Annotated in this window: 56 protein-coding genes (2 of these 56 cut by a window edge); 8 read left to right on the top strand and 48 right to left on the bottom strand. The window is 32.1% G+C overall.

Features of this window, described 5'->3' with window-relative positions; translation table 11 throughout:
* Both HM984_RS13025 and dprA read right to left on the bottom strand, forming a co-directional pair.
* Nucleotides 1-3,014 carry the 5' portion of a RemA C-terminal-like gliding motility protein gene (locus tag HM984_RS13025; protein ID WP_179349464.1) on the bottom strand. Its footprint begins 256 nt before the window's first position, so 3,014 of the gene's 3,270 nt are visible here — the first part of the coding sequence; its start codon is at nucleotides 3,012-3,014; the stop codon falls past the left edge of the window.
* 811 nt (nucleotides 3,015-3,825) lie between these two features.
* Nucleotides 3,826-4,929 carry a DNA-processing protein DprA gene (gene dprA / locus HM984_RS13020; protein ID WP_179349463.1) on the bottom strand — a complete coding sequence of 368 codons (1,104 nt, stop codon included), beginning with the start codon at nucleotides 4,927-4,929 and terminating at the stop codon, nucleotides 3,826-3,828.
* Nucleotides 4,930-5,179: 250 nt separating this feature from the next.
* Between dprA and HM984_RS13015 the strand changes: the two genes are divergently transcribed.
* On the top strand, nucleotides 5,180-6,118 hold the full coding sequence (locus HM984_RS13015) for an HU domain-containing protein (protein ID WP_179349462.1): 939 nt from the start codon (nucleotides 5,180-5,182) through the stop codon (nucleotides 6,116-6,118).
* Between the two features lie 266 nt (nucleotides 6,119-6,384).
* Nucleotides 6,385-6,894, top strand: coding sequence for an acyl-CoA thioesterase (locus HM984_RS13010; RefSeq protein ID WP_179349461.1), 510 nt, complete (start codon nucleotides 6,385-6,387; stop codon nucleotides 6,892-6,894).
* A gap of 78 nt (nucleotides 6,895-6,972) precedes the next feature.
* Here the strand turns inward: HM984_RS13010 and HM984_RS13005 are convergent, their stop codons facing one another.
* From HM984_RS13005 to HM984_RS12875, 27 genes are all read right to left on the bottom strand, one after another.
* Nucleotides 6,973-8,193 carry a murein hydrolase activator EnvC family protein gene (locus HM984_RS13005; protein ID WP_179349460.1) on the bottom strand — a complete coding sequence of 407 codons (1,221 nt, stop codon included), beginning with the start codon at nucleotides 8,191-8,193 and terminating at the stop codon, nucleotides 6,973-6,975.
* A 117-nt stretch (nucleotides 8,194-8,310) separates the two neighbouring features.
* Nucleotides 8,311-9,105 (bottom strand): lipoprotein insertase outer membrane protein LolB1, encoded by a 795-nt coding sequence (gene lolB1 / locus HM984_RS13000; protein WP_179349459.1) that lies wholly within the window; start codon nucleotides 9,103-9,105, stop codon nucleotides 8,311-8,313.
* A 6-nt stretch (nucleotides 9,106-9,111) separates the two neighbouring features.
* A complete protein-coding gene (locus HM984_RS12995) occupies nucleotides 9,112-10,470 on the bottom strand; it encodes a tetratricopeptide repeat protein (RefSeq protein WP_371312502.1) in 1,359 nt (452 codons plus the stop codon).
* Nucleotides 10,463-10,780 (bottom strand): antibiotic biosynthesis monooxygenase family protein, encoded by a 318-nt coding sequence (locus HM984_RS12990; protein WP_179349458.1) that lies wholly within the window; start codon nucleotides 10,778-10,780, stop codon nucleotides 10,463-10,465. The genes HM984_RS12995 and HM984_RS12990 overlap by 8 nt, the downstream gene beginning before the upstream one ends.
* 121 nt (nucleotides 10,781-10,901) lie before the next feature.
* Nucleotides 10,902-11,921, bottom strand: a complete 1,020-nt coding sequence (locus HM984_RS12985) for a sugar phosphate nucleotidyltransferase (RefSeq protein WP_179349457.1) — start codon at nucleotides 11,919-11,921, stop codon at nucleotides 10,902-10,904.
* A gap of 129 nt (nucleotides 11,922-12,050) precedes the next feature.
* Nucleotides 12,051-12,485 (bottom strand): dUTP diphosphatase, encoded by a 435-nt coding sequence (gene dut / locus HM984_RS12980; RefSeq protein ID WP_115811509.1) that lies wholly within the window; start codon nucleotides 12,483-12,485, stop codon nucleotides 12,051-12,053.
* Between the two features lie 33 nt (nucleotides 12,486-12,518).
* On the bottom strand, nucleotides 12,519-13,979 hold the full coding sequence (locus HM984_RS12975; protein ID WP_179349456.1) for an oligosaccharide flippase family protein: 1,461 nt from the start codon (nucleotides 13,977-13,979) through the stop codon (nucleotides 12,519-12,521).
* 376 nt (nucleotides 13,980-14,355) lie between these two features.
* Nucleotides 14,356-14,688 carry a hypothetical protein gene (locus HM984_RS12970; protein ID WP_179349455.1) on the bottom strand — a complete coding sequence of 111 codons (333 nt, stop codon included), beginning with the start codon at nucleotides 14,686-14,688 and terminating at the stop codon, nucleotides 14,356-14,358.
* A 163-nt stretch (nucleotides 14,689-14,851) separates the two neighbouring features.
* Nucleotides 14,852-15,406: a hypothetical protein gene (locus HM984_RS12965; protein ID WP_179349454.1), complete on the bottom strand. Its 555-nt coding sequence runs from the start codon at nucleotides 15,404-15,406 to the stop codon at nucleotides 14,852-14,854.
* Nucleotides 15,403-15,879 carry an RNA polymerase sigma factor gene (locus tag HM984_RS12960; protein ID WP_371312498.1) on the bottom strand — a complete coding sequence of 159 codons (477 nt, stop codon included), beginning with the start codon at nucleotides 15,877-15,879 and terminating at the stop codon, nucleotides 15,403-15,405. The genes HM984_RS12965 and HM984_RS12960 overlap by 4 nt, the downstream gene beginning before the upstream one ends.
* Before the next feature lie 11 nt (nucleotides 15,880-15,890).
* Nucleotides 15,891-16,733 carry an alpha/beta fold hydrolase gene (locus tag HM984_RS12955; protein WP_179349452.1) on the bottom strand — a complete coding sequence of 281 codons (843 nt, stop codon included), beginning with the start codon at nucleotides 16,731-16,733 and terminating at the stop codon, nucleotides 15,891-15,893.
* Nucleotides 16,734-16,870: 137 nt separating this feature from the next.
* Nucleotides 16,871-17,731 carry an ATP synthase F1 subunit gamma gene (atpG, locus tag HM984_RS12950; RefSeq protein ID WP_115811520.1) on the bottom strand — a complete coding sequence of 287 codons (861 nt, stop codon included), beginning with the start codon at nucleotides 17,729-17,731 and terminating at the stop codon, nucleotides 16,871-16,873.
* A 105-nt stretch (nucleotides 17,732-17,836) separates the two neighbouring features.
* The gene (atpA, locus tag HM984_RS12945) at nucleotides 17,837-19,417 is read right to left on the bottom strand and encodes a F0F1 ATP synthase subunit alpha (protein WP_179349451.1); all 1,581 of its coding nucleotides are present in this window, start codon (nucleotides 19,415-19,417) and stop codon (nucleotides 17,837-17,839) included.
* A 55-nt stretch (nucleotides 19,418-19,472) separates the two neighbouring features.
* Entirely contained in the window at nucleotides 19,473-20,009 is a 537-nt protein-coding gene (gene atpH, locus HM984_RS12940; RefSeq protein ID WP_115811524.1) for an ATP synthase F1 subunit delta, read from the bottom strand.
* Nucleotides 20,010-20,015: 6 nt separating this feature from the next.
* A complete protein-coding gene (locus HM984_RS12935; RefSeq protein WP_115811526.1) occupies nucleotides 20,016-20,516 on the bottom strand; it encodes a F0F1 ATP synthase subunit B in 501 nt (166 codons plus the stop codon).
* Nucleotides 20,517-20,613: 97 nt separating this feature from the next.
* Nucleotides 20,614-20,814 carry an ATP synthase F0 subunit C gene (atpE, locus tag HM984_RS12930; RefSeq protein WP_020896353.1) on the bottom strand — a complete coding sequence of 67 codons (201 nt, stop codon included), beginning with the start codon at nucleotides 20,812-20,814 and terminating at the stop codon, nucleotides 20,614-20,616.
* A 38-nt stretch (nucleotides 20,815-20,852) separates the two neighbouring features.
* Nucleotides 20,853-22,025: a F0F1 ATP synthase subunit A gene (gene atpB, locus HM984_RS12925; protein ID WP_115811528.1), complete on the bottom strand. Its 1,173-nt coding sequence runs from the start codon at nucleotides 22,023-22,025 to the stop codon at nucleotides 20,853-20,855.
* Between the two features lie 81 nt (nucleotides 22,026-22,106).
* Nucleotides 22,107-22,505, bottom strand: coding sequence for a DUF6168 family protein (locus HM984_RS12920; protein WP_115811530.1), 399 nt, complete (start codon nucleotides 22,503-22,505; stop codon nucleotides 22,107-22,109).
* Nucleotides 22,498-22,716, bottom strand: a complete 219-nt coding sequence (locus HM984_RS12915) for an AtpZ/AtpI family protein (RefSeq protein WP_371312494.1) — start codon at nucleotides 22,714-22,716, stop codon at nucleotides 22,498-22,500. The genes HM984_RS12920 and HM984_RS12915 overlap by 8 nt, the downstream gene beginning before the upstream one ends.
* On the bottom strand, nucleotides 22,700-23,137 hold the full coding sequence (locus HM984_RS12910) for a bactofilin family protein (protein WP_179349449.1): 438 nt from the start codon (nucleotides 23,135-23,137) through the stop codon (nucleotides 22,700-22,702). The genes HM984_RS12915 and HM984_RS12910 overlap by 17 nt, the downstream gene beginning before the upstream one ends.
* Nucleotides 23,138-23,156: 19 nt before the next feature.
* Nucleotides 23,157-25,733, bottom strand: coding sequence for a type IX secretion system periplasmic lipoprotein PorW/SprE (porW, locus tag HM984_RS12905; RefSeq protein WP_218845053.1), 2,577 nt, complete (start codon nucleotides 25,731-25,733; stop codon nucleotides 23,157-23,159).
* A gap of 469 nt (nucleotides 25,734-26,202) precedes the next feature.
* Nucleotides 26,203-26,925 carry an ABC transporter ATP-binding protein gene (locus HM984_RS12900; RefSeq protein ID WP_179349448.1) on the bottom strand — a complete coding sequence of 241 codons (723 nt, stop codon included), beginning with the start codon at nucleotides 26,923-26,925 and terminating at the stop codon, nucleotides 26,203-26,205.
* Between the two features lie 14 nt (nucleotides 26,926-26,939).
* Entirely contained in the window at nucleotides 26,940-28,418 is a 1,479-nt protein-coding gene (locus tag HM984_RS12895; protein ID WP_179349447.1) for a DUF5687 family protein, read from the bottom strand.
* Nucleotides 28,419-28,469: 51 nt separating this feature from the next.
* On the bottom strand, nucleotides 28,470-29,159 hold the full coding sequence (locus tag HM984_RS12890; RefSeq protein ID WP_115811542.1) for a hypothetical protein: 690 nt from the start codon (nucleotides 29,157-29,159) through the stop codon (nucleotides 28,470-28,472).
* Nucleotides 29,156-29,878, bottom strand: coding sequence for a hypothetical protein (locus HM984_RS12885; protein WP_179349446.1), 723 nt, complete (start codon nucleotides 29,876-29,878; stop codon nucleotides 29,156-29,158). Before HM984_RS12885 ends, HM984_RS12890 begins: the two co-directional genes overlap by 4 nt.
* 61 nt (nucleotides 29,879-29,939) lie before the next feature.
* Nucleotides 29,940-30,587 (bottom strand): hypothetical protein, encoded by a 648-nt coding sequence (locus tag HM984_RS12880; RefSeq protein WP_179349445.1) that lies wholly within the window; start codon nucleotides 30,585-30,587, stop codon nucleotides 29,940-29,942.
* Nucleotides 30,588-30,659: 72 nt separating this feature from the next.
* Nucleotides 30,660-30,992: a PadR family transcriptional regulator gene (locus HM984_RS12875; RefSeq protein ID WP_020896365.1), complete on the bottom strand. Its 333-nt coding sequence runs from the start codon at nucleotides 30,990-30,992 to the stop codon at nucleotides 30,660-30,662.
* Nucleotides 30,993-31,175: 183 nt separating this feature from the next.
* Here HM984_RS12875 and HM984_RS12870 point away from each other — a divergent pair, with 183 nt between their 5' ends.
* Complete coding sequence (locus HM984_RS12870; protein WP_179349444.1) at nucleotides 31,176-32,234, top strand: ferredoxin--NADP reductase; 1,059 nt, start codon at nucleotides 31,176-31,178, stop codon at nucleotides 32,232-32,234.
* Nucleotides 32,235-32,440: 206 nt separating this feature from the next.
* Here the strand turns inward: HM984_RS12870 and HM984_RS12865 are convergent, their stop codons facing one another.
* Both HM984_RS12865 and HM984_RS12860 read right to left on the bottom strand, forming a co-directional pair.
* On the bottom strand, nucleotides 32,441-33,457 hold the full coding sequence (locus tag HM984_RS12865; protein ID WP_257018497.1) for a glycosyltransferase family 9 protein: 1,017 nt from the start codon (nucleotides 33,455-33,457) through the stop codon (nucleotides 32,441-32,443).
* Nucleotides 33,458-33,505: 48 nt separating this feature from the next.
* Nucleotides 33,506-34,114: a DUF4254 domain-containing protein gene (locus HM984_RS12860; RefSeq protein ID WP_179349443.1), complete on the bottom strand. Its 609-nt coding sequence runs from the start codon at nucleotides 34,112-34,114 to the stop codon at nucleotides 33,506-33,508.
* Between the two features lie 72 nt (nucleotides 34,115-34,186).
* Between HM984_RS12860 and upp the strand changes: the two genes are divergently transcribed.
* Nucleotides 34,187-34,846, top strand: coding sequence for a uracil phosphoribosyltransferase (gene upp, locus HM984_RS12855; RefSeq protein WP_179349442.1), 660 nt, complete (start codon nucleotides 34,187-34,189; stop codon nucleotides 34,844-34,846).
* Here upp and HM984_RS12850 read toward each other — a convergent pair.
* Nucleotides 34,835-35,752 (bottom strand): DUF6427 family protein, encoded by a 918-nt coding sequence (locus HM984_RS12850; RefSeq protein WP_179349441.1) that lies wholly within the window; start codon nucleotides 35,750-35,752, stop codon nucleotides 34,835-34,837. The two genes, upp and HM984_RS12850, sit on opposite strands and share 12 nt — an antisense overlap.
* A 68-nt stretch (nucleotides 35,753-35,820) precedes the next feature.
* On the opposite strand from HM984_RS12850, the gene HM984_RS12845 reads away from it, so the two are divergent.
* Nucleotides 35,821-36,048: a DUF6341 family protein gene (locus HM984_RS12845; RefSeq protein ID WP_115811558.1), complete on the top strand. Its 228-nt coding sequence runs from the start codon at nucleotides 35,821-35,823 to the stop codon at nucleotides 36,046-36,048.
* Here the strand turns inward: HM984_RS12845 and purD are convergent.
* Nucleotides 36,043-37,314 carry a phosphoribosylamine--glycine ligase gene (gene purD / locus HM984_RS12840; RefSeq protein ID WP_179349467.1) on the bottom strand — a complete coding sequence of 424 codons (1,272 nt, stop codon included), beginning with the start codon at nucleotides 37,312-37,314 and terminating at the stop codon, nucleotides 36,043-36,045. The genes HM984_RS12845 and purD overlap by 6 nt on opposite strands.
* A gap of 84 nt (nucleotides 37,315-37,398) precedes the next feature.
* Here purD and HM984_RS12835 point away from each other — a divergent pair, with 84 nt between their 5' ends.
* Nucleotides 37,399-38,706 carry a phenylacetate--CoA ligase family protein gene (locus HM984_RS12835; RefSeq protein ID WP_179349440.1) on the top strand — a complete coding sequence of 436 codons (1,308 nt, stop codon included), beginning with the start codon at nucleotides 37,399-37,401 and terminating at the stop codon, nucleotides 38,704-38,706.
* Here HM984_RS12835 and HM984_RS12830 read toward each other — a convergent pair.
* The 8 genes from HM984_RS12830 to HM984_RS12795 form a co-directional block, all read right to left on the bottom strand.
* Complete coding sequence (locus tag HM984_RS12830) at nucleotides 38,690-39,469, bottom strand: glycosyltransferase family 2 protein (RefSeq protein WP_179349439.1); 780 nt, start codon at nucleotides 39,467-39,469, stop codon at nucleotides 38,690-38,692. The genes HM984_RS12835 and HM984_RS12830 overlap by 17 nt on opposite strands.
* 8 nt (nucleotides 39,470-39,477) lie before the next feature.
* Nucleotides 39,478-40,890: an exopolysaccharide biosynthesis polyprenyl glycosylphosphotransferase gene (locus HM984_RS12825; RefSeq protein WP_179349438.1), complete on the bottom strand. Its 1,413-nt coding sequence runs from the start codon at nucleotides 40,888-40,890 to the stop codon at nucleotides 39,478-39,480.
* A gap of 88 nt (nucleotides 40,891-40,978) precedes the next feature.
* The gene (locus HM984_RS12820) at nucleotides 40,979-42,277 is read right to left on the bottom strand and encodes an undecaprenyl-phosphate glucose phosphotransferase (RefSeq protein WP_371312506.1); all 1,299 of its coding nucleotides are present in this window, start codon (nucleotides 42,275-42,277) and stop codon (nucleotides 40,979-40,981) included.
* Between the two features lie 91 nt (nucleotides 42,278-42,368).
* On the bottom strand, nucleotides 42,369-43,499 hold the full coding sequence (locus HM984_RS12815) for a glycosyltransferase (protein ID WP_179349437.1): 1,131 nt from the start codon (nucleotides 43,497-43,499) through the stop codon (nucleotides 42,369-42,371).
* Nucleotides 43,500-43,655: 156 nt separating this feature from the next.
* Entirely contained in the window at nucleotides 43,656-44,867 is a 1,212-nt protein-coding gene (locus HM984_RS12810; protein ID WP_179349436.1) for an O-antigen ligase family protein, read from the bottom strand.
* Nucleotides 44,864-45,673, bottom strand: a complete 810-nt coding sequence (locus HM984_RS12805; protein WP_115811574.1) for a glycosyltransferase — start codon at nucleotides 45,671-45,673, stop codon at nucleotides 44,864-44,866. Before HM984_RS12805 ends, HM984_RS12810 begins: the two co-directional genes overlap by 4 nt.
* On the bottom strand, nucleotides 45,667-47,070 hold the full coding sequence (locus tag HM984_RS12800; RefSeq protein WP_179349435.1) for an O-antigen ligase family protein: 1,404 nt from the start codon (nucleotides 47,068-47,070) through the stop codon (nucleotides 45,667-45,669). Before HM984_RS12800 ends, HM984_RS12805 begins: the two co-directional genes overlap by 7 nt.
* Before the next feature lies 1 nt (nucleotide 47,071).
* On the bottom strand, nucleotides 47,072-48,322 hold the full coding sequence (locus HM984_RS12795) for a hypothetical protein (protein ID WP_179349434.1): 1,251 nt from the start codon (nucleotides 48,320-48,322) through the stop codon (nucleotides 47,072-47,074).
* Between the two features lie 155 nt (nucleotides 48,323-48,477).
* Here HM984_RS12795 and HM984_RS12790 point away from each other — a divergent pair, with 155 nt between their 5' ends.
* Entirely contained in the window at nucleotides 48,478-49,518 is a 1,041-nt protein-coding gene (locus HM984_RS12790) for a nitroreductase family protein (RefSeq protein ID WP_115811580.1), read from the top strand.
* A gap of 3 nt (nucleotides 49,519-49,521) precedes the next feature.
* Entirely contained in the window at nucleotides 49,522-50,631 is a 1,110-nt protein-coding gene (locus HM984_RS12785) for a polysaccharide pyruvyl transferase family protein (protein WP_115811582.1), read from the top strand.
* A gap of 22 nt (nucleotides 50,632-50,653) precedes the next feature.
* Here the strand turns inward: HM984_RS12785 and rfbD are convergent, their stop codons facing one another.
* The 7 genes in view from rfbD to HM984_RS12750 are tightly spaced (at most 58 nt apart) and all read right to left on the bottom strand, a layout consistent with a single transcriptional unit that may run on beyond the window.
* Complete coding sequence (gene rfbD, locus HM984_RS12780; RefSeq protein ID WP_179349433.1) at nucleotides 50,654-51,520, bottom strand: dTDP-4-dehydrorhamnose reductase; 867 nt, start codon at nucleotides 51,518-51,520, stop codon at nucleotides 50,654-50,656.
* Nucleotides 51,517-52,062, bottom strand: a complete 546-nt coding sequence (gene rfbC, locus HM984_RS12775) for a dTDP-4-dehydrorhamnose 3,5-epimerase (RefSeq protein WP_179349432.1) — start codon at nucleotides 52,060-52,062, stop codon at nucleotides 51,517-51,519. The genes rfbD and rfbC overlap by 4 nt, the downstream gene beginning before the upstream one ends.
* A 1-nt stretch (nucleotide 52,063) precedes the next feature.
* A complete protein-coding gene (rfbA, locus tag HM984_RS12770; RefSeq protein WP_115811588.1) occupies nucleotides 52,064-52,927 on the bottom strand; it encodes a glucose-1-phosphate thymidylyltransferase RfbA in 864 nt (287 codons plus the stop codon).
* Nucleotides 52,928-52,985: 58 nt separating this feature from the next.
* A complete protein-coding gene (rfbB, locus tag HM984_RS12765) occupies nucleotides 52,986-54,002 on the bottom strand; it encodes a dTDP-glucose 4,6-dehydratase (RefSeq protein ID WP_115811590.1) in 1,017 nt (338 codons plus the stop codon).
* Nucleotides 53,995-55,047, bottom strand: coding sequence for a hypothetical protein (locus HM984_RS12760; protein ID WP_179349431.1), 1,053 nt, complete (start codon nucleotides 55,045-55,047; stop codon nucleotides 53,995-53,997). The genes rfbB and HM984_RS12760 overlap by 8 nt, the downstream gene beginning before the upstream one ends.
* 3 nt (nucleotides 55,048-55,050) lie before the next feature.
* Complete coding sequence (locus tag HM984_RS12755) at nucleotides 55,051-56,742, bottom strand: DUF6909 family protein (RefSeq protein WP_179349430.1); 1,692 nt, start codon at nucleotides 56,740-56,742, stop codon at nucleotides 55,051-55,053.
* 28 nt (nucleotides 56,743-56,770) lie between these two features.
* Nucleotides 56,771-57,671, bottom strand: partial view of a GH3 auxin-responsive promoter family protein gene (locus HM984_RS12750; protein ID WP_179349429.1) — the 3' portion only. Its footprint extends 602 nt past the window's final position; 901 of the gene's 1,503 nt are visible here — the last part of the coding sequence; the start codon falls outside the window, past its right edge; the stop codon is at nucleotides 56,771-56,773.

Below are 57,671 nucleotides of genomic sequence, written 5' to 3'. Positions count from 1 at the left end.
GATGGTGTATATCTTAAGACAAAACGATCGTTAAATTCACCAGCTTCCCCTGTAAACGTATAAGGAGATGCTCTTAAATCGTGAGTTACATTTGTATAGGTATCTTCCAAATAAATCGCTTGTTCTCTATCTACAAATAAACTTCCCTTTACATTACCAATGGCAATAGTATAAATTCCACTTTGTGTTAACTCAACACCTAGAGGTACTGTATTAGTATCTACAAATGGTAATGGCAATCCTTGAATCACTAATTTTTCGTCTTCTGTAATTAGAGAATATAAATTAAAGCCTTCATTATTAGTATACGCATCGTAAAGTCTATCTTTTCCTTCAGTAGCACCTTCCGCATAACCGATTAATGTACTCATAGCATGATTATCTTCATTTGCTAAGCTCAGCCATACTAATTGCTTTTCTAAAGCGACAGCTGTATCTACTGTGCCTCTGTAAAATTCATCGTTATTATAAGCCTCATAATTATCATGACGCATTGTATTATTGAAAGTTACAGAAGGTGACCCTGTAAAACCATCTTCCACTTGTACAAAAAACCCTTGACCAGAAGCGATCTTTCCTTTAAACTCATCCGAAGGGTCTGAATTGCCCATAGCGTTGTAAGCAATATATTGATCGCCATAATTTAATCCATAAGTATCGTCATTGTCATAGAAAGGATCATCTTCAGAAGAAGAAGCAGGACGCGTATGCGTCCACAAATACACACTACCATCTATACCACCATCTATTACAGAACTATTATACGTTAAAAATTTAATGGCATCTATTGCCGAAGGATATGGATTTCCAATTAAATTCCAATGTTTATCAATACCGGCCATATCAGAAGACTCAGCTAGAGGTGTTTTAAAAATTTCTATATCAATATCACCATTATTTGGCACACCGTTAAACGTTGTTGTTACATTGGCACTTGAAGGCACCCTAGCAATATATCCCTTACCAACAGACATGAATCCATTTGCCGATACCCAATCTCCTACGGTGCTGTCATCAGTATTATCATTTCCTATTTGAGGATTCCATTCATATTTATTACTTCCTGGAATACCAGCGATATCAAACTCAGCGACAGGTGACGACCAGTATACATAATCATATTGATTTAAATTATCCGCTTGACGTTTTACATTAATTTTCCCACTGTTTACGACATCATTTATTTGTACTAAGCTGGCATTATTTTCAAGGGTGAAGGTTCCTGCGGGTATATCAATTCCCTCAGCTGGAATCAGAATTCTTTCATTAACAGTTATTTCGTTATAAAGAACCATTTTTTGATCTTTTTTAATTATCACATTTGCACCTGCTGCAACAACACAGTCACATCCCACTAAATCTACAGTTTGATCTAGATTTCCTTCATCTTCATTAAAATCTGTACCAAAAATTAAACTTCGTTCTTTATCAGCTACAGTATAAGAAGAAGTCCAAGTAGAACCATTCCAAGTTGTTGGAGCACCTCCCTCAGATAAAGTAACAGGTAAGATGATAGACCCTCCCTGTTCACCATTATAAAGTTTTACACTATATGTTCCTAGGTCATCCGCCGTGATACCTGTAATTTCATAAGTAAAATTGGTCTCACCTGGTATTTTTATATTATTTTTTCTCCATTCATAAGTCATATTTGAATCTAAAATTGTGCCGTCTCCTGCCTCATTTTCAATATAAGCATTCACAGTAAACGTAGCTGTATTGCCAGTCACACTAACATCACATATATATTGAGGTAAAATAGCATCAGCTAATGGCGCCTTAATATCAAAAGAGTTGGTATTATATGCTAAAAATGCGATATCAGCTGTACCACCAGCTGCCATGTTAATGTTATTTATATCACCTATATATCCAGTAGTACCATCTATATTGTTAATATCAAAGTCCTCCAATTTTAAAGCAGCCATTCTTATTCCCCTTTCACCATTAGTACTTGACCATCTATTTGTAGGTACCGCATCTGCAAAATCTTGATTCGATGGATAACTAAAGAAGTCTACCTTCCACTTTGATAGTTCGGTAGCTCCAGACATTGACACACCTAATGGTGTTCCTACAATATTACCCAATTCATCTTCATAATAATAATAATCTCTACTTCCTGGATCTGCTATTTGAGTGATTAGTAAATCTGGATTAATGTCACCTATAACGCCTGGCTGACCATTTCCACTAAAAAATTTCACACTAGCATTCGTATTAAAATTAGTGATTCCAGTACCTAATTCTAATCCATTTTTACCATCAATTAAGACATCAATAACCTTTAATCCGTTTATGGCATCTAAATTAGCAACAGCATTACCTGGTGATGAAGATTCTTGTCCCCCTACATAGCCATCAATTAAATCAGCCATTTCCATAAAAAAACTAGGATGTGTTTTTCCAGAAACTCCATTAGTTGAATAAGCTTTGAATTCTTGAGTTATAAATCCACTATGACCTAAACCAGTCGCTAAGGCAGCGTCATCTACTCCTGTTGAAAAAATAGTATCATCATTTGTTTTAAAACCTAAGAGTTCGTGCTTATCATCCGGTAAAACAGAAGAAGTTTTCGAATTCCAAAAACCACCGCGCACTATTAAATTACCATCTCTATCAACTTTTTTATCTGCGTTTAAATTTGTATATATTTCTTTGATTTTCCTATTTGACACATTAAAGTTCCTAGCCTGAATAAATTGGATTTCAACAGTCGTATCTGTACCACCAACAACTAGATTTCCCGAAGTACTTGACGAAGTAAAAGCACGCGTAATTTCAAAACTCATTTGCGTGTCACTAATTCTATTAATAGTACTAATAGAAATACCAGACAAAGCAACATTAGGATTAGAACTGAATCCTGTACCAATAATAGTTACTGCACTACCATGAGTAACCCTAGTTGGATACACATCAGTGACAGTTTGCGAAAAAGACAACACACTTAACAAAAGTAAAAACGTAGTCATTACTTTTTTAGATGAGACGAAAGATAAAATTGTATTCATAGGTTATTTTATTATAATTCTTTTGAACTGACATTAACATCAAGACTAAGCCTAGTGATAAATATCTATTCAGTGTAAATCTGGGTTTAACACTGCAAAAATGCTGCAGTCTAAGGGATACACAAAAAATATTAGTTGATGTGTAGGTAATTTCCCTTCAAGTGCACTATTTAACATTGTAACTCACACAATCGGTGTGTTTTAAGGTCAAAAAAAATACGTTTTTTTGCCTTTATTTTAATAGTTATTTTTAGATTATTTAATATTTTTTTAGTAGAGGACTTTCTATGCTCCACATAGTAATTAGTTTTGACTTTTGCCAGATATACATTATCATCAATCTTCACCCTTACAATACAGCAAAATCTAAGACAAAAGACAGATACAACATATTGCAATGCATTCAACTGTTTTAAAAGATGTATAAATTGAAACCTCATAAGTTGTATCATTATTAAGTCTTAATAAATAAATTTCATTTGATGAAATCGTACTATTTAAAGTATGTCTTTGAGGGAAGGATAAATATTCTTTGAGGGAAGGCAAATATTATAAAATAAACTTGAATAAAACAAATAAAATCACGATAAAAAGTACAAAAAATACGATAAAGAGTAAATTTGAGGTAATTTACACCAATAATAACAAAATAAATAATGGAAACGAACTATAACTTTATCAGTGATAAAAAAGGAAAAATCTACCATAAATAAACACCGCTCAAAATCAACTGTTTATGTTTGTAAATATAATATATAGCTATTGTATAATGTTTGACATTCTAATTGCGGACCGATAAATTTTAGTAAAATTAGATGGCTTCAAATAACTTTCCTGGCAAAGGTCTAACAACACCTTTCAATTCCATATTAAGTAGTAGTCCGGCTAATTTGTAGGTTGGCATTTCACACCGTAAGGCAATAACATCTAGAATTGTTTTGTGATTCACCTTTAGAAAATTATATATGATTTTTTCATCGGGTTCTAACTCTACAAATAGCTGTTGCTGAACCACTGTCTTTTTATCTGAGTCTAATTCCCAATTCAATATATAAGGCACATCTAATGGGGTGGATAATAAATGTGCTTTCTGAAATTTAATGAGATTATTACACCCCACACTTTGGCTGTCCGTGGTTCTACCTGGCACAGCAAAGACTTCTCTATTATAAGAATTTGCTATATCGGCTGTAACTAAGCTCCCTCCTTTTTCTGCAGATTCTATGACGATTGTAGCTTCGCTTAAACCTGCTATAATTCGGTTCCGTTTTAAAAAATTGTTTCTATCAAATACATCGGTACTCCAAAAATCGGTATAAAAGCCCCCATGGTTTTCTATATCCGCAACGTACTTTTTGTGCACTTTTGGATAAATCTGATTGAGACCATGAGCTAAACATCCAATAGTTTGCAAATTGTGCTTCACAGCAGCCTTTTGCGCTGTAATATCCGTTCCGTATGCAAAACCAGAAATAATTATGGGATTAAATGCAGACATCGCTTCTACAAATTTTTCGCAAAAGGCGATGCCACTAGTGGTAATTTTACGAGCCCCAACAATACTTATAATGCGTTGTTGCTTCAAATTAATATTTCCAGATTGAAATAATAGAATAGGGCCATCAATACAATGTTTTAAACGTTCGGGATAGGTGTCTTCTGTAAAATAATGAGTAACGACGTTGTTGTCCTTAATAAATTTCAACTCCTGTTCGGCTTGTTCTAAATGGGTTTTATCAAAAAGACCTTGAATCGTAGCCGTACCAATACCATCAATTTTTAAAATTTTAGATTTCTTTTCTTTTAAAACCGCTTCAGCAGATCCGCAATGGTTAATGAGTTTCTTGGCCGTTGTAGCACCTATTTTAGGTACGTGTTGTAAGGCTAAAGCGTAAATAAGTTGTTGATCTGTCATTGCGCATTACTACTTTAAATAAAACATCATCTGTTACGAATATAAATATTATTATCTTAAAAAGCCTGAGTATAAACTATTTATCATTAACTACTAAAACAGGTTTCGACTGCGCTGAACCTGGCACTGTGATATAATTTTAACATTGAATCAAAAGAAAATCAATTACATAAGCGATAATTTAATTTGATGTTAATAAATAAATCCCACTTAATTTCTTTCAGAAACAAAAATTTCTAACTTTGCTATTATGCAGTTAGAGACTTACATTAGCGACCTTTTATACCGATACGATTGTGTCACAGTTCCAGAATTTGGAGCCTTTTTAACACGTCGTGTTTCGGCAAAAATACACGAATCCACACATACGTTTTATCCTCCAAAAAAGACGTTGTCTTTTAATGAGCAATTACAGCAAAACGATGGCTTACTAGCTAATTACATTGCTGAGGTTGAAAAAATACCGTATAATACCGCTATAAATAACATCTCTAAGCAGATAAAGTCTATTAAATCCTATTTAACTGAAGGGGAAACTATTCAACTTAAAAACATAGGTGAATTGGCATTAAATGCTGATGGCAAAATTCAATTTGATCCATCTAGTCATATCAATTATCTTACAGATTCATTTGGTTTATCTCACTTTTCATCTTCGGATATTACACGCGAAGTTTATAAAGAAACAGTTGAGGCTATTGAAGACGTTGCTCCTATTGCATTAACACCAGAAAAGCGCTCTAACCACAATTGGTTAAAGTATGCTGCTGCAGCTGTTATCTTTTTAGGTTTAGGTGGTTTTGGAGCCGCTAATTATTACAACTCCTCTATTGAAGATCACAATCAACTAGCACAAGAGCAAGCTAACGAGCAGCTCGATGCTAAAGTGCAAGAAGCTACTTTTATAATTAGTAACCCATTACCTGCTGCTACATTATCTTTAGAAAAACAAAGTGGTAACTACCATATTGTTGCTGGTGCTTTTAGAGTAGAAGCTAATTCTGAAACGAAAGTAAACCAACTAAGAGCACAAGGTTTTAAAGCGCGTCAGATTGGTGAGAATCGTTATGGTTTACATGAAGTTGTCTATGGTAGTTTTGACACAAGAGCTGAAGCGCAAAATGAACTTTTGAAGATTCGTCGTGAGCATAACCGTGATGCTTGGTTGCTAATTAAGAACCTTAAGTAGATTTTTTAGATCTGAGTTTTACTAATATTTGCGTTTAGTTTAGCATAAATTATTATTACACAGGGACTCACGGAGTTTACGCGGAGATTCACAGAGAAATAAATTAGACCGACTTTATTTAGAAATTTTAATAGTTTAATCTATCATTATTTTTCGTCGCGCCTTTTTTCACTTTTCACTTTTTACTTTTTACTTTTTACTTTTTACTTATAATAATACTCCTCCGTCCTAAAATCGCTCTATCTTTGCACAAATTTTAATATTCTATGCTATCTAGAACCGCATTTCAGTCTAAAACTATTGTTACCGATTTGGTATTACCAAGTGAAACAAACCCTATTAACAACTTATTTGGAGGCGAACTATTAGCACGTATGGACAGAGCGGCTAGTATTTCTGCTAGAAGACACTCTAGACGTATTGTTGTTACGGCTTCCGTTAATCACGTGGCTTTTAATAGATCTATTCCTCTAGGAAGTGTTGTAATGATTGAAGCTAAAGTATCACGTGCATTTTCATCTTCTATGGAAGTGTATATGGATGTTTGGATTGAAGACAGAGAGTCTGGTGAGTGCGTAAAGGCCAATGAAGCTATTTATACTTTTGTTGCTGTAGATGAGACCGGAAGACCTGTAAGAGTGCCTGAGCTTGTGCCCGAAACTGAATTAGAAAAACAACGTTTTGATGCCGCTTTACGTCGTAAACAATTGAGTTTGCTTTTAGCTGGTAAAATGAAACCTTCTGAAGCTACGGAACTTAAAGCCCTTTTTGAGTAGTAATAGTCGTGTTATTTTTATAATGACAATCTTTTATTGGTTAAAAACAACTCCATTTTTTAACCGCCTTTTACTAACCTAAAATTTAGCTAACCAAGGTTCTGGGTTCATTACCTGATCATTTTTATAGATTCTAAAACCTAATAACGATTCTCCCTTTAATTTATTAGTAAATACTTTACCTATAACCTGACCAGCAACGACTTTATCACCCGCCTTTACATTAACCTGAGATAAGTTCATGTAAACACTAAAATAGATACCATGCCTAATAAATACGGCAGGGTTTCCGTTTTTAATAACTAAAATCCTTGACACCTCACCACTAAAAACAGATTTAACATTAGATTGATCTTCTGTTGCAATATAAATACTCTTATAGTTTTGTGTTACAGTATTATCTATTAACGATCGTTGTTTTCCATACTTTACTTTAACAACTCCTCTAGATACTGGCCAACCTAATTTACCTCTGTTAGATTCAAAATTTGAAGACAATAACTTTGCTTCAGGCGTTAATACAAACTTACCTTTAGATGACGTTGTTCCCGATTTTTTATTAGCAGCTGCTATTGTTTCTTTAATGATTCGATTGATTTCTTTATCTAATTGATCGGCCTCTTGTTTTTTCTTCTTTATCTGAGACGCAAACTTTCCCATATCAGACTTAATCGAAGCCATTAAAACTTCACGCTGTTTTAATTCATCTTCTAATTCGCGTTTCGCAATTCTGTTTTCTTCAATTAGTTTATTCTTATTCTCTTTCTGCTTAGACAATTGAATATTTAACTCTTGTAATTCTTTTGTTTTAATCTTTATAGCTTCACCCTGTTCTTTCTGGTAATCTCGGTATTGCCTTATATATTGAAGGCGTTTATAAGCTTGTTGAAAATTGCTCGATGATAGTAAAAACATCACTTTACTTTGTTCAGACTTACTTTTATACGATTTTACAACCATTGCAGAATAGTCATCCTTTAATTCTTGTAATTGGGTTCTTAGACTCGTAATTTCTTGTTGATTTGTATTGATTTCTCGCGTCAATAAGTTGGCTTGCTCGTTAGTGATTCTGATTAGATTTTTTCTAACGTTTACCTTATAATTTATGTCTTCTATAAGTGTAATCGCAGATTTTTCCTCTTTCTTTTTGGTAAATAATAATGCATTAATTTGCTTAATCTCTCTCAACTTCTGCTGACGCTGAGCTTCTAACTCTTTTTGTCTGTCGCTTTGTGCGAATAACGAAGCACAAGACATTAAAAGTCCTATAATTAAAGTGATACAAAAACGGTAATTCATTTTATTCTTTTCATGTTTTTACAAAAAAACTTTACTTCTCATTTAATTTGTTCTGCTTCTCATAAAGTCAAAATCTAGTCTTGATTCTTGGTTATAAAAGCGAAGTGGTTTGGTGTCTTATTTTATAACAATCTCTTTATATCCTGAAGGAATATTAAACGGGAAACGCACTTCATCATCCAAAGATACCGATTTAAATTCCATAGTTATAGCTATTTGGTCTGCACCTTCAACCGCTATAATACTTATGTTTTCTGGTATAATTTGTTTCTTCACTTCTTGATACGATGCATAATCTACTTGAAGCATTCGCTTTTCTAGAATTTGCTGCATTTGTAAACTATCCATCTTAAAATGCGAAGGATTAATTAAATAAAATAACTCTATCAGTGCATTCTGATCTTTTGGACTAACAGCATACGAGTTATTATTAACAAAGACCTGATGAGGCTCGTCATTAAGATCATTAATAGCTTGGCCTAAAAGAATATTTTGAACTTTCATAAAATCGAGATCTATACCAACAACATCACTTAGTAGCTTGTAGTCTCCATCAAAAAATTCGTTATCTAGTTTATTGTAAAACCTTACTTTATCTGGTGTTATCATCATACGTGCCATGCCCAATATGGACTCGCTTAACCAAATCACCTTATCTTTTTCTATTCTAAGTGTAAAACCAGCACCTTGTGATTTATTATTTTGAGTAATATCAATTTTTACTCTAGCCTTTAATGTTTTAAAATCAGCATCGTTCTTTTTATGCTGTTTTATTACTTGCTTAGCCGAAAGCTTATCGCTAGCCACACCAGATTCTATCACACTTTTAGCGGAATTACAACTGAAAGCTAAAACAAGAAGGATCGTCGCGATTGTAACTTTTGGATTTATAGAGAGTTGAAATATTTTCATTTACTATTATAGTTTTAAGGCTTTTGCCTTTTTAGCAAACGCTTCAGATTTACTAATATTATTTAGGGCTTTGTAGGCTATACTTAATTCGGAATAAAAATCAGCTTCCATACTAGGGTTGTCAATTAAATAATCTAATCCCATTTCTAGATGATTAATAGCTTTTTTAGGTTCTCCTAAATTATTATTTGCAACGGCATTTACTAAATATAAAATTGGCTGTGCAGGATATAATTCTAAGGCACGTTCGCTATCGACAATAACCGCATTATAATCCTTTATATCTAGTTGAAGCAGTAATACGTCTTTAATTAATTTGAAGTCATTAGGGCTTTGTTTTAAAGCTTCTTTAAAGTTTGATAAAGCCTTGGCTTTGTCTCCTGCCTTTAAATAATATTGACCTAAATCGCTGTGGGTTTGCGCATCTTTATTACCATCTATAAGCGACGTAATATCTATAAGATCCGTTTCGTACTCAGGATTACTAGCTACAAAGGCTACAAAATCCTTAAGAACTTTAGCCTTCGCATCTGCATTAATTTCAGGGCTTGTTAACACTGTTTTTACAGATGAGATAGCATCTTGAATCTTATTGTCTTGAAGATAAAACTTATACAAGGCTAAATGCACAAATTTAGAATCTGGCTTAACTTTTAGTAAATTCTGAGCCGCCTTATAAGCGTTTTTTTGATCACCTGTTTGGCTGTATCTGTAAATGAGCTTTAAGTGATTATCCTCATTACTGGGGTTATTGGCAATTCGTTGTTCTAAGTTTTCAATTCTGTCATCAGCATTGCCCGTAATACTATAAATATCATTACGCATGGCATCTCTAGATTCACTTAAACCAAATTCAGCATCTAACTCATCTAATAAGTCTAAAGCTAGTTTGTACTTTTCCTCTCTTACATAAAGTGCTGCCAAATCTTCTTTATAATCCGGATGATATTTCACTAATTGCTTAATGGTCTTTAAGGCATTTTTAATATCATCTTGCTGAAAATAGACATCGTAAAGTTCATCTAAAAACCAAACATTGTCTGGTTGCATGCTAATGGCTTTTTTTAGATTGTCTTCTGCCGCACCAAAGTTTTTAAGCTTATTATAGTTTTTTCCAAGTTCAAAATAGATGACTGGTTTTTTGCTGTCGAGATTCAAACATTTTTGAAGGGCCTCTACAGCACGGTCATAATTTTCAATGCCTTTTTGTTTTAAAGCTTCGAAGAAATGCTCTTGAAATTCATCTTCCACATTCCCCAAATCATCATCTGGCCGTTTGTTAAAATCGACTTGGGCATAGGTCGTCTGCGGAACGATAATCATTCCGAAGAGAAAAACCAATATTAAAATAGTCTTACTATTCACTTTGTTGTTGCTTTAACAAGTCTTCAATCATTTCAAATTTTTCTAATACTTCAAATTTTTCACAAGATGCTTTCATAATTTCTCTAAAATCATTGGCTTCTTCTGGTAAATTTCCACCAGCAGTATCAAACGTATTTTTATCAGGCCATTGCGCATACGCCAAATAGTTTAGCCCATCCTTTTTATGTAATCGAGACCCTAAACTTCCTTCGTATTTGTAAATCAATGATGTTAACCCTTTCCAAGCTTCAATAAAGTTGTCTTCCTGGTTTGGTTTAATTATAACTGCGTACAATACGATATACATCATTGATTGATTTATTAGATATCTTTCAAAAGTTATTCCAAAAATAAGGTTCAAAACAAAATTTGAACTAAAAATCATGAGATTAGCTTCGCTGTATCTTCGATTTCCTGCCTACGCAGGAATTTTACTCAATTATAGTATAATCACCAATACTAATCTTAGTAAACTCACCATTGTATTTAACGTGGTTACCAATCATAGCTTCGTCTAAATTAGCGTTTTTAATAGTGGTTTGGTTTTGTATTAAGCTATTTTTAACGGTTGAGTTTTCAATAACACAATCTTTTCCGATTGATACATGAGGTCCAACAGTTGTATTTCTTAAAACCGTTCCTTTTCCGATATAACAAGGCTCAATAATTTTTGAGTTTTCTAAAACCACAGAAGCATCAACTAATTGCTCTTCCTTATCAGCTGTTAAAAAGCCTAACATTCTTGCATTAGTTTCTAAAGTCACGGCTTTGTTTCCGCAATCCATCCACTCGTCAACGGTTCCTGTTTTAAAGATTTTACCATCTGCCATCATACGTTTAATACCATCATTGATTTGGTATTCTCCACCGTTCATAATGTTCTCGTCTAAAACTTCTTGTAATTTATCTTTTAAGACCGCAACATCTTTAAAATAGTAGATCCCTATTACAGCTTGATCACTTACAAAGGTTTCAGGCTTTTCAACCAACTCAACAATGTTTTGGTCGTCATTTAGTTTTACAACTCCGTAGGCTTCAGGATTTGCAACACATTTTGTCCAAATGACACTATCTGCAGTCGGATCTAAATCAAACTCAGCTCTAATCAACGTGTCTGCATAAGCAATCACAGCAGGACCAGATAACGAAGGCTTAGCACTCATAATAGCATGGCCAGTTCCTAATGGCTGATCTTGTCGGTAAATGGATGCTTTGGCTCCTAAACCTTCAGCAAGTTCCGTTAAACTTTTAACCACATCATCTCCAAAAAATGCTGGATCACCAAGAACAAAAGCAATCTCTTCTATAGGTTGCTTTAAAACTTTAGCGATATCCTTAACTAAACGATGCACTATAGGTTGACCTGCAACAGGAATTAATGGTTTTGGTACGGTTAAACTATGTGGTCTTAGGCGCGATCCTCGGCCTGCCATTGGTACTATTATTTTCATCGAAAAATTTGTTTTTCGTTTCCACTCCAGTGGAAATCTGTTTAATTTTATTTTTAGGTCATATTTGCAACCTAATCTTTATTTTTTAGGTATATACCTACAAGGTTTTAAAAACCTTGCAGGGAATTTCTAAGAGACTCCCGTACTTCCAAAACCACCTTCTCCTCTATCGGTATCAGACAATCCTATAGAATCTACCCATTCGGCACGCTCATGTTTGGCAATGACTAATTGTGCAATACGTTCACCATTATTAATTGTAAAATTTTCGTTTGAAAGATTGACTAATATCACACCAATCTCTCCTCTATAATCGGCATCGATTGTTCCTGGCGCGTTTAAAACGGTTATGCCTTGTTTTGCAGCTAAGCCGCTTCTTGGTCTTACTTGTGCTTCAATACCCACAGGTAATTCTATAAATAAACCCGTACCAACAATACTTCGCTCTAAAGGTTTTAAAGTTCTAGATTCCGATAGATTAGCACGCAAATCCATACCAGCTGAAGCTATAGTTTCGTAATGTGGTAAAGCGTGACTCGATTTATTTATTATTTTAATTTTCATGAGGTATAGAGTATTCGTTGTATAGATGACAGATTAATTTCTTTTTAACATGAGTGTTAATTCTTTTCTTTCAAGCTGAAAAACAAGGCTTAAAAATACGATTAATGCACCAATTCCTATAAAATAATTACCTCTAAAAATATAGAAGTACACCATAGAAAACAGTGTGGATAGTCCAAAATACAGAACTATCTTTTTAATGTTATAAGGAATTGGATAGTATTTTCTTCCGTAATAAAAGGACAACAACATCATTAGCAAATAGGCTGAAAGTGTTGCAATAGCTGACCCCTTAAAACCAATTATAGGAATTAATATATAATTTAATGCTAGCGTTGTAATGGCACCAAATATTGAAATGTAAGCACCAAACTTAGTACGATCAGTAATTTTATACCAAACTGAAAGGTTGTGATAAATGCCTAAACAGAAATTGGCTAGCAAAATAAAAGGTACAATCCACATAGCTTCGTAATATGCTTCACTTCTTATAATAAAAGGCTTTAAAACATCTGCAAAAACAACAACGGTTAAAAAGATAACAGAACCAAAGGCTACAAAATACTCTAAGATTCTAGCATAATTCTTTTGTGGGTTATCGGATTTTGAATGGCTAAAAAAGTAAGGTTCTATACCTAAGCGAAAAGCTGTAGCAAACAAGGTCATAAATAAGGCTAGCTTATAACAAGCTGAGTACATCCCAACTTGTGCATCCGCAATATCGGCTGGCAACAATTGTTCTAATAAAATACGGTCAAAGGTTTCATTGACTGAATAGGCAATTCCTGCAATCAACACAGGCATAGCATAACGCATCATTTTTTTCCATATAGCGGTATCAAATGCCAGCTTGATTTTAGCATAGAAAGGAAGTAATAAGATTAGCGTTAATCCACTTGCAATTAAGTTAGAAATAAAAATGTAACTGATTTCAAAATCTGGTTTATAAATTTGATCTAAAAGCGAATTATCCTCTGCTAAATCTTTTAGATACAGTAATAAAAAGACATTTAATCCTAAATTAACCGCAACATTTAATATTTTAAGGATTGCGTAGCGCATGGGTCTGGCAGTTGCCCGTAACCAAGCAAATGGAATGATAACTAAAGCATCTAAAAGTAAAATGATAAATACTAAATTGAGATACTTAAGTTCTATATTGATGAGTGTAGAAATTTGATCTCTAAACAAAAAAGCAATTCCTAATAACCCAAATGAGCTAATTATTAATGAGATGGCAGACGTACTTGTTACTTTGTCTTGATTGTCTTCTTTATTGAAAAACCTAAAAAATGCAGTTTCCATGCCATAGGCTAAAACCACATTAAACAATACAAAATACGCGAATATAAAAGATATACGACCATATTCTTCAACAGAAAGTACTGCTGGGTCGGTATAAAGTGGCACTAAAATAAAACTTAACATTCTAGGTAGCACAGTCGCTAAGCCATATATAAATGTTTGTTTAAAAAGTGATTTGAATCCGCTCAATTTAATGGTGTTAATTTGGCTCAAAAGTATTGAAATATTATCAAAAGATGAGCTATTTGTATCCGTGATTACTAGAACGCATCAACAGAGTAGTAAAGTGTAAGATGTTACTCTAATTTTTGGGAATAAAAAAAGTCTTACTTTATCAGCAAGACTTTTAGATATATTTTAAAATGGTAATTATTCTTTATCGTCTTCTGTAAAAGCTAAAACAGTTGACAATGCCTCGTCGTTTACAGGAGGTGGGCCGTTTTCGTAATAGATACCAGCGACTTCGTTAAGATTTGTGGTTTTAAAGTATTTTGTTTCTCCGTTTTCTATAAAGCTAATCGCGCATTCAGATTGCGATAAATCAAAAGGATAATCATTCGATTTTTTAGGAATTGTAAAGGTATAATTTGGCGAATGGTTTTTTTAGTATCGCCACATATTTATCGTTTTTTTGAGCGAGTTTACCTTTTAGATTTCTAAAGTAAATACTATCAATAACAATATCATCACTTTTATTTACCACAGGTACAAAAACATTTATCCCTGTACCTCCAACTTTAAGGCCAGCATACCATTCTTGAAAAACAACTGGTTCAACTTTAAAAGCTGTAGATGATTCAAATTGAGAGGTTTCGACTTTTGAACTAGAACACTGATAAGTGAACGAAAAGACAATAGCTAAAGCACTGACGTATGACGCCTTTCTTAGTAGTTTCATTTTAATATAGGTTAAGGTTTGGGGCGGCAATATATAAAAAATTACGAAATAACACCTTTTAAGGTTATAGTAATCAGATTAAAGGACATTATTTGTAAGAAATATACCGTGTGTTTAATTACGTTCTTGCGTAATCTATTTGTATCCATTTTTAGCCAATTATCTATTCCATAAGTTGTTTAATACTCAATAGTTCTTTTTGAATTTGCTTAAAAATTAAAACCACACCAACAGTAATAATGACAAATCCTGATACTTTTATGTAGGTATAAAACCCATGTGAAAGACCTGCTTCAAAAAATGGTATAAGCATTATAAAGCCAATGACATAACACAAAAGGATTATCGGCGTGATAATATAATGCGTTCGAAATCTCTTTTTATAATAGTGTACCAACATATCTTTAAAACTATGAGCGTTCTGAGAATAGTTAATATGTTTTAGCGCATTGATACTCTTAAATTCTATTCCGATTCTAAGAACTAATCCGGCTATCATTAAGATTAACGCTATTGCCGCTTTAAACTCTAAATAAGCACTTACGTAGAAAAAGAAAAAAACCAAAACACCCACAGTTACACCTAATACAATGCTCGTAATTTTCTGCCCCTTTTTTAACTGGTTCGCTTTTTTAATAATTTCTTCTGTACCTTCATTAGGAACCTGTATATCAGCCAGGTTCTCCCATTGTGATTTTATATCTTCGAAATTTTTCATTGTTTAACGCATTTAGTTAATTCGTTTTTAATTCTGTGAATTCGCACTCTTATGGCCTCGTGCGTTAATCCCATTATTTCTGCAATCTCCTTCTGTTGCAACCCTTCAAGTTCAAGCAAAATAATCGCCTTATTATCAACATTCAATTTATTAATACAGGCGTATAGTTGTTTAAATTTGGATTCTATATGCTCTTTAGAATCGTCTAATTTACTTTCTATAGGATTTGGCATCTCTGAAGAAAACATGGTTTTTTTACTATTCCGTATATGAACTAAACAGGTATTTACTGTAATTCGATAAATCCATGTAGAAAGGCTAGCTTCTTGTCTAAACGTCTTCAAGTTACCCCAAACCTTTATGAACACCTCTTGAGCTAAATCTTTGGCTTGTGGTTCGTTTCCGTTGCAATAGCCTAAGCACAACCGCATAACTTTAGGGTAATTATCCTCGTATATGTTCTTAAATTCCACGTGTTTCAACTCTAATTTAATTCCATTTTAATAGCTTCTAATAACCACTGTGGTTGATCATACATTATAAAATGTGCAGATCTTTCTGCAAACTTAATTTTATAATGACCATGATTTTTGTATTGCTCTTGGTATGTTTTTTTTACAGTTTCTAATCCATACGGCATTACTGCAGCAAGTACTACCAAAGGTGTTGTTATCTTTGAAATATCAGTTCTCAAATCTAGTTTTAATAAATCGGTATAGCCATAAACATAAGTTTCTCTATCGGTTTCAACAATCCAATCCTTAATAATTTCCTTCTTAGATTCATTGATTACCATTCCCGATGCCATTTGAGTAGCCATAGCTTCAAAATTTTCATCGCTCATATCTAATAACTGTTTGTTATAGGGATTATCATAGACAATCGTTTTACTGTCGAAATTAGGCATCATAAGCGCGCCTATAGAGGGCAAAGCATCTACTGTTATAATAGTCTTTAGATTTAAAGTGTTTTCGGTTCCTAGCCATAAACTCAATGTACCACCCAAACTGTGACCAATTAAAGTGATTTGTTTAAGATTGTTGTCTGAAATATAAGTGATTATTTGTTCCTTAATTTCTGGTAACCAAGGAGTTTCAATTGCCGGTACATCTCCGAAGCCTGCAAAAGTAAAAACATGACACTCATTAGTTTTGGAAAGTTCAGTAACGACATCATCCCAAACGGAGCCAGGGCAGCTAAAGCCGGGGAATAGTAATATAGGATTTCCTTTTCCTGAAATATTAACTTCAAAAGATGTGTGTTGCGAGTACATAAATCCTGAAACCATAAAGGTTAGGATTAATAGTCTACTTTTTAGATTTTTCATGATATTCATTTTTAATTGGATTTTCCTTTTAGATACAAAATCTTAAAAATGTTACATGATGGCATAAAAAAAACCTAACTATTTAAAGTTAGGTTTTATATTCTATTGAAATTCTTAGTTTTAACTAAGTATAGCGTTTAGTTATTTAAAGCTTCAGCTCCACCAACAATCTCTAAAATCTCGTTAGTAATTGCTGCTTGTCTTGCTTTGTTGTAAGTTAATTTAAGTTGATCTCTTAATTCTGTAGCGTTATCTGTTGCTTTATGCATTGCTGTCATACGTGCACCATGCTCAGAAGCGAAAGAATCTCTAATACCTTTGTACAATTGAGTCTTTAAAGACTTCGGTATTAATTCTTCAACGATTTCAATTTTAGATGGTTCAAAAACGTAATCTAAATTAACGTTTTCATCACTTTCTACAGGTACAATTGGTAAGAACTGTTCCGTCATTACAATTTGAGTCGCTGCATTTTTAAAGTGATTGTATACTATCTCAATCTTATCAAATTCTCCAGCAACAAATTTTTCCATTAGCATTTCTGCTATTTCAGAAACATTCTCAAACGTTAAGTCTTCATACAAATCACTTTTGTTTGCAATAACTTTATTCGTTTTTTTGAATGCATCATTTGCCTTCTTTCCAATTGCTAAATAAGAAACATCTTTATTAGCATAAGTCTCCTTAGAAAGCTTAGTTACATGCTTAATGATATTAGAATTGAATGCACCAGCCAAACCTCTGTTAGAAGTTACAACAACTATAAGTACTTTTTCTACGTCGCGTTGAACAGAATATTTACTTCCAGAATCTTCATCTAAAGTTGCACTTAAACTCTGAAGCAATTCCGTTAACTTATTAGAATAAGGACGCATTGCTGTAATAGCATCTTGGGCTTTCTTTAACTTAGCAGCAGATACCATTTTCATGGCACTAGTAATCTGCATCGTTGATGATACCGATGATATCCTGTTTCTAATTTCCTTTAAATTCGCCATTCTTTATATGATAAAGACTCCTTGCATAGGCTCAGAGTGACATTAGTTTAATAATTAAAATTTAGAGTTATGAACACGTTTACTCATAACTCTAAACTTCTAACTTTATGATCTGTATTTCCCTGAAAGATCTTTTGCTACACTTGTAAGTGTATCAATAACCTCATCAGTTAATTTACCTGCTTTTAGTAAATCTAGAGTATCTCTATGCTTTGCATTTAAGAACTCTAAATAATCGCGTTCAAATTCTTTTACTTTCTCAACAGGAACATCTTTTAACAAGTTTTTAGAACCTGCATAAATGATAGCTACTTGATCTTCTACTTTGAAAGGATCATTTTGTGCCTGCTTTAAGATTTCAACGTTACGCTTACCTTTATTAATTACGTTTAAAGTAACGGCATCTAAATCTGAACCAAACTTAGCAAACGCTTCTAATTCACGGTACTGAGCTTGATCTAATTTTAATGTACCAGATACTTTTTTCATTGATTTAATCTGAGCGTTACCACCAACACGAGATACAGAAATACCTACGTTAATTGCTGGACGAACACCAGAATTAAATAAATCACCATCTAAGAAAATCTGACCATCTGTAATAGAAATTACGTTAGTTGGGATATATGCTGAAACATCACCTGCTTGTGTTTCAATAATTGGCAATGCTGTTAATGAACCACCACCTTTAACTAAAGGTTTTAAAACATCTGGAAGGTCATTCATTTCTTTAGCAATAGCATCATTGTTAATGATTTTTGCAGAACGCTCTAATAATCTTGAGTGTAAATAAAATACATCACCAGGATATGCCTCACGTCCTGGAGGACGTCTTAATAATAAAGATACCTCACGGTAAGCAACAGCTTGTTTTGATAAATCATCAAATACAATTAAAGCTGGTCTACCAGTATCTCTAAAATACTCACCAATAGATGCTCCTGTAAACGGTGCATAAACTTGCATTGCAGCAGGATCTGATGCATTTGCAGCTACTATTGTTGTGTATGCTAAAGCACCTTTTTCTTCTAAAGTCTTAGCAATTAAAGCTACCGTAGAAGCCTTTTGGCCAATAGCAACATATATACAATATACAGGCTCACCTGCATCGTAAAATTCTTTTTGATTTAAGATCGCATCGATACAAACAGCTGTCTTACCAGTCTGTCTATCACCAATTACCAACTCACGTTGACCTCTACCAACTGGGATCATAGCATCAATAGCTTTAATACCTGTTTGTAATGGCTCAGTTACTGGCTCTCTGTAGATAACACCTGGTGCTTTACGCTCTAAAGGCATCTCAAAAGTTTCACCTGCTATTGGTCCTTTACCATCAATTGGGTTACCTAAAGTATCAACCACACGACCAACAATACCTTCACCTACTTTCACAGATGCGATACGTTCCGTACGTTTAACTGTAGAACCTTCTTTAATTCCTACTGAAGTTCCTAGCAATACAATACCGACGTTATCTTCTTCAAGGTTAAGTACGATTCCTTCTGCACCACCATCGAATTCAACTAATTCGCCATATTGCACATTAGCTAATCCGTAAGCACGTACAATACCATCACCTACAGTTAATACTGTTCCTACTTCGTCTAATGAAGCACCTGCTTCAAAACCTGAAAGTTGTTGTTTTAAGATTGCTGATATCTCAGCTGGTTTTACTTCTGCCATCTCTTTTAGTCTTTAGCTTTTAGCTGTTAGCCTTTAGGGCTTATCTAAAACTATATTAATTTAGTGTAAATTCTCTTTTTAATTTATCGAGTTTGTTTGAAATACTAGCATTATACTGTATATCTCCAACTCTTAATATGAAACCACCTAAAATGCTTTCATCTATAATATTTTCTACTTCGGCGTCTTTTCCTGTAAGTTCTTTAACCTTAGCTAATACTTTAGTTTTTAAATCTTCAGTAAGTGGAATTGCTGTTGTAACTGTTGCTACTTGGCTACCTCTTAATTCATCGTATAAATGAACATAACTTGAAGCTACCTCATTTAATAAAGGTAACCTTTTGTTAGTAATTAAAGTATCGAATAAGTTCGTCGTTGCTACATTCGCATCTTTGAACACTGCTAATAATACCGCTTTTTTATCCGAAGATCTTACAACAGGACTTTGAAGCATCTGATTTAAATCTTCACTCTCAGCGATAGCGTTAGTGATTGATTTCATATCACTATTTACCACCTCAGCAGATTTTTGATCTGTTGCTAAGCTTAAAACCGCTTTAGCATATCGTATTGCCGCTCTTGATCCTGACATCTCTTACTAGTTTAAAGTTGCTTCTCCTAACATAGACTCAACTAATTCTAGTTGTTTGTCTTTATTAGATAATTCGTTACGCACTACTTTTTCAGCGATTTCTATAGATAAACCTGCAACATGACTTTTTAATTCTGCCATAGCTGCTTTCTTTTCACTAGTAATAGCTTCTTGTGCTTGTGCAATCATTTTATTTGCCTGCGTTTTAGCTTCCGCTTCAGCATCTGCAATCATTTTGCTTTTAAGCTCACGAGCTTCTTTAAGCATTGTTTCTCTTTCTAATCTTGCTTCTTGCAATAATCTTTGATTATCTGCTTGAAGGTTCGCCATTTCACGCTTCGCTTTTTCAGCTGCATCTAAAGCACTTTGAATACCTTCTTCTCTTTCGCTTAATGACGCAAGAATTGGTTTCCATGCAAACTTCACCATCAATGCTATTAATGCTAACATTAATATTGTTGATACTACAAATAATCCTGGTGAAAAATCGTTTAATAATGTTTCCATCCTATTAACTAATTAGGTGTTATTCTTTTTTTAATTTAAAAACACGTCCTGTAACCAACCGTTACAGGATAGTGTTTTTGTAAATTTGATTTGGTTCTTATTTTCCTAAGAATAAAGCACCAAATGCTAAACCTTCTAAAAGTGCTGCAACAATAATCATCGCTGTTTGGATTTTACCTGCTGCTTCTGGTTGACGAGCAATACCTTCCATTGCTTTACCACCGATTTGACCAAGTCCAATACCTGCTCCGATTACGATTAATCCTGCTCCAATTAAATTGTAAGTTACTGGTTCCATAAAAATTGATATATAAAATTAAATTAAAAAAATTCTTATTAAATAAAATCTCCTCTAACGTCTTCTACGTCTGAAGAAATTTCATGATCATGCTCATGATCATGATCGTGTTCTGCTACAGCCATACCAATAAATAAAGCTGATAACATTGTAAAAATATACGCTTGTAAAAACGCTACTAATAATTCGATTAATAAAAGGAAAAATGACAATACAAACGATAAGCTTGTTGCACCAACCACACCTAGAGATTCTTTAAGTGTAAACATAATTGCAATTAAACTCATTAATACAATGTGACCTGCAGAAATATTTGCAAACAAACGTACTAATAATGAGAATGGCTTAATGATAAACGCACCTACCAATTCAATTACAGCTAAGATTGGTTTAACAAAGATTGGTACACCTGGCATCCATAAAATATGCATCCAGTAATCTTTATTACCACTTACTGTATAAATAATTAATGTAAATATTGCTAAACATGCTGTTACGGCTAACTGACCTGTAACGTTAAAACCTAATGGTGTTAAACCCGCTAAGTTTAAAATCCATATAAAGAAGAACACTGTTAAAAGATACCCTGTAAATTTACGGTAGTGCTTTTCACCAATATTTGGTCTTGCAATTTCGTCTCTTACGTAAAGTACTAGTGGCTCTAGTACACGACCGAAACCTGTAGGAATTTGTTTTTTCTTATATTGCTTTGCTAATCTAGAGAACCAGAATAACATTAAAAGGCCAATTAATAAGATTCCGACCACACTTTTAGTAATTGAAAAATCTAAAACCTTAGCTCCATTTGTTGCATGATGATCAGCATCAAACTTAACAGCAGTAGCTCCTTTTTCTAATTCGTAAATTTTTGAGTGAATCTTTGTAAACTTAAGACCGTCCTTTTCAACAATAACTTGTCCGTTATCATCATGGTGAAACTCGGAAGACATAAACGTCACTAATCCTTCAGAAGACCAAAGAATCACAGGCAACGCCACACCAAAATGTTTACGCTCTCCAGAATCATCTGTATACGAAAACAAATTAAAATCGTGAGAGTCTTTTAGGTGATGAACAATATACTCCTCTACCTCTTGTTTACCAGAAACTTGACCCCCATCTCCGCCAGCGTTGAACGCTGAAATAGACGCTGATGAAAACATCAAAACTGCTAATACTAAAAACTTAAAACTTTGTTGAACTATCTTCATTCTAATAAAATAAAAAAAACCTCTTCTCAAATTCCGTGCAAAAGTACGCAATTTATTAAAATAACAATATGTTTTTTCAGTCTAATATTTAAACCCCATTCTAGATATAATTTTAACGACAAAAAACACCTCCAATACTAGAAATAAGAGTAATGGAATTAAAATGTTTAATTCTTCAGTGGTATTTAAAACTTCAATATTAAAAACAGAATCTTTAAACGCCACATAAAACAAGACTCCTTTGATAAAAAGCGTAGGCAAATAGATGAATCCGAGTTGAGTCTCCAAGCTCTTAATAAGAGAAAAAAATTGAAAATGCACACATATCATTAATGACGCTACGGCAAAAAACATATTGGTATCCCAAAGACTAAATCTGACAGGGCTATTAACTTGACTAAAAATATAATCTTGCGAAAAATGAATAATCAAAAATAATACTGAAAACGATACTATATATACAGCAAGAGATTTAATCATCTTCTTTAGACATTTTTAAAACTTGAGATATCACCAAATACATTGAAACAAATATTGAAAGTAGTGTTATGGTCGTTTCTAAATAATCCTTATCAAACTGAGCATCTAACCATTGCCCTAAATAATTACCAAGAAAAATGGTGCCTCCCATTTGAAACGCAACAGACGTAAACCGAATAAACTTATTAGGGCCTTTATTTACTTTGGACACTTTGAGCTTGTGTAGATTTGGCATTAACAGACTCATTAGGCAGTGACTTTACCGTACCTTTCATACTACATGTAGCATTAAAAGTTGCACCAGGCTCAACAGCCAACTTATTAATATGTACTTCTCCTTCAATATGAGCTGTAGCTTTTAAAGATAATGTCCCTGATAAAATCAACTTCCCTGAAAATTTACCTTCAAAATCAGCATTTTCACCTTGTAAGGTTCCTTTAATATAACCCGATTTACCAACGACTATTTTACCCGACGTTTTAACGTTACCCTCTATAGTACCGTCAATTCTAAATGGTCCTTGGCTAGCGATGTCACCTACAATTTTAGTGCCTTGTGCTATAATATTTTGTTGTGTCGTTGCTTCCATAGTTGATTGGTCTTTTTGTTTTTTTCTATCTGGAGAAAACATATTGATCTGGTTTTTTAAATTACTGTAACTCTAAATACGCATTTAAGTTTTTGTGTCGTTGAATAATTGCATAGTTTGGCGAAGAAATTGCAAAGTATGGTCGGGTAATTTTTGGTTTTATTAGTCGTCCTCTGCTATCTTTTTCTCCCGTCTTAAGTAATTCCCCAAAGCCTTTTGCTCCACCGATACTTTTTAATCCATGTACCACAACAAAGGTCGTATTTTCGTCGTATAGATCTTTTGATGTGGTGAGATCAAAGTATTTTATTTTCGCAACTTCTTCGTTTAATGTTGCGATAAAGGCTTCAATATCTTCACCCGAATTATTTTCAAATTGAAATATAACATTAAATTTATCGACATCATCATCTAAGACAAATTCCTTTTTAGCCAACACCGGAATCGCATCTTTTAAAATTTCTTGAGCTTTTTTACCTTCTTCCGTATTAGCATAGGTTAATGCGATATAGTTAATCCCTTCTTTATAAGCTTCAAAACCATAAAGCCTTCCTTTTGCTGATGCTTTTAGAATTTCGAACTTAGGCACAAAATCATCACCTTCTAAGCGCTTAATTTGTGTTTCGGCTTCTGCAATCACTTCAACGTACTCCTCGTTTTCAAATTGCTTATAGAGTTTGGTATAAATCGCTTCAGGACTGTTCTCGTCCTTAGATAATTCAGACTCTGGATTTAATAGAATTTCAGCATATCTTGAGTCGGGATAATTTAGCACAATTGCATTTTTCATCGCTTCTGCCTTTTGGGTCAATCCTAATTCAATATAAACACGAAACAGGTTATATTTTGAAGGTAAAATCAATCGATCCTCAGGGTCATTTTCTAATAAATTTTCAAATCTATTTTTAGATAACTGAAACTCTTTAAACTTTTCTTTGTAGATAATTCCTAGTTGATAATAGGCATAATTTCGCTCCGTAATGATACTATCTATTTCACTTTGATTTGTTGGTAATGTCGCTAAATACGTTTCAGGATTAAAACGTTCATCTTCTACTACAGAAGTGACTAAATCATCATCTTTTGAAGTATTTACAATATCTGCACGTTGATTAGAATGTCTCCAATTATCTTGAAACTTGCGATCTCCCCAAAGTTTTAGAAATTCATTTTTACCATAAGCTACAGTAGTGGTGTTGTAGAAATAAAAACTACTGGCACCATTTGACGAATTAGTGGTTTGAAGCTGTCTAGACATTCCTGGCGGAGTACGCTTATTTATTGCACTTGCTTTATTATTTTGAACCAATTGTGTTGCTGTCGTCGATTGGCTTTGTTGCTTTTTTAACGCCTCTTCTTGTTGCTTCTGATCTTCTATAGCTTTAATTCGAAGCGCATCGGTATATTTTGTATAAATCGCTAATTGCTCTGATTCTGATAGATTAACCATTCTCAGAATACTGTCGTTAGTTTGCGCTATACCTTCGTAGTATATAACATCATCTAGGTTTTCGCGCTTTCTTTTAATGATTCGGTATGGCTTAGAATTAGCTACCATTGCAGTCATTGTGCTGTCATAATAAGCACCTGCCGTTTTATAAATGTTTCTATCAAAATACATGTTTCCTAAAGTCTCGTAATCGAGCGCTCTTAAGTACTTGTCTGAAGTGGTTTTTCTAAGCGATTTGTTATAATATACTTCAGAAAGACTGTCTGATGTATTATGGCGATGGTATTCTGCAATGCGGTAATAAATCTTATCTAAAAACGGTCTATTTTCTCTGTTCTCTTCTAAATCTGTAAGGTATTCTTCAAACTCAATTTGATCACCGCTTAAGGCATCAAAATTGTTAGATTTTTCGATATGAGCATTGATGTAAAACGATCTTGGTATTTGACGATGCATATCTATAATAGCATCGAATTCTATATTTGCACTGTCCTTTTTACCAAATTCGTTATACAACTGTCCCTTAATAAAATGGTAGCGTGCTTTTTCTCTTTTAACCGTTGTGTTTTCTGCTGCAATTGCCAGTTGCGCTATTGCACTATCTTTAGATTTTGTATTAATGTAAGCTTGGGCCAAAGCTGCTGTGGCATCTGCTAAATCCTGACCTTCAATCTCTTCTTCGCGTAATAGACGTTTTAGTTTATCAATGGCTCCTTGATTATTATCTAAGCGCATATTTGTTTTTTCGCGCCAGATTTTAACCTGATTAATTTTATCGCTAGTTGGGTATTTATTTAAAATATTGTTGAAGGCAGCCATAGCCGGCACAAATCGTTGATCGAAATAACGGGCTTGACCCAACAATAAATACGCTTCGTCTATCTGAGGATTTTTTTCTTTTCCATCGATATTCATACCATGAACTTGAATGGCTTTGATAGCTTTTTCTTCGGCACGTTCAAAATCGGCATTTTTGGTTTGTCCTGGTAGAAAGATATCTTCAGAGATATTCATTCTTTCAACAGGAAGCAGCTCCCAGAAATTTTCTGTAAACTCATTATTAACGCCATCCTTTCCTCGCTCTAATGCAATGTTGCCGTTATAAAGCACATTGTATTTTGTGCCCATAGCATGGAAGTTTCTGTTAATGAATTTATCCTTCTTACGCGAACAACTTTGGGTTAGCATTGCCACGCAACATAGTGATACTATAATTTTGTAATAGGTTTTCAAACGTTGATTCTATTTAAATTAATACCAATTGAATATTAAAATATTTCAACACTAAATTAGTATAATAGATAACTTAAAAACACCCTGTTTAGTGTGTTATGTGGTAAAAATAAGGATCTTTTTGAATTTGAAGCTGAATTTTAGAAGATATTAAATCCCTTCGCTGTTAGAATCAAGAATAAAGACTTGATTGTGGTTTGTTTGGGATTATTAGATAAATTAAAAAAAAATATTCACGCAAAGTGGCAGAGACGTAAAGACCTAATCTTGCATAAAAAAATTGGCATGAAAATGAATTTCATGCCAATTTGAATTGTTTTCAAAATCAATAATACTTTGCTATCACAAATAAATTGCACGTGATACGCACAACTCCCGAATTGCCTCTACATAGCAATCTTACGGATTTCAATTTACTCTATTTTTATTCTTCTTCTTGTGAAACCACAGCTCCACTTGCAAAATGCGCTTCTAATTCTTTTAATGTAGCAGGGTTAGTTTCTAAATCTTTAATCACGTTTCCTTTTTCTAAGACAACAATACGCTCACAAACATCTGTAACATGCATTAAATCGTGACTAGATACTAAAACAGTAACCCCTTGTTTTTCGGCTAAATCTTTTATGATTTGTTTTAATCTAATTTGAGTCGTTGGATCTAAGTTAGCGAAAGGTTCGTCTAAAATTATCACTTCCGGATTCCCAATAAGTGCTGCTACAATTCCGGCTTTCTTTTGGTTTCCTTTACTTAAATCTCTTAAGTATTTTTTCTTACCAATGATTTCACCGTTGAAAAAATCTTCAAACTTAGATGTTAAAGCATCAACATCTGCTTTATTCTGACCACGAAGTTCCCCTATAAAATAGAAATATTCTTCTGGCGTTAAATAGCCGATTAAAAAGCTTTCATCTATAAACGATGATGTAAATGGTTTCCAATCTTCACTTTCATCTACAACAACATTGTTGCTGGTAATGTTTCCAGTGGTTGGTTTAATTAAATCGAGTAACAAACTGAAATAGGTTGTTTTTCCGGCTCCATTATTTCCTACTAAACCAAAACTTTGGCCTTTAGGGATGGTTAATTCTTCGATATTAAGAACAGTTGTTCCATTATATGTTTTTGAAAGGTCTTTTGTATATATCATGATGAGATGTATTATTAGTTATCTTGACTAAAGGCGTCAATCATTTTGTATTTTGAATCGCTATATTTTTTAGTAATGCCTTTCATTAATTTTTTATGAAAAACTATTCCTAAAACCCCAAGAACGATTAATAAGGCTATTGCAGCACTAAATCCAGCCAGCCAATTTACAAGTCCAAACAGACCCATTGGCACCAACATTAGCGGTATACCTATAAGCCATTGCACAGCACCTGTACCCTGATAATTAAAAGCTGCTTTTTTATCTAAATCTATTTTTTTACGGTTGAAGGATCCTCCCCAAAGTATCACATGGGTATTTACACCAATATTGTAAATGGCTGCTGCAAAATGTGCGATTAAAATTTTATATCCGAAATACACATAAGGAATTCCCAACACAAAAAGGAGTACAACACTAATCACCATAAGGATAAATTTTGAACGTAAATATTGCTCGTATTTAATATTCTGGCTCATTAAAAGTTTGTAATAACCACTATCCCAAGCCGGAATGAATTGCCCAAAGTTGATGAGGAAAAATCCCGTAGAGAATATCCCAATAAATGCTGACATAAAGGTCATTTCTCTATACATAGGCTGTGGATAGAAAAACAAACCGTAAAGCACACCAATCAATAATAACATGGCCATTGATTTGGTACGTTTATTTCTCCAAATGAGTTTTAAATCGAGTTTCATAAATGGTGCAATATCACCAAAACGCTCTGTCCACGATAAGTCTGAAGCATTAACTTCGGTAACTTTAGTTTTTAATGAGCTGTCCAAATACAGTTTCTTTCTTAAGGTTTTAAAGTTGAAACCATAGCACAATGCTAAAATTGCGATTGGAATTAAAATAAGAATTAGATTATTCGCAATGCCCAAAAATCCGCTTCCTATTAATGTTGTCATTGGTACAATTTCAAAATAATTTAAACCAAATAAAACACTAACCACCACGATTATAGGTAAAAATGACAATTCTGATTCTGCAGAAAAGGCTTCGATTATAAAATTTAAAAAATTAATAATCAGTACTGTAATAATCAGCGCAAACATCCAAATTAAAATTTCCGAAGCGACATACCCATCTCCTATTAACATTATACTAAACGGTATGATGGCAAATAGTGGTAAAAAATTAAAAAATGACAATGCTGATTTTCCTAGTACATAGTTAACAACAGTAGATCGTTTAATAGGAAGTGTTAGCAAAGGTTTTACACTCATTACTGGTAATTTTTGCAAAAAGAAACGCATTAATAAATCGCCAATAATCCAGTAAAACAAAAATCCATTGGCTGCTACAAATGGGTCTTGCTCAGGGTACATTTCTTTAAGAATAAAAAGAAGGCCGAATCCTAAGCCTAAAAACATGGCAACAAAATAAAGTGCAAAAAATACCATTAAGATATTGATAGCTATATTTTTCTGCCAATACGACGAACGAAAATATTGTTTCCATTCGAGATTGAGAAAATGTTTTATCATAATGTAATGAAGGGTTGGTTTATGTGATAAGTACGAAAAAACAGAAATTTGTTACAAACTAAATTCTGGATAAGTTTCATTTAGCAGTTTTTCGGCTTTGTTCGGAATCACTTCTAAGCTAATATAATTAACCAAAGCGATAACTGTAAATGCTAAAGAGAACAACACTAAAAAATAAGTGTTACCTCCATAATTCTCTGGTATTTTATACACATTAAATAATTGAGACATAAATATAAACATGGTACTTCCGGCTTGTTTAAAGATCATTTCTTCCAACATCCATTTTTTGTTAGAAAGCTCTTTTCTGCGTCTAAACTGCCTATTAAGTTGAATACTTTTATAAGTACACCAAACTGTTATAATCCCAAAGAAAACTAAAGCTAAAGTTGCTATATACACTGTTGAAAACGTGATGTAAAACAATAAAAACAAGGCAATAGTTGAAATAATTTGTGGCAACTCAAACCATTTCTTAAGTTCTGTCCACATGTAACGCATATAACGCTTATTCATGGCTTTCGCTTTTTGGTCAATGGCATCCATAAAACCAAAAATTCCGAATTTTTTGAAGGCTTTGTTTTTAGCGTCTTCAAAACTGAGTTTAGGTTGCTGTTGCCATTGTTGCTCTATATCATTCGCTAAATGATCTACGAGTTCGGTTTGTAAGTCGTAGTGCTCTACAAAATGTTGCCTTGTAAAAGCGTAGAGGTCTTGTATTTGGTATTCGGTGAGTTTCATGTTGTTAAAAGCTGATAACGTTCATTGTAAATATTATAGATTTTAATAAAGTTATTTAAACTATGTCTACTAAATACAAATAGTAAAGCAAAAAGAATAAATAAGATATAATACGGTTTCATTTCAAGGCCTTCATAATGCCAATTAAAAAGCATAATTAACCAATATGGCATTTGAGTTAATAATAGCGATGATGATACTGCTAGTTGCATGTTCAGCGATTTAGTTTTAAACTTTTTTAAACCACCATAAAATAATTTAGTAAATTCAGTAATAATTATTCCTGACATAGCTACAAAGAGTCCCGCTTTAATACTGTATTGATAAGCTATGAGAGTTACTATTGTTAGCACTAGTAATTCTATAAAAAACCTAATCGAAGAAATAAAAGGTAAAAATGTTTTCCAATATGCCTTTCGATGTTTCCTCCCAATTTCTTTTTGCTTTTGTTTAATAAACTTCTTAAAACCAGTATTGCTCTGATACAATCCTTTTTCAAAAATCTTGTCTTTAGAAACACCAAATTCAATAAACTGATTACCAAAGCCGCTATGAACATCGAGTAAGGCTTCATTAAAAGAAACACCTTCATTCGTTATTTTATCTTCAACGGCAGAAACAATATGATCTAACAATTCTAAACGCACATCCCAGTATTTTACCTCGTTTTTAATGAGGTAATTGTCTATGAATTGTATTTCTGCTTTGGTTAGTTTCATTGTTAATTCACTTTTAGACCTGCTAGGTTTTAAAAACCCGCTAGGTCTCCTTCTATTTAGGTTATGCTAGAGTTTTATATTGCTTTTCGTAACTCTTAAATAATTTTATGCTAACACGAACCAAGACCAACATTAAAGTTAAAACTATACTTACAATTCCGAGAATCCAAAGTACAGTCGCTAAATTTTTAGCTTGGTAGCTAAAATTAAAAATAATATTGGGTATTTGATAAAACACCAAAAATGGCATAGCTAAACGTTCTACGACCGAAAATCGTTTGAGATTTTTCACTTTGTGATAAACAACATAAGTTAACAGAAACCCCGATAATCCAATTAATGGAACATAAGAAATAATTAACCTAAACGTTTCTATATTGAAATTTGAATACAAAAAGTAAAACCCGCCAAAAGACGCTAAAAAAATCAGCAATGTTAATGGATTTAAAAATTCTTTTAAAAATGCCCTCCATATTTTTATATCAGCAGACTTTAAAAATTGTCTGTTATCCTTCAATAGTTTAGCCTTGTTCTGAACCATATAACCTTTAAACACATTATAGAAATCGTTAGTCGTACTCGCCTGCATTCTAGATTCAATATCTGATGCGACATGATCTACCATTTCCATTCTTATATCTGCAAAAACCACATCAGAATTCTCTAAGTAAGTATCTATAAATTGTATTTGTTCTTTGGTTAGTTTCATTTTAAGTTTTAATACCTACAAGGTTTTTGAAACCCTGCAGGATAAGCAATAAATTCATTAGACGTTCTAGGTCTAAGCGAGCTTTGGATTCACTAAAGCTTGCATCGTTTTAATATACTCAGCTAATTCTTCTAGCTTATTAACGGTTTCTTTAGTTCCGGTTTCGGTGAGTTTATAATATTTACGCAGTCGGTTGTCTACTTTTGCAACCTCAACATCTAACAAACCTTCGGCTTCTAACTTATGTAACGCAGGATATAATGCACCTTCCGTGATTTTAAGTTCACCTTTAGTTAATTCCTTTACCCTTTGGGTAATTTCGTAACCATACATTTTATCGTTCTCATTTAATAACTTTAAAATGATGGTGGTTAAACTCCCTTTATATAATTTTGAATTGCTCATCGTAGCACAAATATATACATAATTTTCTTATGTATAAGAATCTTATGTATGATCGATATTCAAAAAAGCTAATGGCTTTTCAATTGGACTCACTTTGTCTTCGCTCAGTGACCAACGATTAGCCAAGAAAAAAACCTATCAGGTCTGTAAGAGATTGTTTATCTTTGCAAAAAATTATTTTTAATGGCACATTTTCATTCACTCACTATAAAATCAGTAGATAAAGTAACAGACAGTTCTGTTGCGATAACCTTTGATATTCCCGAAAATCTTAAAGAACAATTCAGCTTTAAAGCCGGACAATACATTACCTTAAAAACAACTATTAATGGCGAAGACATCCGTAGAGATTATTCTATTTGTGCGTCTCAAAATAGTGGAAACGTTACTGTTGCTGTAAAAGCAGTTGAAAATGGAACGTTTTCTATTTATGCCAACACTACCTTAAAAGCAGGTGACGTCTTAGAGGTTGCAGAACCAAATGGTCGTTTTGTATTTGAAGCTAATGCTGCCAAAACAAGAACTATTGCTGCCTTTGTTGCTGGAAGTGGAATTACCCCAGTACTTAGTATTGCTAAAACGCTTTTGGAAGAAGAACCGTTTAGTAACTTTATATTAGTTTATGGCAATAAAACATTGGACGATGCTATGTTTATAAATGAGTTATTGCAACTAAAAAAACAATACGATAATCGTTTTCATGCGCATTTTATATACAGTCAGTCTCAAGAAACCGATGCCTTATTTGGACGTATTGAAAAAAGCACAGTCAACCTCATCGTAAAAAATAAGTACAAAGGTGTTAGCATTGAAAACTTCTATCTCTGTGGACCAGAACAAATGATTCATACCGTAAAAGAGGTATTAATTGAAAATGGTGTAAAAGAAAAAGCAATTAAGTTTGAATTGTTTACAGCTCCTGTTGAAGCCGGTACTGATGCTGCTGTGGATTCACCTTCTGGCGAAACTAAAATTAAAGTCGTGGTTGATGAGGAAGAGTTTGAATTTAACATGTCACAAAAACAAACCATTCTTGAAGCTGCTTTAAAGCAAGATATCGACGCGCCTTATTCTTGTCAAGGAGGAATTTGTAGTAGTTGTATTGCAAAACTTACTGAGGGTACAGCAGAGATGCGTCAGAATAATATTTTAACGGATAGCGAAGTTGCTCAAGGTTTAATATTGACTTGCCAAGCGCATCCTACTTCGGCTACTGTTGCTGTTGATTATGATGATGTTTAAAAAGAACCAAGAATCTAGATCGCTTCGCTTTTAGATTTAAGACAAAAAGACCTATCAGAATTAAAATTCTGATAGGTCTTTTTATTTTCGATAGGTTCGCGATACAAAATTCTACACTCGAACTGACTTATAGATATCTAAAAGAAATAATGTCACTTCGCGTGATTTTTGATGCAAGATAAAATTGTATTGAGACGATTCTAATTCTATATAACCGCTTTAATTTTTGAAACGATTACCGCTTCAGAAACACTACTCGCCGCCTTCTCGTAACCTTCTGGGAATTTATTGCCGTAAATAGATGTTGGTATTAATGGGAACTGATCTCTATTTGCCGTAAGCGCAAAATCTATAGGTTGATTAAAGGGTGCAAACCCAGCAAAAGGATGTGTTACACCCCAAATTGTAATTACTTTTTTGCCCAACATTGCCGCCATATGTGAATTACCAGAATCCATAGCTAGCATGAGATCTAAATTTGAAATAAGAATTAATTCTTCCTCTAAATTCAATTCTCCTGCAACGGATTTTACGTTAGTGTATTTTATTTCAAGCTGATTTAAAAGCTCTACTTCTTTAGCACCACCTCCAAATAAAACAACATTATAGTCTTTAGAAAGCTCTTCAATTACAGTTTCCATTTGCTCTAAAGGATACATTTTACTTTGATGTGCCGCGAAAGGAGCAATGCCTATAGTTTTGAAGCTTTTGTTTGAAATAAAAGCATTTAGCTTCTCAGTTAAAGTCTTTGGTTTTGGAAATGTTGGATTAGATAAATCAACCGTAAAACCTAAATCTTCAAAAACATCAGCATAACGCTGGTGTGTGGTTTTTAGTTGCTTAAAAGATGCACCTGATGTTAGTGCTTTCTTTTCGGCTCTACCTTTATTTAATTGGATTACTTTTTTTCCGAAGAAAAATAATTTTAAGATTTTACTACGCAGTACATTGTGTAGGTCTGCAACCGCATCAAAGCGAAGTTTTTTTAATTCCTTAGACAGTTTATAAAGTCCTAAAACGCCTTTGTGTTCCCCTTTTAAATCCGCCTCATAGAAGCTTACATTTTCTAAATCTTTAAAAAAAGGTCTGAAAAATGCTCTGGTAACTACTGTGATTTTTAATTCGGGATATTGTGCTGAAAGTGCTCGCAAAACAGGAACTGTCATAGCCACGTCTCCCATTGCAGAAAACCTAAGGACGAGTATGTGTTTTGGTTTTGGCATAATTTTGTACAAACCTGTCAGGTTTTAAAAACCCAACAGGTTCACGAACTATTTCTGTCCTCTCAAAACAGGGTTTAGTTCATTATCATTGTACATTTTCATTTGCTTATACACTTTCATATACTTATCACCATTTGAAATATCCGTAAGCATATCGTCTATTGCGGTACTTAAATCTACACGTTGTTCTAATAAAACATTGAGCTTTGTTTGGCAAGCCGCTTTATGCGCATCACTAGCATCATCTCTTACTGTTTCGAGATGCATGTGGTAAATCTTTAATGCTAAAATAGATAAACGATCGATTGCCCAAGCCGGACTTTCAGAGTTGATTTTAGCATCCGGTTTTACGGTGACGTCTTTATATTTATTTAAAAAATAACTATCGATATATTCAACCGTATCCGTTCTATCTTGGTTAGAGGCATCAATCATTCGTTTCAACTTTAAAGCTGCAACCGGATCAATGTTTGGGTCTCTAATAATATCTTCGTAAGCCCACTGAACAGTATCAATCCAAGATTTTCTATATAACAAATGTGCGATAAGATCATCATTTTTATCATACTTGTTAGTAAATGGCTGATCTACTGTGTTTAAAACTTTATAAGTTTTAATAACCTCTTGAAAAATAGCGTTTGCTTTTTGTGAAAACATAATGAAATTGATTTAATGTTTACAAATATAGTAGGAATTATTAACTTTAACGACTGAACCAATTCCCATAATATGCAAATTCATAACCTTTCTGATACACCTTCAATTTTAAACACCTTTATGTCTGAATTAAGAGATAAAACGGTTCAGAAAGACAGCATGCGTTTCCGAAGAAATATTGAGCGAATTGGTGAAATAATGGGATACGAACTAAGTAAATCACTTCAATTTAATCCGCACACTATTGCAACTCCTTTAGGTAATTCTGAAACTGTTTTACATCAAAAAGATATTGTGTTGTGCTCTATTTTACGAGCAGGTGTACCACTTCATAATGGCTTACTTAATTACTTTGATGCCGCTGAAAATGCATTTATTTCAGCATACAGACAACATAAGAACAATCCGGAAAGTTTTGAAATCGTAGTTGAATATTTAGCTTGTCCGAGTTTAGAGGGTAAAACTTTAATCTTAGCTGATCCGATGTTGGCCACAGGACAATCTATGGTGGCTACTTATGAAGCTTTAAAACCATTTGGAACTCCTAAAGAAATTCATTTAGTAAGTGTTATCGGTGCACAGGAAGGTGTTGATTATGTATCTAAAGCGTTTGATGCTGACGTAAAATTATGGATCGCTGCCATAGACGACAACTTAAATGAAAAAGGCTATATTATTCCAGGATTAGGCGATGCTGGTGATTTAGCTTTTGGAAACAAGTTACAACATTAAACCTATAATTGGCACTATAATAAAAAGAGCTATAAAAACTTCTTTAAACCAACGTTCTGAAATCACTTCGATATAATTGGCCATAATAATTGAAAATGGCGCAAATAAAAATAGAAACTCACTACCGTTTTTAGTGGGAGCAATAATAGCAACTAAAATAGCAATTATTGAAGCCCAAGCAATTAAGAAATAAGAGGGCTTTAATTTTTTATTCTTATCAGGAATATTTTTAAAATAATAGATAAGCGTCCATACATAGGATGTAAATAACACGGTGAACTTTAGAATATTTTCCTTGCTGTTATACGCTGTAAAATCTAAGCTTGCGTAGCGTTTAAAATTTGAAGGTTTTAGATAGACATCATCTACAATAATATTATAGACCAAGAGCAATATCAGCACTGTTGCCACTCCCATAAATGGAATAATAACATTCTTAAAATCATTTTGGGAATGATAAATCAAAGCCACAATCACTAAAGCGAAAAATAGCATCGACCAGAAATAGAATAAAGCCGCTAGTGCAATCCAGAATGCCGCATCAAACAACTTCTTTTTAATGTGTAAGTTAGAATGTAAACTTATTAGCCGTCTTAAAGCAAAAATAATAAACAGATTAGCTAGTAATATATCTGTATGCTTCATTGCTTCTGGAAACATACCAAACAACAAACCAAAGGTCATAATAGCATAACTATTTCTTTGTGTTAGGTTATTTTTAGAAACAATAAAGTCAATTAAAAAAACTAAAAACAAGGTCACTGCCCACTTAAAAAGCGTTGCTAGAGAACTATTTAGATCCGAAAAAAGTAGAGCATAGTTGGTTACTACAAATAGCAGGCAAACATAAACTGCAACAAATATGAAGTTTATAGGCTTAGATTTACTAAAAATACTTGTTATCATTAACTCTTTTTGTATTTTTGCTGCTCAATCCCAATTCGAAATTAGAATTGGTGTAAATTTATAAAGTTATGAATGATTTCTTTAACGGAATAGCGGATTTATTTGTAAATGTGTTATTTGCACCATTTGATGCACTTAAAGCATTAGAACTAGAAAGCTGGTTTTCAGCTAACATAATGTCATGGTTATTTACAGCTATTGGCGTGGTTGCATTTGTATATTGGATGTTACAACTTAAAAAATACAATGAGAACGGAGAAGAAGATAAAAGTATTTCTTCCCATTCTTATTTATAGGTCGAAACCAATATCCTTACGATAATACATCTTATCAAAATGTAGTTTTTCTATACTTTGATAGGATTTTTTTATGGCCTCTGGATACGTATTTCCATATGACGTAATTGCCATTACGCGACCACCCGAAGTAACCACTTTACCGTCTTTTTCAATTGCTCCTGCATGAAATACGATAGAGTCTGAAATAGTTTCTACTCCTGTAATTTCTTTGCCTTTTTCGTAAGCCTCAGGATAACCGCCAGAAACTAACATTATTGTTGTTGCTGCACGCTCATCAATATCAATAGTCACTTCACTTAAAGTTTGATTTGCCATCGCTTCAAAAACAGTAACTAAATCTGTTTTTAGTCTTGGTAACACCACTTCTGTTTCAGGGTCACCCATTCTAACATTGTACTCAATCACTTTTGGATCGTCTCCAACTTTAATTAAACCAATAAAAATAAACCCAACATAAGGCAAATTATCTTTCTTTAAACCTTCAACCGTAGGTTTTACGACTTGATTTTCAATTTTATCTAAAAATTCTTTAGTAGCAAATGGAACTGGAGAAACTGCTCCCATACCTCCTGTATTTAAACCTGTATCTCCTTCACCAATACGTTTATAATCTTTCGCTGTTGGTAGAATTTTATAGTCTTTACCGTCCGTTAATACAAAACAGCTTAATTCAATGCCGTCTAAAAATTCTTCGATAACCACTTTAGTACTAGCCTCTCCAAATTTTGCATCAACCAACATACTTTTCAATTCGTCTTTTGCTTCTTGTAAATCATTTAAGATTAAAACACCTTTACCAGCTGCTAATCCATCAGCTTTTAAAACATAAGGAGGACTTAGCGTTTCTAAAAACTTGTAACCTTGTTCTACATTCTCTTTAGTAAAGCTCTCATAAGCTGCTGTCGGAATGTTATGACGCATCATAAACTCTTTAGCAAACTCCTTACTGCCTTCTAATTCTGCAGCTGCTTTTTGTGGTCCGATTACAGCCACATTTTTTAAAGCCTCATCTTCTAAAAAGAAATCGTGAATACCTTGTACCAATGGATCTTCTGGTCCAACAACCACCAAATCAATTTTATGTTCTAAAACTGCTGATTTAATCGCTTCAAAGTCAGTAACACCAATATTTAAATTGGTTGCAATTGATTGTGTTCCTGAGTTTCCTGGAGCTACAAAAAGCGCCTTACAACGGTCACTTTGTGCTAATTTCCATGCAAATGTGTGTTCTCTTCCGCCAGAGCCAAGTATTAAAATAGTCATGTCTAAAATTTCTTTAGGCAAAAATAATTGGTTTTAAGTTTAAAAAACAATTAATTTACGGAAACCTTAAAGGCAAAAAACACTTTGCGACTATTCGATTTTTCTTTGAAAGTAAATGGCTTTGCGATTAACAAGGCTAAAACGGCTTTAGCTCAAATTCAGGCGAAAACTGACTTAGAATTTGAAACTTATGTTGAAGCGCAAAAAAAAGCCATTGTTTCTCATCATTTAGAACATAATCCCTTTTATAAATCTTTAGGAAAATCTATAGATCTTAACGATTGGAATTCTGTACCCATTATTACCAAACGTCATTTACAACAACCACTAGAACAACGTTTAAGTGATAATTTTACACCTAAAAATGTGTATGTAAATAAAACATCTGGTAGCTCTGGTGATCCCTTTATTTTTGCTAAAGACAAATGGTGCCATGCCTTAACTTGGGCAGAAATAATGAACCGATTTGGGTGGTATGGCATCGACTTTAACAGCTCTAAACAAGCACGTTTTTACGGAATCCCACTAGACAAAAAAGGCTATTACAAAGAACGGTTGAAGGATTATTTTAGTAACCGATTCCGTTTTTCAGTATTTGATTTGAGTGATAGTGCTTTTGAAACCGCTTTAACCAAATTTAAAACGACACACTTCGATTTCATTAATGGATACACCAGTTCCATTGTTCAGTTTGCAAAATATCTGAAGCGTCGTAACATTATTTTAAAATCAGTTTGCCCGAGCTTAAAAGCTTGTATCGTCACTTCAGAAATGTTATTTGATGATGATAAATTATTACTCGAAACTCAATTTGGGCTTCCTGTAATAAATGAATATGGAGCCTCAGAATTAGATCTTATTGCGTTTCAGAATACAAAGGATGAGTGGCAAGTAAATAGTGAAACACTCTATGTTGAAATTTTAGATGAAAACAATATGGTTTTACCCTATGGTGAAGAAGGTAGAGTAGTTATTACATCATTATATAACAAAGCCCATCCATTTATCAGATACGATATTGGTGATATTGGTGTGTTATCTGAAAATAGTACCATTAGAAAACCTATTCTTAAAAAACTGATTGGAAGAACAAATAGTATTGTTGTATTACCGAGTGGAAAAAAAGCTGCCGGATTAACTTTTTATTACATTACCAAAAGCGTGATTGAAAATGACGGTAACGTATCAGAATTTATTGTTGAGCAGTCTCGTATAGATCATTTTATAATTCGGTATGTCAGTAACAAAGAACTAGACTCGGATAAGAAAGACGTTATTACTTTAGAAATGAAACGCTATTTAGAAACAGGAATCACTGTTAGTTTTGAACGTGTAGCACAATTAAAACGGACTAAAGCAGGGAAATTAAAGCAATTTATTTCGAAGTTATAGGTTGAATTAAACGTTTTTTCACAAATAAATGTTCGAATAGAAACTGTATTAAATAGACTAACGACTTTACATTAGAAAAACCTAAACCTTTACGGTACACATTAAAATTATGCTTTATTAAATTGGTTTTATTAGAAGATAATGAGCCCTCTGTAATGCGATAGTAAGCAATTGTCTCTTGAATACCTATTGCGGGTTTATCACTTCTTTTTAAAGCCTCTAACCACAATAACCAATCTTGTCGTTTCTTTAAATCCTTAGTGTATATTTTACCTAATTTTTCAGAATTATACATTCCTGTTAAGTTCCCTACATAATTTGCCTTTAGCAACTTTCCGAATTCCAACTGAGGTAATGCATGAACCTTTTTATTTAGAGGTTGATTATCTTCATCTATCCATTCATAACTTCCAAAACTAACATCTGTACTATTATTTTGCAGTTGAGCTACTTGCAATTGAAGTTTATTCGCTGCCCAAAGGTCGTCTGCATCTAAGAAGGCAATATAATTTCCTGTAGCCATTTCAGTACCTAAATTCCTAGCCTCTGCTGCACCTTTATTATCTTTGTGAGTAAATAGCTTAATTCTAGAATCGCTCTCTGTAAATGGCTTTATAACAGCCTTTATTTGATCTGATGAGGCATCGTCTACCAAAAGTAATTCCCAATGAGCATAGGTTTGATTAATGACACTATTAATCGTTTTTTCTATAACATTGGCATTGTTATACATTGGTGTTATAATAGAAACTAGTGGTTGCATATGTAAATTTAATAAGCTTTATCGTCTCCTTTAACAACATTAATTATAGTCTGACCAATAATTTTTAGATCTAATAAAAGTGACCAATTTTCAATGTAAAAGATATCGTATTTTACTCTATTTATAATATCCTTATCGCGTTTAATTTCGCCTCTATATCCTTTTATCTGAGCTAAACCTGTAACACCAGGCTTAACATTATGCCTATAGATAAAATTATACTTATTAATTTTCTTAGAATAATCATCGGTATATGTAAGCATATGTGGCCTTGGTCCAACTACAGACATTTCACCCTTTAGAACATTAATAAACTGTGGTAATTCATCTATACTCGTTCTTCTTATAAACTTACCTATCACAGTGACACGTTTATCATTTTGGCTCACATACGTTCCTTTTGACTCTTGGGTTGTGGTAAGTGATCTGTATTTATAACAATAGAATGCTTTGTAGTTTATTCCTGTTCTTTTATGCTTAAAATATAGAGGACCTTTTGACTCTAGCTTAATTAAAATAAATAAAACAATAGAAAGCCAGGATAGCACAAAAACAATTATTAATATAGAAAACACAATATCAAATGTTCGTTTAAAAAGCTTATTTACTTCATTATTCAGAGCTACTTCCTGTATAGATAAAACCGGAATATAGTTGTAGTAATCTGTTTTATATCGCTTAGTAATTAGTTTTTTTGTATTTGGAATAAATTTAATATTGCAGTGGTTTAAATTAGCGCACCTCACGTATTCATTCAATTCTTTTTCTGACAAATCTGAAATTGAACAGTAAATCTCATCAATATTGTCATTATTATTTTCTAGGTAATTAAAGCTATCTTCAATAGAGCCAGAACTATTTTCATCGTGTGTATTACTAAACACAGCTTGGATATTATAACCTAATTCTTTCTTTTCTTGAAATATTTTTTTTAGAGCATTAACACTTTCCCCTCCTCCGATTACAACAATATTTCTTAAGTTTCCTTTTAAATATACTCTGATCGATTTTAGAATGTAATAGCTTAATAACTTCACAAAGCTGATTGCTATAAAGGAATAGCTTAAATATTTTAAGGTGACAGTCACCTCTATATTAATACTTCTAAAAAAACCTTCAAATGCATAAACTAGGAAAGTATAAACAAAGAATTGTTTTAAAATGAGCGATAGAATATTTAATACAGACGTATATCTATAAACTTTATAAAATTTTAGAAAATGGGTAGATAAAAGCCAGAAAATTATAGAATATATGAAGTATAATACATTCTTATTATTGAATATCTCGAAAGAGAAAAAGTATAATTTTTGATTGTTAAAATTTAAAAAGACATAAGCAAGTACATTTATAATGGCGAGATCATAAATAATTAATAATGGTCTCAACACCCATGAATATCTTCCTCTCTTAAATTCCATATTTATTTAATCTAATTGAAAGGTGTTTGGACGATTTGTCATAGAAGTTAAGTTGAAATACATCTGTTAGGTTAAAAATTAGTGTTGTTTAATAGGCTTTATCTTCTCCTTTAACAGCATTAACGAAAGTTTGAATTATAATTTTAATATCTAAAAGTAATGACCAGTTTTCGATATAAAATATATCATACTTTACTCTGCCAATAATGTCTTTATCTGTTTCTACCTCTCCTCTAAATCCACTAGTTTGTGCTAAACCTGTTATACCAGGTTTAACGAAATGTCTAACCATAAATTTATCTATTTTCTTAGCATACATTATGGTATGACTTACCATATGAGGTCTCGGTCCTACTACAGACATATCTCCAAAAAGGACATTAAAAAACTGAGGCAATTCATCAATACTTGTTTTCCTAATGAATTTACCAACTTTAGTTACTCTTTGATCACCTCTTGTTGCTTGGTTTGCATGCGCATCTTTATTTGGCATCATAGACCTAAACTTAAAACAGTCAAATTCTTTATAATTAAAACCATTTCTAGACTGTTTAAAAAATATAGGTCCTTTAGATTCTAACTTTATTAAGATGCCGATTATTGGGGTTAACCATGATAAAATTAAGACGATAACCAAACACGAGAATAGAATATCAAAAACTCGCTTTATTAATGTGTTCACAGATTCTTCTAAAGGAATCGTTCTAAGTGTAAGAATAGGAATATAATCGTAATACTCATATCTTAATTTTTTTGAATAGATCTCTTTACTATCTGGAATAAATTTTAAAATTTTAAGATTATTATCCGCAAAATTTACAATATCAGCTATCTGCGTGTTACTTAATTCTGAGATAGAACAGTAAATCTCATCTATACCTTCTTTTAGCACAAATTGAAAGCAACCTTCTAAAGAATCTGTTTTATTTTTTAAATTAAAAGTCTTCTTATGAGAATATCCATATTCTGGATTCTTATTAAAAAATTTATCTAAGGCAAGCGTCTTTTTATTAACACCAATAATAACTGTTGTTCTAAAATTTCCACCAAACGAAATTCTATATTTCTGTAACAAGTAATATATGGTATATTTTAAAATAGTAATGAAAAGAAAACATAATAAAGCATATATAACTAATGGCTTTGGGTACATATCAAGCTCATGATACAAACCTGATAAAGCAAAAATCACAAGTAGAAATAAAATAAATTGTTTTACAATAAGTGATAGAATGTTTATAGGTCGCGTATACCTATATACCTCATAAAAGTGCGAATAAATAGATAAAAAAAACCAACTTATAGATATTAGTGCTAAAAAAGCTAAAGGATAACTCTCTTCAAACAAATAAAAAATAGCTACTATATTAATTATTAGTAAATCTATAATATAAGAGATAGGCCTTAAATACCCTGAATATCTTCCTTGCTTAAATAAACTCAATGGTGTGCTTTATTATTTAATAAAATTATTAATATTACTTTTTTAAATGTTCACTATAAATTTTTTCTAGCTTAATAATATTCTTATTAATATCAAATTTACTGTTAAACAGTTTTAACGAGTTTTCAGAAAACTTAATATTTATATCATTGGTACTAATCAACTTTATTATGCCTTCAGAAAACTTAAACTTATCTTCATTTTGAATAAGGTAACCATTATAATTATTCTCTACCAAATCTCTATTTCCATCAGCATCAGTTGCCACTATAGCTTTTTTTAGCGCCAGACTTTCTATTACAGAATAAGGCAACCCTTCATATCTTGCTGTAGAAATATATAGTTGAGAGCTTTTAATAATATTAAATATATCATTTCGTGATGTCCATTCTAAAAGCGTAACATTAGTACCTAAATTTTGTTGTTTAATTATTTCTTTGACCGTGTTAAGACTTGGTGAGTGATAACCAACACCCATTAGTACAAGATGAACTTCTGGCAGCGTTTTTTTTACCTCAACTAATACATCTAGCATAAGCTCAATGTTTTTTTGGTAAGAAGGACGGCCAACAGAACAGATATAATAATCTGGCCAAGTTTTTTTTATAGACAAATCTTCTATATCAGAGATTGGATTAATTGAATTATTAAATAACAATACATTCTCTTTTTTATAGCCCACCTCTTCAATGGCTCTATTTTTTTCAGAAACAGAAGATGCTAAAATTTTATTATTAAAACCTCTAAAACATCGCTCAACAAAAAGGTATAAGCGTTGCTTAAAACTAGTTTCTGCACTTAAATAAGAATAAGCTTGAGGTGTGTGTAAGACAGGTATTTTTAATATGAAACCTACTATCTTCCCAATGATACCTCCTTTTGCACTATGAGCGTGTATAACTTGTGGTTTCTCCTTTCTTAAAATTTTTAATGTATTAAAAATGGCAGCAAAGTCTTTAAATACACTAATCTCCCTTTTGATTGGTAATTTATAATCTTTAATAGGGTTCTCAGCATTATCCAAATATGGAACTTTTGTATCATCATTACTATGAATAACAATATTTTCAAATTTAGAACTATCAATATTCGTTAAAATTAAACGTAATGAGACATCTACCCCTCCAACTGAATTAAGAATATGTGCTATTTTTATTTTATTCATTAAAGGAAAAATAATTAATTTTTAGAATAATAACGAGCCTGAATTAATAGTTAACAAATATAATTTATTTAGCTACTAAAGTAAATACTAATTAATTTAATTCCTTTTGAACTTAATTCTTCAATTTTAAATCATAAACTTTAAGAAAAGTACCAATTATTTTAATGAAGGCTTATTGTGATTTTGGACTTTAGAGGAAATCATTGTAGAAAAAACTAATGTTAGAGCAAACAACTCTCCTCCCATTTGTCTCGTTAAAACGTTCTCTACTGAACAGAAAAGAATTAGAGATAACAGCAAAATAAAAGAATAATAACTTTTGTAATCTAGCTTGAGCCAAAGCACAAAAAAGATGATAAATATTAAAAACATCAAAACACCAGAGCTTAACAAGAAATTAATAAATTGATTATGAGTATTAAATTTACTTCTTACAAAAAAATCTTGTTGCTTTTCATCTGCAAAATCTAACCTGTTTACATAGCAGTTTTCTAATTCATTGTTAATGTTAACGAAGCCGCTCCCGGCCAAATAACTTTTATTCTGAAAAAAAATATCATTTGCACAGCTCCATATAAAATATCTAGGCTCAAACTTAACCATCTGTTCAATACTATAGTTAGTATTAGATATGAAAAAACGCTTTTTTAAACTTGGGTTAATAGAAAACATAACAACGCTAAAAAAGCACAGTGTAATGATTATCAATCCTGCTTTTTTTCTGTTTTTAGCATAACAGAAATAAGCTAAAACTCCTATAATAATTGAAATCAACGAAATTCTTGCTGAAATAATTAATAAAAAGATTAGAAATAATAGTGCTAAAATATAATATAGAAATTTTGCTTTAGAAACTTGAGTCGCAACATACAAACACATACAAAAGCTTAATACATATACATACCCAATATATGGTCTATCTCCTAACAAAATTGATGATACATGGTCACCTACTGTCATATTAAACTGCCCTGATAATTTGTAGTGAATAACTAAATTTATAGCAGATATAACAAGTAAAGCTAATGATCCATAAATAAATGAAAGAATTGGAACTAACTTATTCTTAATTGGTATAGATGAGATTAAAATAAGTACGACTAACCATAAATTATTGACAAATTTAAAATCTTCCCACCGCTTAAATATAACTAACTGAATCGTTAATAAAAAAACTAAAAGATATAGGGTGTAGAATCTCTTATCTAAAATTTTTCTCCAATTTTGTTTTTGAACTACAAAAGGAAATAAAGCGATTAAGACTATTAAGATTATATTAGGAATTGCTTCACCTAAATCTGTAAAAGGAACTACAGCACAAAAAAGCGAAAAAACAGTTAGATAGATATATTCAAGATTCTTTTTCAATTTTTATTAATAATTTTTTTTATAAAAGTTGTAAAATCTCTCGGTGCTAGTAACAGGATGTAATTTCTAATTAGACCATAAATAGGATAAAATCCGAAATAAAAATGTGATTTTAAAATACTAATTCTAGCTTTAACTTGCTCTACTCGTCTTGTACTAGAAAGTGAGTTTGGGTCCACTACATAATCTAATAAAACCTCAGGCATATTCGCTACTTTAAATTTTTTGATCACATTAAAGAAAAAGGCAAAATCCTCACCATTTCTATGATATTTTTCGGGAAACAATCCTACGTCTTTTAAAATATCTACATAATAAATAACACTTGAATTTACGAAAGTACTATTCAAATGTATCTTTTTAATTATTGAGTCGTAGGTCGTTGGGTGCTTTAACACAAAAAGTAATTTCCCATTTGTATCAACCATATTAACAAAAGTACCTACCAACTTAATTTCGGGATGTTCTCTAAGGTAAGTGATTTGCTTTGAATACTTATCAGTATGATTTGTATCCCCACAGTCTAGTCGTCCTGTAAACTCATAATTCATTTTTAGGATGACTTCAAGTCCATGATTAGTGGCCATACCAACACCCATGTTTTTAGGCAATATTTCTAAAAAGATATCACCCCCTTTATATTTTTCTTTTAAAGAAGCTAAGTTTGGTTTTTCTATACTACCATCATCAACAATTAAAATATCTACTTCAATTGACTCATTAATAGACAATATAGAGGCATTTAAACCTTCTAAATTGTTATAATGACATATAAGAATAATTAATTTGTTCTGATTATTTACCATTTTACATTATTTCCTAAATTACCAATTCTCCTTAAACAAATAAGCATAGCTAACCCCAGCCAAAATATATATATTCTAAATGAATCTATTTGTAGCCACATCAAAAGAGTTCCGAAAAAAACGACATAAAGTGTTATACCAATATAATTATAACCTTCATTAGAATTAAGGAATTTATAAGTATAATAAAAGGTTAACGATAGAAACATTATAAAAAATATAAAACCAAGAATTCCGGTTTCAGCAAGTATCCTTATATAGAGATTATACCCAGGAGGAAAGGATTTAACGTCTTCATTTAAATAGTACGCCTTAAATTCATAATTACCTTTTGTGGCCCACTCCGGATATAATTCTTTCGATTCAAATGCCTGCTGTCCCCAACCTATACCTGTAATTGGATATTTTTTAAAAACCTGAAAATTAGCGTACTGTATTCCAAACCTTGATTGATTAGATCTAGCATTGTCAGATTTTGTATCTGTAAAATTTAAAGATTCAATTCTTTCATTAATTGTATCATATATAATATCTCCTTTAAGCATTAATACGACAGGGAGAATGCAAACTAAAAGAATAACTATTTTTCTAAAAATATTTCTAAATAGGTAATAATTCTTATATGAAAAATACCCTAAAAATATAAGCTGTAAAAACACAGTTACTAAAGCTGTTCGTGATTTAGAAACAACACTTAAAAAAATCACAAGTAAAAAAGGAATAAACCTATACCATTTCTTATTTGTAAGGATATAACTAAATATAAAACCTGATATACTTATTACGTATATACCTAAATCTGGAGGCCTCCAAGCTGTAGCATTAACTCTTTTTAATTCAAAATATAAAGTAGGTCTTGTAAATGGTAAATAATCAAATAATTGATAAACCCCTATGAGCTGAGTAACGCCCGAATAAATTAGAAACTGAATAAGCCCAACAATAAAAACCACGATAAGACTCCAGAACATCGTCTTTCTTACAACAAAGAATGTTTTTATCACACCCAAATTTATACAAACATTATAGAATAAGTAAAACAGCATAAAATATGCGAGTATTACAGAAATCAATTGTTTTAGATAACGAACCCAGCCAGATGTATGCTTAAAATAGTATTCTGATATATTAAAAAAATTAAAAAAGGCAGCAACCACTATAAAAATAAAAAACATGAAGAATGCCTGATAAATGGGATGTGCAAATGGTAAGGATATTTTAAACCTCAACAAATCATGAATGAATAATACAATAAACGCTATAAGAAAAAATATTGGAGCCGAGTCGGAACTATATTCCCCCAAAAAGCTCATAAAACCAGGTACTTCAGAATTAAATGGCAGAAAAAATATTCCTAATAAAAAAATAAAAATATAGGTTTTTTTTATTAAATCCATATTAAAAAATTTTTCTATAATATATATAATTCATCAAATTGGCTGTTATAAAGGCAAATAACAAAGTTAATACAAACCCCATGTCATTAAACAAAGTAATTAATACAACTCCGAATATAATCATAGAAATCGCTCCAAATAGATGTGAATAAAACAATGGATAAGTAACTTCTTTAGCCTTTAAAGCAATCGAAATTGGTTTCGTAGACATCGCAATCAATTGAGCGAACCAAACGATTAAAATATAGGCTATACCTTCACCATATTTGTCTTGATATAAAAAACAATATACGATATACATTACAGGAATTGAAACAATATAGATAAGCACTAAGGGTTTGGTATAGCGCTTATAGAAATCTTTCATAACAACTGGAATCAAATTTTCAGATTCTAATGCTTTCATGGAAAAGGTCGGTGTCAAAAAATTATCCATTCCTATCAATAAAATTGTAAAAACGCCAAATAGATTTTGAATAATTCTCAGTTTACTTATTGCAAAATCAGACACTCCAAAAGCTTTACCAAAAATATAAATACCTTGTGTATAAACCCAAAAAGAAACAGCACCTGCAAGAATCCATTTGGCATATTTAAAGTGGGTAAAAAATACGGAAGTATAAAAATCCTTATTAAAAATACTTAAAACGGATAATTCTTTTTTAATATCCGTTTTATAATATATAATAATTACAAAAAATAGACTTGCAAGTAAATAAGCAACCCAATAAACTACCAAGATTAGATTTAAACTTAAGGTATCTTTATAGGCATATATACCACTAAAAAAAACGATATTCATCAGCAATGAACTAACAGGCGCAAACCCCGTAGAAATTACTTTATTTGAAAAAATAAATCTTTTAAAAATCTCTACTAATGTCAATCCAAAATTCATCAGTAAGAAATTCAATAAAAAAATCTGAGTTACCTGAATTCTTAAAAAGAAAAAAGATATTATTGAAAATACGATATTGAAAATTGTGAAATAAATAATATTCACACTCAAATAGTTAAACTTTTCGCTATGCCATTTCTTAATACCAAAAACCAATATTGGTGCAGAGAAAACAGTAGTTAATATTATATTTATAAGTGTAGAATAACTGTACAGAACTACAAATTCACTAAAAACAGTTTCATTTAAAACTGTTGATAATACAAGAACAGAACCAAAGTTCATTAAAGAGGTTAATACTTGGTCAGTTAAAATAAAATATTTATTATTAAAAAAATTATTACGAAAATTCATGTAATATTATAGTATAAACTCTTTTACTAATTGCCGAAAGTAGTTAATAAATGTTGTAGCGGAAAATAATAATGAAAATTGTAGATTTAAAAACTTGAAGCATAAAAAATAATGATACTTTTGGAGATAATTTAATGTATTAATTTAATAATTACATGAAATTTTTCATAAAGAAAATTTTTAAAGAAAATAAAAAATCCAAAATTTACCAGATCAGTTCTTGGGTTTACAAACGGTATTTTCCTTATGTCAATGTTGTTACAAACATGTTTTCTGACACTTTTTTTTATTGTAAGCACTCAAATGTATTTAAGGTTAACACATTAAATAAAATTGAAGCTAAAATAATCTTAGACTACCATTCAATTGAAAAAGGACTCTTATTTTCTCAAACAAAATATGGCTTTGCTAAAGATAAAATAAAAAGACTTAACAAGTATCTTAAAAACCAAAAAGTACTCACTAATTCTAATAAGTCTCAAATAAGCGTAGCATACAGTGTTATGTGCGAATATTACGAACTGCACAAAAAGAACAATTTTGATATCTCTTCTTTTTATGCTGAAGACGATTATCTTTTCTATAAAAATCATTTAAATAGCGCATACAATAATACCTTTAGTGGAGTTATTGAATATACAAAAAATGATTTTTTTGATCATACTTTTTCTTCATTTGATAAATTTTCAGACTCTAGAAAAAGTGTTAGAAACTTTACGGGTAATTTAATAGACGACTCTACAATTGAGAAAGCTATAATGCTTTCTAAAAATGCACCTTCTGTATGCAATAGACAACCGTCCAAAGCCTATTATTTAAAAGACAAATCAAAAATTGATAAAGTTTTAGAATTACAAGCAGGATTAAATGGTTTTACCCAAAACATTAACCAACTACTTATTATTACCACAGACGTTAATTATTATTATTCGATTGGAGAACGTTATCAATTTTATATAGACGGAGGAGTTTATCTCATGAACCTCTTATATTCATTGCACTTTTATAATATTGCTGCCTGTCCTGCAAACTGGGCAAAAGAAAAAGACGACGAAAAAAGAATTAAACAAATACTCGATATTAATAGTTCTGAAAAAGTTATATGTTTAATTGCCATTGGGGAGGCAGATGAAAACTTTAAAACAACATTATCCAAAAGGAGAGATTTAGATGAAGTTTTAACCATAATCAAATAATTAATGACAAAATTAAAAATTGGAATTTTAACGCTTCCTATAAACAATAATTATGGAGGAATTATTCAATTAGCTGCATTATATAACTTTATTGAGTCCAATGGATTTGAAGCTGTTTGGATAGATAAGAAACACCCAGAAAGCGTCGTTAAATCTTGGCTAATAAAGCTTATTGAAATTAACCCATTACATCATATTTACGATCCTAAAAACTTTAAAACAATAAAGCTTTTTCGTAAACAAGTATCCCCTTTTTTTAAAGACTATTTAAGTGTAAAAACTAAAACGACTTACACTTCTGAGCATTTAAAAGAAGTGACAAAAGATTTAGATTGTATTATTGTAGGTAGTGATCAAGTTTGGAGGTTAGAATATATAAAAGAGAACTACCCTACTTATTTTTTAGATTTTGTTTCTTCAAAAACAAAAAAAATAGCCTACGCAGCTTCATTTGGAAAGGATTTTTGGGAAGGAAAAACAGAGTCCATCTTAAAAATTCAATCATTAATCCAAACGTTTGATTTAGTATCTACTCGAGAGGAAGATGGTTTAAGAATTTGTAAAGACAGTTTTAACTACAACAAAGCTGTTCATACCCTTGATCCTTCATTTTTACCAGATGTAAGTTTCTATGAGAAAATGATTAAAGGCCTCGATTTTTCTCGTAACATTGAGTTATTCAATTACGTATTAGATGCTTCAGAAAAAAGCACTTCAATTGTTGATGAAATTTCTGAACGAATGAATCTAAAAATAGATAAGATTTATTTGAATGCTAATAGCTCATTAAAGAGCTCTAATTTAATAGAGAACTGGTTAGCTCATTTTTACTACTCAGATTTTATAATTACCGATTCTTTTCACGGTTTAGTATTTTCAATAATTTTTAATAAACAATTTATCATTATAGGGAATAAATCTAGAGGATTAAGCAGGTTTAATTCACTTTTAAAGTTACTTGATCTAGAAAATAGAATTATTGATATTGACCAATTTAAAACAGAAGATGTCGCTATTTTAAATGAAAAAATCGATTATTTAGAAGTAAATAAAAAGCTCAATATGCAAAAAGAAATGTCTAAAACTTATCTATTAAATGCAATAAGAGGTTAAAAATTAGTCTTAAAATTGACTTTTAAGATTTACTTTTAATACAATTGACCATGGCGATTGCTAGACTAGATTTCCAATTTGGTATTTTAGAGTCTAAAAGCTGGCTTATCTTTTCGGTATTCATTATACTATACTTTGGTCGTACAGCTGGTGTTGGGTAATCTTTAGTTTCAATTTTATTAAGTTTTATAGGACTATCACTTAATCTAAATATTTCTTTTGCAAAATCGTACCAACTAACCACACCTTCGTTACTGTAATGATAAATGCCGTAACTTGTATTTCTAGACGCAATAATTTGTAAGGTAGCATCGGCTAAATCCATAGCATATGTTGGACTTCCTATTTGATCACCTACGACGCCTATTTCATCACGTTCATTAGCTAACCTTAACATAGTTTTTAAAAAATTATGACCATATTCCGAGTACAACCACGACGTTCTAATTATAAAATACCTTTGCAATGTTTTAGCGATAACCTGTTCTCCTGCCAATTTCGTTTTTCCATAAACACCTAAAGGATTAGTAATATCATCCTCTAAGTAAGGTGCTGTCCCTTCACCATCAAACACAAAGTCTGTAGAAATATGAATTAAAATGACCTCAAACTTTTTACAAGCTTCAGCTATATTTTGAGCTCCTAAGTGATTGACCTTATCTGCTAATTCTATTGCTTCTTCGGCTTTATCTACGGCCGTGTAAGCCGCACAATTAATACAATAATCAAACGACTGTTCACTAAACACATCTTCTACTTTAGCCTTGTTTGTTATATCTAAATCAGATGATGATTTAAAAACAAATAGAATATTAGGATGTTTAACCACCAAACTTTGAAAGCATTGCCCTAATTGACCGTCTTTCGCAGTAACAAGTACATTGATCATAAGTTAGCGTCTTTTAAGGTAGGTAATGTGAGGTCTTTCTCTGACAGTATAAAATCTGTACTAGGCAGCTGCCAATTAATGTTTAAATCCTCATCGTTATATATGATGCCAGCTTCTGATGCTTTATTGTAGTAATTATCACATTTATAACTAAAAATGGTTTCATCTTCTAAAACAATAAAACCATGCCCAAAACCTTTCGGTACAAATAATTGAGTTTTATTGCTTTCCGAGAGCTCAATGGAAACATGTTCCCCAAATGTTTTGGAGCCTTCTCTAAGATCTACCACAATATCTAGTACAGCACCTTTCACAACTCTTACCAACTTGGCTTGCGCATACTCACCTAATTGATAATGTAGACCTCTAAGCACTCCTTTTGAAGATTTCGACTCATTATCTTGAACAAAATTAATATCCAAGCCTAGTGCCTTATTAAGAGCTTTTTGGTTGTAGTTTTCAACAAAATAACCGCGTTTATCGGAGAACACTTGAGGTTCTATTATAAAACAGCCTTTTAATTTAGTTTCTTTTACAATCATTTTATTCCAATACTAAGCTTAATAAATGTTTACCATAACCGCTTTTAGTTAATGGCTTTACTATTTTTATAAATTGTTTCTTATCGATATAACCCATTCTATATGCAGCTTCTTCTAACGAACCAATTTTTAATCCTTGACGCTCTTCGATAACTTGAACAAATTGTGAAGCTTGCATTAACGATTTAAAAGTACCCGTATCTAACCAAGCCGTCCCTTTATCTAGTACGCTAACTTTTAACTTCCCTTGATTGAGATAATACTTATTTACATCTGTAATCTCTAGCTCTCCGCGTTTACTTGGTTTAATGTTTTTTGCTATTTCAACCACTGAATTATCGTAAAAATAAATACCAGGAACCGCATAATTCGATTTTGGTTTTTTAGGCTTTTCTTCAATGGAAACCGCAATATCATTCTCATCGAACTCCACGACACCATAGCGTTCTGGATCGTGAACATGATAGGCATAAATGATTCCTCCATCGGGATCATTATTTTGTTGCAACAGATCAGCTAAGCCTGTACCGTAAAAAATATTATCACCAAGTATCAATGCGACCTTATCATCTCCAATAAACGCTTCACCAATAATAAAGGCTTCTGCAAGTCCATTAGGGGATTCTTGTACGGCATACTCAAAATTACAGCCATACGATTTTCCATCGCCTAAAAGCTTTTTAAATAAAGGCAAGTCTTGAGGTGTTGAAATAATTAAGATATCATTAATACCAGACCACATCAAAGTAGAAATAGGATAATAAATCATCGGTTTATCGTAAATAGGCATTAATTGCTTACTTACGGCTAAGGTTAATGGATGTAACCTTGTACCAGATCCTCCTGCTAAAACGATTCCTTTCATGTTAAGTATTTTTTTATTGAGCTAAGCTGTATTTAAACGGCATATAGAGTTCTCATTGCTATGTATACTTCCTTAAATACCACTCTATGGTTTTAATAATTCCTGTTTCAAAGTTTTCATCTGCTTTCCAATCCAATTCATTTTCAATTTTAGAGGCATCAATAGCATATCTAAAATCATGTCCTGGTCGATCGTTCACAAACGTAATTTGTTCAAAATATGAACTATCCTTTGGTACCAAATCATTTAAAATATCACAAATTTTTTGCGCTATGTATAAATTGTCGCGTTCGTTATTTCCACCGATATTGTAGGTTTCACCTGCTTTACCGTTTTGAAAAGCCAGGTCAATACCTTTACAATGGTCTTCAACATACAACCAATCTCTAATGTTTTTACCATCACCATAAATTGGTATAGGTTCATTATTTAAAGCTTTTCTAATAATAGTTGGAATTAGCTTTTCGTCGTGCTGTTTAGGCCCATAATTATTACTGCAGTTTGTTGTAACCACATTCATACCATATGTATGAAAATAACTTCGTACAATAAAATCAGACGATGCTTTTGATGCACTGTAAGGGCTATTAGGTGCATAAGGGGTTTCTTCTGTAAACAAGCCTGTATCTCCTAATGTGCCGTATACTTCATCTGTAGATATGTGGTGAAATCTATTATTCTCGCAACCTTCTTTAAAAGCAAAAGGAGCATCCATCCAATGGTTCTTAGCTATATTTAGCAAAGTGAATGTCCCATAAACATTAGTATTAATAAAGGCATCTGGATGCTTAATGGAGTTATCAACATGCGATTCTGCAGCAAAATGAATAACGTCAGAAAAATTATAGGTTTCAAAAAGCGCACCTATAAGTTCTGTATCACAAATATCTCCTTTAATAAAAGTGTAATTAGCATTGTCCTCAAGTTCCGTTAAATTAGAAAGCTCACCTGCATAAGTGAGCTTATCTACATTAACGACTTTAATATTCTTATACTTTTCTAAAAAAAAGACTATAAAATTTGAACCGATAAAACCTGCCCCACCCGTAATTAGTATCGATTTTGTTTTACTCATATTCTTTAATATACTTAAATAACTTAATAGCTAAAAATCCTAAAAGGAAAAGCAATAAACCCAAAACTGGAAATATAATAAAGTAGCGCGCTTGAAGTTTTTGATCCTCAATACCTAGCCTATCAAAAGACGAAACTATATCAAAATAATTATTCTTTTCAACGATACTCTTATCTAAATAATTTAAGTTTTTTCTAATTATCTGTTCTTCTAAAAATAAATCATACTCATTAGTTATTGATTTTTCTTCCGTAATAGGAAGACCTGTATTTAGTCCGAATGATAAATCCCTATTTTTTGATTCGTTCTTTAAAACTTCTAAATATGTATTTTGAATACTATCTAAACGTGACAACTCTGTCATTAAAGACAAGCGATCAATATGAACAGTACTATCTCTAATTTGCTTTTGTTGTTTTGCAAAATCATTTTCAAAAGTCTTTCTAAAACCTTCATTTAGCTTTTTAAAAACATCTTGTTTATTCGATTTTGCAGTAATCGTATATATACTCCCCGATAATAAATCTCTATTATTAACGTATTCTTTATAGTTTAATTGATCAACCAAAGATGTATCAATAGATTTTACATATTCACCATATTCGACAAACAAATCATTTTGAGTTACAGGACCAGCCTCTAATTCAAACCCCTTTAATTTACTAGCATAAGAGCTATCCATTTCAAAGATTTGTGCTAACTCAGCAACATTATTGGATTTAATTAACGCATTAAAATATTCAATATCATTAACTAATTGATATTTTGAATCAAAATGAGCTTCAACAACCATTTTTGAAAAATAAATTGGTTTCGTTGATTTTTCATATATAAATCCTAAAACGACCAAAACTATAAAAATCGCAGCAGAAATTTTAAAATATACAATTAATGGTTTTAGTACATAAATAACAGCAGAAAGAATGCCTTTAAATATACCCCCTATAAAAGCAAATAATTTCTCAAATAATCTACCGATTGCATTAAATAACTGACCTAAATCAACCTCTTCATTGTCGGGTTGCTGTGGTAATTTTTCACTCATGTGTTATGAATTAAATATTTGTTCTAGAATTTTTTTTGTGATAACATATGTTGGCTTAACACCAGAAGTTCCTAAACCTCCAGAAGCTAAAGTACCTCCTGTTTCTAAAGGGTTATCACTAGCATAGTAGGCGTACCTTACTTTAACATCTTCATTTATACTACCTCTAACTCTAGATGCAGCTTGAATGGCTTTTTGATAATGTGCTCCCTCCATCTCTAAACCAATGACGTTCCATGTTGATTTTTTAAAGAATTTTAAAATTTCTTTATTTTGAAGCGATGTACCCAAAACAGTTACCATCGTACCTTCAAAAACAGAAACACCACAGTCTAATAAATCATTTTTACTCAACTCGTTTTTAAACGGGTAGTTATCTGCTGTACCTTCAAAAATATGTGCTGTTGGTATCATTACATCACCCTTACCCCCTTCTAAGATGCCTGCTTTTCCCATAATAGAAATAGACTTTACATCTAAATGAATCGCCCTATCATCTACATGTATAGGCTTTAAAAGCTCGTCTAGTGTTTCATAAGCTTGTTCTCCAAACGCATAATCCATTACAAAAATAACAGCTTTCTTCTCTTTAACCTCTTCTAGATATTTAAACTCAGTTTTAGAAAAATCGATTTTAGCAGTATCAAAAATCTGAATATCTATATTCGTCCCTGACGTATCATTTATTTGAATCATCCCATTTTGCAATGCAGATTTTTCGACTTTATTCCGTAATACCGAATTTTTAGAATCACTTAAGGCTTCGTAAGTTTGAAAAATATCTTTTTTAGCATCTGCACCTTTAAGCGCTCCTTTAGCAAATAAAGAATTCATAACACTATGCATATTGGCACTAATGATATGAATTGGTCGTTCTAACAATCCATTTTTATGCAACTCTGCTTTTATAGTATCTGCCCATATTTCTCCATGAATATGATGACCTAGACGTTCTCTTAAAACAGGACTAAATGTTATAGTACGTTTAGAATTATTAATGGTTTCTTCTATAGCCAGTTTACCTAACCAATATACAATGTGTAGTAAGCGTTCTGGCTGATCTTCGGTTGCAAATTTTGGATATGCCTCAGTAAGTTCGTTAAACGTTCTTCCTAAAATATTAGCCGTATGTGTAATCGCTATTTCACGTTCTTTCTGCGTTAATTTCTTTGTAGAAAGTACAGCGTTCTCTAATTTTTGCCAATCTCTAACCGTAGAACCATCTTCGTCTATGATAACACGTTTACTAATTTTATGAGACTCAACAAACAAAAAGGTAAGGTGCGTTAATATATCGTAAATCTCAGAGCGTCCTCTCGTAATTTCAATATTCATTTGCTCATCATCAATACGATAGCAATTACGTCTTCGTTTTGGTGGAATTATGGCTTTAAAGTGTGAGTTTCCGTAGCCTTCATCACTAGTAAGGTTTATAAACGTACATTCTTCTATGCCTTGTGGTAAACGATCTACCACATAAAGCAAACCTTCTAATTCTGCTTTTTCTTCTCCAATAGAACCATAGATTTCTGGTCGTAATAACAATAATGCTTCACGCAAGGTTTCTCCAGAAACTCCCATAGGCTTATAAAACCCACGATTAAACAGGTGTCTCATCGTGATATACATGCGTTCTATAGCGCTAGAACTCTCTTGAGCTCTAGTTCTTCCTTGTTTCTTTTTATTTGTAATCATAATCTTAATTTGACCTACAAATATAGGCTTATTTGATTAATTTTAGTTGATGCATACTGTCTGCAATTTTTCTATCATTTGCGAGTCTTGGAATTTTATTTTGACCGCCCAATTTTCCAATCGATTTCATATAGGTTTGAAATCCATCTTTTTTAATTTTTGTAACCAATAAGGGTCTAAGGACTTTACCTTTTATCAAATCTAAATAATAACTATTTTGTTGTTGTAAGGATTGCTCTAAAGCACTGATAAAATCATCTAGGTTATCAGGTGCGTTTTCAAACTCAATTAACCATTCGTGATACGGTAAGCCTTCCTCTGGACTTATTTGAGGTGCCACCGTAAATTCATTCACTGAAATCGAAGTGCCTTCAGTTGCTTCCTTTAAAGCTTGCTCTACTTCTTTCCCTATAATATGTTCTCCAAAAGCTGAAATAAAATGTTTTATTCTACCACTTACAATCACGCGATACGGTTTTAATGATGTAAACTCTACTGTATCACCAATATTGTATGCCCAAAGCCCTGCTGTTGAAGAAATAATCATTACGTAATTTACGCTTAACTTTACATCTGCAATTGTGAGGCGTTTTGGATTCTCCTCAAAGAAATGTTCTGCTTCTACAAACTCATAAAAAATACCTGAATTTAGCTGAAGCAACATGCCACGTTCATTTTGTTTATCTTGAAATGCAAAAAAGCCTTCACTCGCAGGATACAGTTCGATACTATCTACTTTTCTTCCGATTAAATTTTCAAACTTCGCTCTGTAAGGTTCATAATTCACTCCTCCGAAAATAAATAGATTGAAGTTTTTAAAGAGGTCACCAACATTCTGTCCTGACTTTTCAACCAGTTTTTCAAAATACATTTGTACCCAAGATGGAATCCCAGAAATGATGCTCATGTCTTCATTTATAGTTTCATCT

It is taken from the genome of Winogradskyella pacifica (assembly GCF_013403915.1).
In the GTDB taxonomy this organism is placed as follows: Bacteria; Bacteroidota; Bacteroidia; order Flavobacteriales; family Flavobacteriaceae; genus Winogradskyella; species Winogradskyella pacifica.
The sequence above is the reverse complement of the archived record's forward strand: the minus strand, read 5'-3'. Positions and strand labels throughout refer to the sequence as shown.

Coding starts and splice junctions, on each gene's coding strand:
- dprA (WP_179349463.1), bottom strand. CDS start 4,929: ATGACAGATCAACAACTTATTTACGCTTTAGCCTTACAACACGTACCT.
- HM984_RS13015 (WP_179349462.1), top strand. CDS start 5,180: ATGCAGTTAGAGACTTACATTAGCGACCTTTTATACCGATACGATTGT.
- HM984_RS13010 (WP_179349461.1), top strand. CDS start 6,385: ATGCTATCTAGAACCGCATTTCAGTCTAAAACTATTGTTACCGATTTG.
- HM984_RS13005 (WP_179349460.1), bottom strand. CDS start 8,193: ATGAATTACCGTTTTTGTATCACTTTAATTATAGGACTTTTAATGTCT.
- lolB1 (WP_179349459.1), bottom strand. CDS start 9,105: ATGAAAATATTTCAACTCTCTATAAATCCAAAAGTTACAATCGCGACG.
- HM984_RS12990 (WP_179349458.1), bottom strand. CDS start 10,780: ATGATGTATATCGTATTGTACGCAGTTATAATTAAACCAAACCAGGAA.
- HM984_RS12985 (WP_179349457.1), bottom strand. CDS start 11,921: ATGAAAATAATAGTACCAATGGCAGGCCGAGGATCGCGCCTAAGACCA.
- dut (WP_115811509.1), bottom strand. CDS start 12,485: ATGAAAATTAAAATAATAAATAAATCGAGTCACGCTTTACCACATTAC.
- HM984_RS12970 (WP_179349455.1), bottom strand. CDS start 14,688: ATGAAACTACTAAGAAAGGCGTCATACGTCAGTGCTTTAGCTATTGTC.
- HM984_RS12965 (WP_179349454.1), bottom strand. CDS start 15,406: ATGAAAAATTTCGAAGATATAAAATCACAATGGGAGAACCTGGCTGAT.
- HM984_RS12955 (WP_179349452.1), bottom strand. CDS start 16,733: ATGAAAAATCTAAAAAGTAGACTATTAATCCTAACCTTTATGGTTTCA.
- atpG (WP_115811520.1), bottom strand. CDS start 17,731: ATGGCGAATTTAAAGGAAATTAGAAACAGGATATCATCGGTATCATCA.
- atpA (WP_179349451.1), bottom strand. CDS start 19,417: ATGGCAGAAGTAAAACCAGCTGAGATATCAGCAATCTTAAAACAACAA.
- atpH (WP_115811524.1), bottom strand. CDS start 20,009: ATGTCAGGATCAAGAGCGGCAATACGATATGCTAAAGCGGTTTTAAGC.
- HM984_RS12935 (WP_115811526.1), bottom strand. CDS start 20,516: ATGGAAACATTATTAAACGATTTTTCACCAGGATTATTTGTAGTATCA.
- atpE (WP_020896353.1), bottom strand. CDS start 20,814: ATGGAACCAGTAACTTACAATTTAATTGGAGCAGGATTAATCGTAATC.
- atpB (WP_115811528.1), bottom strand. CDS start 22,025: ATGAAGATAGTTCAACAAAGTTTTAAGTTTTTAGTATTAGCAGTTTTG.
- HM984_RS12920 (WP_115811530.1), bottom strand. CDS start 22,505: ATGATTAAATCTCTTGCTGTATATATAGTATCGTTTTCAGTATTATTT.
- HM984_RS12910 (WP_179349449.1), bottom strand. CDS start 23,137: ATGTTTTCTCCAGATAGAAAAAAACAAAAAGACCAATCAACTATGGAA.
- porW (WP_218845053.1), bottom strand. CDS start 25,733: ATGCTAACCCAAAGTTGTTCGCGTAAGAAGGATAAATTCATTAACAGA.
- HM984_RS12900 (WP_179349448.1), bottom strand. CDS start 26,925: ATGATATATACAAAAGACCTTTCAAAAACATATAATGGAACAACTGTT.
- HM984_RS12895 (WP_179349447.1), bottom strand. CDS start 28,418: ATGATAAAACATTTTCTCAATCTCGAATGGAAACAATATTTTCGTTCG.
- HM984_RS12890 (WP_115811542.1), bottom strand. CDS start 29,159: ATGAAACTCACCGAATACCAAATACAAGACCTCTACGCTTTTACAAGG.
- HM984_RS12885 (WP_179349446.1), bottom strand. CDS start 29,878: ATGAAACTAACCAAAGCAGAAATACAATTCATAGACAATTACCTCATT.
- HM984_RS12880 (WP_179349445.1), bottom strand. CDS start 30,587: ATGAAACTAACCAAAGAACAAATACAATTTATAGATACTTACTTAGAG.
- HM984_RS12875 (WP_020896365.1), bottom strand. CDS start 30,992: ATGAGCAATTCAAAATTATATAAAGGGAGTTTAACCACCATCATTTTA.
- HM984_RS12870 (WP_179349444.1), top strand. CDS start 31,176: ATGGCACATTTTCATTCACTCACTATAAAATCAGTAGATAAAGTAACA.
- HM984_RS12865 (WP_257018497.1), bottom strand. CDS start 33,457: ATGCCAAAACCAAAACACATACTCGTCCTTAGGTTTTCTGCAATGGGA.
- HM984_RS12860 (WP_179349443.1), bottom strand. CDS start 34,114: ATGTTTTCACAAAAAGCAAACGCTATTTTTCAAGAGGTTATTAAAACT.
- upp (WP_179349442.1), top strand. CDS start 34,187: ATGCAAATTCATAACCTTTCTGATACACCTTCAATTTTAAACACCTTT.
- HM984_RS12850 (WP_179349441.1), bottom strand. CDS start 35,752: ATGATAACAAGTATTTTTAGTAAATCTAAGCCTATAAACTTCATATTT.
- HM984_RS12845 (WP_115811558.1), top strand. CDS start 35,821: ATGAATGATTTCTTTAACGGAATAGCGGATTTATTTGTAAATGTGTTA.
- purD (WP_179349467.1), bottom strand. CDS start 37,314: ATGACTATTTTAATACTTGGCTCTGGCGGAAGAGAACACACATTTGCA.
- HM984_RS12830 (WP_179349439.1), bottom strand. CDS start 39,469: ATGCAACCACTAGTTTCTATTATAACACCAATGTATAACAATGCCAAT.
- HM984_RS12825 (WP_179349438.1), bottom strand. CDS start 40,890: ATGGAATTTAAGAGAGGAAGATATTCATGGGTGTTGAGACCATTATTA.
- HM984_RS12815 (WP_179349437.1), bottom strand. CDS start 43,499: ATGAATAAAATAAAAATAGCACATATTCTTAATTCAGTTGGAGGGGTA.
- HM984_RS12805 (WP_115811574.1), bottom strand. CDS start 45,673: ATGGTAAATAATCAGAACAAATTAATTATTCTTATATGTCATTATAAC.
- HM984_RS12800 (WP_179349435.1), bottom strand. CDS start 47,070: ATGGATTTAATAAAAAAAACCTATATTTTTATTTTTTTATTAGGAATA.
- HM984_RS12795 (WP_179349434.1), bottom strand. CDS start 48,322: ATGAATTTTCGTAATAATTTTTTTAATAATAAATATTTTATTTTAACT.
- HM984_RS12790 (WP_115811580.1), top strand. CDS start 48,478: ATGAAATTTTTCATAAAGAAAATTTTTAAAGAAAATAAAAAATCCAAA.
- HM984_RS12785 (WP_115811582.1), top strand. CDS start 49,522: ATGACAAAATTAAAAATTGGAATTTTAACGCTTCCTATAAACAATAAT.
- rfbD (WP_179349433.1), bottom strand. CDS start 51,520: ATGATCAATGTACTTGTTACTGCGAAAGACGGTCAATTAGGGCAATGC.
- rfbC (WP_179349432.1), bottom strand. CDS start 52,062: ATGATTGTAAAAGAAACTAAATTAAAAGGCTGTTTTATAATAGAACCT.
- rfbA (WP_115811588.1), bottom strand. CDS start 52,927: ATGAAAGGAATCGTTTTAGCAGGAGGATCTGGTACAAGGTTACATCCA.
- rfbB (WP_115811590.1), bottom strand. CDS start 54,002: ATGAGTAAAACAAAATCGATACTAATTACGGGTGGGGCAGGTTTTATC.
- HM984_RS12760 (WP_179349431.1), bottom strand. CDS start 55,047: ATGAGTGAAAAATTACCACAGCAACCCGACAATGAAGAGGTTGATTTA.
- HM984_RS12755 (WP_179349430.1), bottom strand. CDS start 56,742: ATGATTACAAATAAAAAGAAACAAGGAAGAACTAGAGCTCAAGAGAGT.